Raw genomic sequence first — 51,664 nt, 5'->3', positions numbered from 1 at the left:
TCACTAAGCGGAAAGACTCGCAACGGAATTGATTCACACTTGAGGCATCAAAAAACTTGATCTGCGTTAACGCCCCGCGTGAGTTGTTCACAGGCTTGAGAGCAAGTTTTTGAATCAGCGTGTAGAATCGAGAGCGCGACGCGTTGTGTGACATTTCCCGAACGGCGGCCAAAAATATTTTACAAAAGCGTCACGCGAGTGCCGCGTGACCTCATTTTCCAAATGCTTGGCGTCGCTATGTGGATAAGTGATTATCGACGCATCGCTTTTTGAGTCTCGTTTCGCAGGGTAACTCCACTGCAAGATGCACTCCAGTGAATCTACGGTGTGCAGAACCTTCTTGCGCAGCAATTGCATTTGTGCCCGTCCCGCAGGGCTTTTCGCAATGCGGTGAAAGTTTCCGCGATGGCAAAATCACCGCCGAGCAAAGCGCCAAGTAAAACTACGGAACGAAGATTATGACAGCGACGCGAGTCTTCCAACGGAAGATTGGTCGCCCCAACGAACGCAAGCGTGGATAGTGACAGGCAACAAAAAAGCCCGGCATGATGCCGGGCTGATTGATGATCGCGATCATCGAGGAATCGATCGATGACGTCGCCAGCTGACTTGTCAGCTTAGCTGTCAGATCACGTCGCGAGTTTACTTGGCGAGCTTGGCGATCTGCGCGGTGAGCCGCGAGACTTTGCGGCTGGCATTGTTCTTGTGAACGATGTTGCGCTGCGCGGCGCGCATCAGGGCGGGCTCGGCATTCGCCATCGCCTTCAGCGCGGCGGCGCGATCGCCGGTCTTGATGGCTTCCTCGACGGTGCGCACGGCGCCGCGCATCTGGGTGCGGCGCGACTTGTTGACGGCGGTGCGGCGGGCGATCTTGCGCGTCGCTTTCTTGGCGGAAGTGGTGTTGGCCATGGTCTCAAATGTCCTCTGCGGTAACCGGTCGCGTCTTGATCGGGTGGCGCCGGCTGCTTGACCGCGTAATCGACGCTCGGATTTAGGGTGTTCGGTTCAAGGCCGTTCCTGGAACATGAGCGACAGCCTTGCGGCCGTCTCTGAGGCTCAAACTCAAAAGAGCCTGCAACTGCTCAAAGAACAGCGGCGGCAGGATTGCGCCCGCCGCCAGTTGGCGCCCTTATAGAGGGGGTCTGCGGCACCGTCAACGCTTTCAAGGCCCGGAAAACAGGCCTTGAGCGGCCTGGATGAGGGCCGTAACGCCCTGATGAGGTTGAATTTCTGCCGTCTCCCGGCTATTGGCTGGCGACGATTTAAGGGTCGTCCGGTCGGATGATCATATAAGGTGGGGCATGATCCGCGGCTTTTTTCGACTGATTGGGCTGTTGCTGCTCGCAGGCGGTTTCATCTTCATGGTCTATGACGGCGCCCGCTGGGTCGCCGATCAAACCCTGCGGTTCACCCGGTTCGGCCAGTTCTGGAACGACATCAACCAGGCCAGCCAGTCGGCGTTTCGGACCTGGGTCGAGGCCAAGGCGCCCTGGCTCTGGACCTCCGTGATCCGCCTTGTGCTGGATCAGCCGGTTTTCGCCGTCCTCGGTATTCTGGGCATCCTCCTGATGATCCTGTTCCGCCCGCGGAAACCCCTGATCGGCTATTCCCGCGACTGAGCCTTGCGCGCAATCGGCGGCGTAACAGGGCTGCCCCTTGCTGCGTAAAAGCCTATATTCCCACTTGATCGCGAGCACGCCGCCCGAGCGCCTAGCTCAGCCTATCGACTCAGGCTATCGACTTGGGCGGCTGACAGCTCGTTTCGGAGATCCGACCCATGCTGTTCATGCGCAAGACCACCGCATTGCCGAGCGCCGCGGAAGCGCTGCCGGGCCGTGCGCAGGCCATTCCGACTGCGACCACCCATTTCGTCAACGGCGCGAAGCTGCAACCGCCTTATCCCGCGGGCCTCGAGCAGGCCGTGTTCGGGCTCGGCTGCTTCTGGGGTGCCGAGCGCAAGTTCTGGGAGCTCGGCGATGGCGTTTACACCACCGCCGTCGGCTATGCCGGCGGTCACACGCCGAACCCGACCTATGAAGAGACCTGTTCGGGCCGCACCGGCCACACCGAAGTGGTGCTGGTCGTGTTCGATCCGAAGAAGATCTCCTACGAGAAGCTCTTGAAGACGTTCTGGGAGAGCCACAACCCGACGCAGGGCATGCGCCAGGGCAACGACGTCGGCACGCAGTACCGCAGCGCGATCTACACGTATTCCGATGCGCAACTGAAGGCGGCCGAGCAATCGAAAGCGCTCTATCAAAAGGCGCTCGCTGCAAAAGGCCTCGGTGCCATCACCACCGAGATCGCGCCCGCCGGCGCGTTCTACTTCGCCGAGGACTATCATCAGCAATATCTGGCGAAGAATCCGGCCGGCTATTGCGGCCTCGGCGGCACCGGCGTGTCGTGCCCGAGCGGCGTGGGCGTGAGCGCGTAGGCCAGCTCCGGACTCGCTGCACCTCTCCCGCTTGCGGGAGAGGTCGGCRCGTTCCGGGCGATGCGAAGCATCGTCCCGCGCGCCGGGTGAGGGCTCTMTCCTCTGGGGGACTATCCCGTTGTGGAGACACCCTCTCCCCAGCCCTCTCCCGCAAGCGGGAGAGGGAGCGCACTGTGGCCGTTGCTCGCAGCGACCAAGCTCCCCTCAACGCTTTATTAACCATACCCGGTGCATCACTTGAGCTGTCTCGTTTCGAGGGATGGCTCCGGTGCCGGTTGCACGCGCGTTTCGATGGTCGATCTTGTCAGCGTCCTTGGCAGCGTCCGCCACGCTTGCCCTCGGCGGCTGCATGCAGACCGCTGGCCCCGTCGCGGTGATGCAGCCGCGCGCCGATCTCGACTCCATGGCCTATGGCCAGCCCTACAGCGCCCCGCAGCCGGTTGTCGTTGCCGACGGTGGCGGCGCCATCGGCGCGCTGCGCAATTCCTTTGCTTCGGCGCCCGCGCCCATGGCTGTCGGCTACGCCGCGCCGATGGCGGGGCCGGGCCGTTACGACGCCTCCTATCATCTCGATGCCGGCGACAAGCTCCGCGTCGTGGTCTACGGCCAGGAAGGTCTCACCAACAGCTACGCCATCGATGCCGGCGGTTCGATCACCATGCCGCTGATCGGCGCGGTGCCGGCGCGCGGCCGCACCACGGCGGGGCTCGCCGGCGAAATCGGCGCACGGCTGCGCAACGGCTATATCCGCGAGCCCTCCGTGGCGGTGGAGATCGACGCCTACCGTCCGTTCTTCATTCTCGGCGAAGTGTCCGCGCCCGGCCAATATCCCTACGTGCCGAACATGACGGTCGAAAGCGCGGTCGCGATCGCCGGCGGCTTCTCGCCGCGCGCCAAGCGCGACGTGGTCACCGTGACGCACACCGAAGCCGGCGGCGCGATGCGCGCCGTGGTGCCGCTCGGCACGCCCTTAAGCCCCGGCGACACCGTGTTCGTCGGCGAGCGCTGGTTTTAAATCTACTTCACGCCGTCATTCCGGGGCGATGCGCCAGCATCGAACTATGGTGCGCGGTTGCGCACCTGAGAATCTCGAGATTCCGGGCTCGCGCTACGCGCGCCCCGGAATGACGGCGTGAGAGGAGCGCGCGCTACATCCCCACCTCATCTCCTGAAATCAAGCCGCCCATTCGGAAAACACCCGTCTATCCGCGCGGCATCGACCACGACCCCGACCCAGGGCCGCGTGATCGCGGGCGTGGTCAGGTTGATGTATTTGCCGACCAGCCGACCCGCGCCGTCGCGTCTTGCGTCGATGAGGCCGTGCCGGCGGCCATCGTCCCAGTCGAACCGCAAGTAGAGCCGCTCGCCCACGAGCCGCACGTCCGCGCGGCCCTGCTTCCATTTCTCCGGCGCATCGCCGGCAATGGTCGGATCGGCGCCGCCATTCCAGCGGCTTAGCCACGTGCCCTCGAGCGGATCGGGCGCGGGGATCGCCGCCCAATGAGCCGCATTGCCGTCGGCTGCGTCGCCGGCCAGCGTGGCGGTCGCGGCGTAGTCCATCACTTCGCGATCGTTGGGCTCGGGGACGTCCATGGCTCCGAACGGATTGCGAATGACGAGGTGCGTGATGGCTTGCTGCATGACGATCTCCGGCGTGAGTTGGCTTGATGACCAGCTCTAGCGCCGGGTGCCAGGCAACAGCCACCCGGTTTCCGCTTTGAGGGGCGCAAACCTCTCCCCTCGTCATTCCGGGGCGTGCGTAGCGCGAGCCCGGAATCCATAACCCCAGTTCGTGGTTATGGATTCCGGGCCTGCACCGCTTCGCGGCGCATCCCGGAATGACGGAAGAGAGATGTGCGCCTTATTTCAAATGCGTCGCGAAGAACGCCATGCTGCGCGGCCAGGCGATGTCGGCGCTGGCCTTGTCGTAGCTCGCGCGCTCGTCGCAATGGAAGCCGTGTTGGGCGCCCGGATAGACGAAGACCTCGACGTCGGGCCGCTTCGCCTTGACGGTCTCGACGTCGGTCAGCGGGATGCCGGAATCCTTCTCGCCGAAATGCAGTTGCGTCGGCATTTTCGGCGTCTCGTCGGCGAAGCGCACGACCGCGCCGCCATAATAGCCGATCGCGGCTTTCAGCCCGGACAACCGCGTTGCCGCGACAAAGGCGACGCTGCCGCCGAGACAGAAGCCGATGATGCCGACGGGGCCGACATTCTTCACCGCATCGATCGCGGCCTGGGTGTCGCGCAGCATCGCCGCCCAGTCCGGATTGGCGACGAACTTGCGCGCTTCCGCGACCTCATCGGGCGAATAGCCCGACTGGAAGTTGGGCGCGGTGCGGTCGAAGATCGACGGCGCGATCGCGACATAGCCCTCCTTGGCGAGGCGGTCGCAGACCGAGCGAATGTGGTGATTGACCCCAAAAATCTCCTGGATCACCACCACCGCGCCCTTCGGCGCGCCACTCGGATCGGCGCGATAGGCGCCAAGCGCAAAATTGTCGGAGGCCGTCAGTTTGATGTCCTGTCCCACGCGGGTTGTCCTTCTTGGTTGAGTGTTGATCTGGAGTCTCGCTCTCTCCCCTCATCCTGAGGAGCGCGCCCTTGCGCGCGTCTCGAAGGATAGAGGCCGTGATGCTTCAGCGTGGCCTTCATCCTTCGAGAGGCTTGCTTTGCAAGCTCCTCAGGATGAGGGGAGGCGGCTATGTGGCCGCTCTCACTCCCACATCCAGTTCTCGCCGTAGTCTTCCTTCCACCCCGCCAGCCGTCCGTGGCGGAATTGCAGGAACAGGCGATGACGGTAAGGGATCAGTCCGCTGCCGCCGATGTTGCGCAGGGCGAGGTAGACCTCGTTGCCGGGACGTCCGCGGACATATTGCAGGGGTTGCCCGAGGGCGCGTGCCGTCTGCCCGGCGTCCATGCCGAAGGCGAGCGGCGTGTTGTTCGAGAGGGTCTCGACGAAGGGCCGGCGCGGCGGCGTCCCACCGAACGGTTCGGCCTGCGCCGGCATCGAGAGAAGCGCCACCATTGCGCTCGCGGCCAACATCGCCTGCTTCATCGTCCACGCCCCTGTCTGGCCTATTCCGGCAAGTTCTTCAGGAAAGGCAGCACCGCGTCAACAAAAGCCTGCGGCTGATCGATGTTGACGGCGTGTCCGGCCGCGGGGATCACGACCTTTTGTGCGCCGGGGATTTTTGCCGCCATGTAGTCGGACGCCGCCAGGAACGGCGTGTCGTCGGCGCCGACCACGATCAGCGACGGCACCTTGATGTCGGGCAAGAGCTCGATGACGCGCGCATCGCGCTGGGTCAGCATGCCGCGTGCGGCCAGCGCCAGTCCCCTGGCGTTGCGATGGCTCGCGGTCGCGCGCTCGCGCGTCGCCGCCTTCAGCACATCGAGGCCTTCGCGATCAAATCTGTCGGCAGTGGCGAGCGCACGCGCGTTCCAGGCATCGCGCGCGTCGTCCTTCTTGAAGCCGGGCCCGGTGTCGATGATCAGCAGTGCGCGGGTGGCTTGCGGATGCGCGCGGGTGAAGGCGAGCGACATGTAGCCGCCGAGCGAGAGACCGCCGATGATGGCACGCTCAGTGCCGATCGCGTCGAGGATGGCCGCCATGTCGCCAACGGTGAGTGCCTCGCTGTATGCCGCGGGATCGTCCGGATAATCGGACTGGCCATGGCCGCGCATGTCCCACAGCACCAGTCTGTGGATCTTCGCGAGCGCGTCGATCTGGCCGTGCCACATCGCCGAGGTCGAGGAATAGCCGTGGGTGAGCAGCAGCGGCGGACCATCGCCGTGGACTTCGTAATAAATCCCGACGCCGTCTCGATTGATCCTTGGCATTGTTTCCCGCCTTTTCTCATTCACTCTAACCACGACGCCGCTGCACCCTCTCCCAAGGACGTCTGCGTCGGCGGTTAGCTCCACTTCACTTCGCCACACTCTAGCGCGCCAAGTAACCTCGAAGAAACCGCCGTGCCGCCATGGCATGCATGCTTGACGCGCTGTCTGTTGCGTTCAGTCGCTGCATCAACGCCGTTGTCGCAATGCACAACAAGCAGGCGTCATCTTTGTTTCGATCGATTCCAAATTGCGTTTGCCTCAACGGCTGAACCCGATCATTCTTGCGGCCAAGGCGGCCGCCAGTCCGGTGGGCGTCCGCTACAAGTTGCCGCCGTAAGCGGCTTCATGCACCGGCAAGGGAAGACGCCTATGCCAACTCTCACCATCAACGGGCGGAGTATGTCCGTGGATGCGGCGAACGACACGCCGCTCCTCTGGGCGATCCGCGAGCAATTGCAGATGACCGGCACCAAGTTCGGCTGCGGTGCAGGCCTGTGCGGTGCCTGCACCGTGCACGTCAACGGCGAAGCCGTGCGCTCGTGCCAGACCATGGTCGGCGATGTCGCCGGCAAGAAGATCACCACCATCGAAGGCCTTGCCGCCAAGGGCGATCATCCCTTGCAGAAGGCGTGGATCGCCGAGCAGGTTCCGCAATGCGGCTACTGCCAGTCCGGGCAGATCATGCAGGCGGCTTCGCTGCTTGCGAAGAATCCCAATCCGACCAAGGAAGATGTCGTGGCGCATATGGACGGCAATCTCTGCCGTTGCATGACCTATTCGCGGATCCAGAAGGCGATCATGCGTGCCGCGACCGAGATGCGCACTGCGTCCGCCTCCGGCAATGAGCGGAGGTCCACATGAATAAGCACGTGAACAACGTGACCCCCGAGACGACCGATCTCAGTCGCCGCTCGTTCCTCGTCGGCACCGCCGCGACCGGTCTCGTGCTCGGCTATGCCGGCGTGCCCGGCATTGGTGAGGCGCTTGCTGCGCCTTCAAACTTCGAGCCGAGCGTCTGGTACGCGATTGCGCCGGACGGTTTGGTCACCGTGACCTGCGGCAAGGCCGATATGGGCCAGCACATCGCCTCCACCATGGCGCAGATCGTGGCCGAAGAGCTCGGGGCGAAATGGAGCGACATGCGCGTTGCGCTCGCCTCCAACGATCCGAAGTTCAACGACCCCGTGCTGGGTGCGCAGATCACCGGCGGCAGCTGGTCGACCATGATGAATTTTGACGCGATGAGCCGGGCCGGCGCCGCCGGACGGATGGCCTTGACCGAAGGCGCGGCCGCCGCGATGGGCGTGCCGGCCGGCGAGCTCGTGGTGCGCGATTCCGTGATCTCGCATCCGAAGTCGAAGAAGCAGATGAGCTTCGCCGACATCGTCAAGAGCGGCAAGGCGACCAAGACCTTCACGCCGGACGAGCTGAAGGCGATCAAGCTGAAGACGCCGGACCAGTACACCATGATCGGCGTGTCGGTGCCGCAGCTCGACATCCCCGCCAAGACCAACGGCACGGCCAAGTACGGCATCGACGTGATGCTGCCGGGCATGGCCTATGGCGCGGTGGTGACGCCGCCGGTGCGCTTCGGCGCCACGGTGAAGTCGGTCGACGACTCGGCTGCGAAGAAGGTGCCGGGCTTCATCAAGGCCGTCACCCTCGACGACAAGACCGGCACCACATCCGGGTGGGTCGTCGCGGTGGCCTCCACCTATACCAACGCCAAGAAGGCAGCTGCGGCGCTGAAGATCGCCTATGACGGCGGTCCCAACGCAAAGCTGTCGAGCGAGTCGCTGCTCGACGAAGCCAAGCGGCTTCAGAAGCTGGAGGATTCCGGCCAGTTCTTCGTCAAGGACGGCGATCCCGCAGCCGCCTTCGGCTCGGCCGCGAAAGTGCTGGAGGCGGAGTACACCACCAGCATCAACATCCACGCGCCGATGGAGCCGATGAACGCCACGGCGGAGTTCAAGGGCGAGATCCTGCACATCTATTCCGGCAACCAGTTCGCGACACGCTCCGGCGCGATCGCGGCGGGTGCAGCCGGAATCGATCCGAAGTTCGTGGTGATGCACCAGATGTGGCTCGGCGGCGGTTTCGGCCGCAGGCTCGATGCCGACATGATGATTCCGGCGGTGCAGGCGGCGAAGGCGATCGGCAAGCCGGTGAAGGTGATCTACACGCGCGAAAACGACATGACGATGGATTTCTCGCGTCCGCTCACCTATCAAAAGGTCAAGGCCGGCGTGGACGGCGACGGCAAGCTCGTCGCGCTCAGCCACGACGTGGTCTCGGCCTGGCCGACTGCGCGCTGGGGAATCCCCGATTTCCTGACGCCCTCGGTCGACAAGAAGGGCCCGCTCGATTCCTTCACGGTGAACGGTGCGGATTTCTTCTACACCGTGCCCAACCATCATGTGCGGGCGATCAAGAACGAGATGGCGCACAACGCAACGCCGTCCGGGCAGCTTCGCTCRGTGGCGCCCGGCTGGACCTTCTGGGCGGTCGAAAGCATGATCGACGAGATCGCGGTTGCGGCCGGCAAGGACCCGGCGCAGTTCCGCATCGCGTTGCTCGACGGCAAGGGCAAGAACGACGGCGGCGCGCAGCGCTTACGCAACACGCTGCTCGCCGCGATGGGGCTGTCCGGCTACGGCACCAGGCAACTGCCGAAAGGCGAAGGCATGGGCGTCGCCTGCGTGTCGTCGCAGGAACGCGCGACCGCGAGCTGGACGGCGTGTGTCGCCCATGTCGCGGTGGCGCCCTCGGGCGAGGTGACCGTGAAGAAGCTCACGGTCGCAACCGACGTCGGCACCCAGGTGCATCCCGACAACATCCGTGCCCAGGTCGAGGGCGCGGCGCTGTGGGGCCTGTCGCTGGCGATGTACGAGAAGGCGACGCTGAAGGACGGTGGCATCGAGCAGACCAATTTCGACAGCTACACGCCCTTGCGCATGAGCCAGGTGCCCGAGGTCGCGATCGCCGTGATCGCCAATGGCGAGAAGGCCACCGGCGTCGGCGAGCCAGCGGTGACGGTGGTCGCGCCTGCCATCGGCAACGCCATCTTCAACGCCTCCGGCGCCCGCGTGCGGGCCTTGCCGATCACGGCCGAAGCCGTGAAGGGTGCGATGAAGGCGTGAGGCTGGTTGCGATTGCTGAATAAGATGATCCGCCGGGGGGCCAACCTCCGGCGGATTTGTTTTGGGGGCCGCCTCCACAATCTCACTGTCATGCGCCGCGAAGGCGGGGCATCCAGTACGCCGCGGCTTCTCGGTTCTAGCCGCGCCGTCTCGGAGTACTGGATCGCCCGGTCAAGCCGGGGCGATGACGGCGGCGGGCGGGGCGGACAGCGCCCTAAATTCCCCTTTGTCATCAATGGCCGTTCTACTGTGCATGGGGTTGTTTTCGCCATTTTTGACTGGAACCGCTGCGCGCGGCGGGATCCGTAAAATTGCGCGTAATTCCGCAGGGTTCCATTGAGCACGCCTCTTAAGGGCCGGAGAACCTGATCCGGCTTAGGCTGACGCACCTCAGTCCCGTGCTCTTCCGTTGCTCTTCTTCCGTTGCTCTTGGGGAAGCCATGAACGCCTCAGCCAAACCAGCCGCCAAACGCCGGCTTCTGCTCGCCTCCGATCGGAGCGACGAGAGCAGTGAGCTCGCCAGCATTTTGAAGGCCGTGGGCGACGTCGCGACGGTGACGACCCAGGAGATCCCCGAGACGCCCGCGCGCGATCTCTCCGGTCTCGTGGTCGACATCAACCTGCGCTCGCCCGAGAGCGTGCAGCGGGTTCGCAACAAGCTGCGCGGCGACGCCTATCGTGCGATGCCGCGGCTGTTCGTGCTTGCGGACGCCTTGCATCACGGCACCATGCAGGCCTGGGCGCTCGGCGCGACCGACACCATCTCGCGGCCGCTTCAGCCCGACGCCATTCTCCAGCGCATCCGCGCCGCCTTCCCCGATACCGCCACCTATGATGCTACCGATCGCGGCAAGACGCTCAACCGCGGCGTCGAGGCGGCGCATGCGGTGCTGAAGAAGATGTTCGAGAAGCTGCCGCTCGGCGTGCCGCTGACCTTCGACGACGTCATCGCGGCCGAGAGCAAGATCCTGAAGGCGATCAAGCACTCCTCGCTGCGCGAGTGGCTTACCACCGTCGGCTGCCACCATGTCGGCAGCTATCGTCACTGCCTGTTCGTCACCGGCTTTGCGGTCTCCTTCTCGCAGCATCTGGGCATGCGCGAGGACGATCAGCGCCGGCTGACCCGCGCTGCGCTGCTGCACGACGTCGGCAAGGCCTTCGTTCCGTCTGTGCTGCTGGACAAGCCGGGCAAGCTCACCGACGAGGAGATGGCAGAGGTCCGCCAGCATCCGCGCCGGGGCTACGACGCGCTCGCAGCGCAAGGCGGTTTCCCGCCGGAGATGTTGGATGTGGTGCTGCACCACCACGAATTCCTCGACGGCAGCGGCTATCCCAACGGGCTGTCGTCGAACCAGATCAGCGACATCGTGCGGCTCACCACCATCGTCGACATCTACGCCGCATTGGTGGAGAAGCGCGCCTACCGCATGCCCTTCACCCACTCCCGCGCCTTCTCGATGATGGAAGGCATGGGCGGCAAGCTCGATCAGCAGCTGTTGCAGGCGTTCCGCCCGGTGGCGCTGGGATCGTTTTGACGACGGTGCCGTAGGGTGGGTTAGCGCGCGTAACCCACCACTTCTGTCTCCGCGGATACCAAAGAGGTGGGTTACGCCTTCGGCTAACCCACCCTACAAGATCACCCCACCATCTTCCTTAGCTCCGCCTTCGCCACCTTCTCCAGCGTCGAGCGCGGCATGTCGTCGACGAGGTGGATCTCGCGCGGCAGCTTGAAGTCGGCGAGGCCCTTGCGGCAGGCGGCCATCACGGCGTCGTGCAGATCGGGCGGCGCGCCGGCGACGCCGCCATGCGGGATGATGAAGACCACCGGCACCTCGTCCAGCATCGGATGTTTCTTGGCGACCACTGCCGCCTCGCGCACGCCGGGGACGAGCGCGATCACCTGCTCGATCTCGGAGGCCGCGACGTTCTCGCCGCCGACCTTCAGCATGTCCTTGGCGCGGTCGCCGAACCTCAGGTAGCCGTTCTCCAGCCGCGTGATGCGGTCGCCGGTGACGAAGAAACCGTGCGCGTCAAAACTCTCGCGCGTCGCCGTTTCGTTGTGCAGATATTCGGCGAACAGCGACAGGCCGGCAATGCCCTTGATCGAAAGGTTGCCGGTGTCGCCGACCTCGGTCGGCCGTCCGTCGTCGTCGGTGATGCGGATCTGATATTCCGGCGCCGCGCGGCCGATCGACATCGGAATGTTGGGCTGGTCGACCTCGCCGACGATGCCGTGGGTGATGGTCTCGGTCATGCCCCACCAGCCGATGATCTTGACGCCGAAGGCGGCGAAGGCCGGCGGCTCGTTGATCGCGGTGCCCCACAGGCGGAATTTGTGGTCTGTCGGGATCTCCTGCTCGAGCAGCGCCTTCATGCAGAAGGGGATGGTCGAGGTCCAGGTCGAGCCGTGCTCGCGCGCCGTGCGCCAGAACCGGCTCGCCGAGAAGCGCGGCTGGATCACGCAGGATGCGCCGACCCACAGCGTCGCCAGCATGGAATAGGCCAGCGCATTGGTGTGGAACAGCGGCAGATAGGTCTGGTGCACGTCGCCCGCGTGAAGGTCCTCATGCGCGGCGTTGATCTTGGCGCCCCACAGCGCGTTGGCATGGGTCCACAGCACCGCCTTCGGGCGCGATGTCGTGCCCGAAGTGTATTGCACGCTGCACGGCGCGAGCGGATCGGCCGCGCGCCTGGGACGGTCCGCGCTGTCGGCAAACAGCGCCTCGAAACTGTCGCCGCGTGAAACCGCTTGCGCAGGCGCCGCGCCCGCGTCATGCGACGTCACCGCCATCCAGCGCAGATTGCGGCAGTGTCTGGCGATGGTCTCCGCATAGGCCGGCTGCGTGATCGCGGCGACGGCGCCGCAATGATCCGCGAAATATTCCATCTCGGCCGGCGCCGAGCGGGTGTTGGTGGTCACCGCGATGGCGCCGAGTTCGACGCAGGCAAACCAGGCGAGCATCGCCTCGATGCAATTGTCCAGGTGAATGAGCACATATTCGCCGGGCCTGACGCCGCGCTTGGCCAGCCCCGCGGCCAGCGCGCCGACCCGCTCGTGAAACTCGCCATAGCTCCAATGCCGCGCCGGCGCATCGAACGGCGCCCAGATCAGGAACGGATGCGAGCTGCGGACCTCGGCGCGCATCCTGAGCAGCCAGGGCACGTCGAGCCCTGCGAACGGGCCGACGATTCCGGCCGGTGCTTGCGAATTCGGCATGTGTCCTCCCGTGCAGCCTGTTCTTGAGGGCGGCTGCTTAAGTTGCCGGGAGTCTTTTTGCCATTGGATGGCGCGGGGAGCAAATGTCTGCCTTGTCATTCCGGGGCAGCCCGCAGGGCTGAACCCGGAATCTCGAGATTCTCAGGTGCGCAACCGCGCACCATAGTTCGGTGCTGACGCACCGCCCCGGAATGACGAATACTAATCAGCGCGCCTCAATCCTCGTACGACGAAATCTCGATCAGGCTGCCGTCGGGATCCCTGCAATAGACCGAGCGCAGCGTGCCGCGGGCGCCCTGCTTGGGAACCGGGCCTTCCTCGATCGCGACGCCGTGTGCCTTCAAATGCGCCACCACCTCGTCGGGCGATGCGGAGGTGAGGAAGCACAGATCCTCGCTGCCGGCAGTCTGGTGCTCGGCGGTGAACCACTCCACCTTGTCGGCATCGCGCGGCCGGACGTTGATCTTCTGGTTACCGAATTGCAACGAAGTCCGCGGCGCTTTGCCGCCGCCGGGCTCGAACACCTTGACTTCCATGCCGAGGATCTTGCGATACCACTCGCAGGTCACCGCGACGTCGGCGACGTTGATCACGAGGTGATCGAGGGCTTCGACCTTGACCGGCATGCCTAATCCTTTCGTCGCCATGTGAGTTGCGCACTTTCCGCGTGCTGCGGGCTTTGTTACAACGCCGCTGACGACGCTTTCAAGATATCTGGCTTTCAAGAACAACACGTTGGGAGAACCCTTGAGATGATCACTCGCCGTACCGCGCTGGGCCTGCTTGCCGCCACTCCTCTTGCAGCCAGCCCGCTGTCGAAGGCGCTTGCCGCCGACTATCCGGCTCGCCCGGTGAAATGGGTGGTCGGCTATCCGCCGGGCGGGGCCACCGACATCCTGGCGCGGCTGATCGGCCAGCGGCTGTCGGAAAAGTTCGGCCAGCAATTCGTGATCGAGAACAAGCCGGGCGCCGGCAACAATATCGGCACCGAATCCGTCATCAATGCYGAGCCCGACGGCTACACGCTGCAACTGGTCAATCCGGCCAACTACATCAACGCAACGCTCTACGCCAACCTCAAGTTCAACTTCGTGCGCGACATCGCGCCGGTGGCCTCGTTCCAGCGCGTGCCGAACGTGATGACGGTCAACAAGGACGTGCCGGCCAAGACCGTCGCCGAGTTCATCGAATACGTGAAGGCCAATCCCGGCAAGGTCAACATGGCCTCCTCGGGCAACGGCACCTCGGTGCATCTGTCCGGCGAGATGTTCATGGCGATGACCGGCTGCAAGATGCAGCACGTGCCCTATCGCGGTGCCGCGCCGGCGATCACCGACATGCTCGGCGGCCAGGTGCAGGTGATCTTCGACAACATGCCCTCGATCATCCAGCATATCCGCTCCGGCAGCTTGCGCGCGCTCGGCGTCACCACGGCGGAGCGCTCGGCGCAGCTGCCCGACGTGCCGACGATCGGCGAGACCGTGAAGGACTACGAGGCCAGCGCGCTGTTCGGCATGGGTGCGCCGAAGAACACGCCGAAGGAGATCATCGCCAAGCTCAACAACGAGATCAACACGCTGATGAAGGAGCCGGACATGACCAAGCGCCTGGTCGAGCTCGGCGGCGAGCCGCGGGTGCAGACCCCCGAGGCCTTCGGCGAGGAGATCAAGGCCGAGACCGAGAAGTGGAAGAAGGTCGTCGAGTTCGCCGGCCTCAAGGTCGAGTAGCGAACTTGTGATTGGCCAGAATCCAGCCCTGCCGCAAGGCAGGGCTTTTTTCTTTGTGCCTTGCCCCGTCAGTCCGGAATAAAACGGCGCGGCGAAACCTGATGATAGATGGCGCCGTATCTCGCGCCGTGAACAGAGGAGTTGGGATCATGCGCAAGATGCAATGGGCGCTGCTGGCGCTCGGCGCGACGGTCCTTGCCGGTTTCGTCGACGCCACTCCCGCGGCGGCGCGCGACTATCCCTGGTGCGCCCAGGGCGGGGAATACGACTATCCCGGCGAATGCGCCTACAGCACCTATGAACAATGCCTGGCCAGCGTCTCGGGCCGGCTGCTGTACTGCGGCCCCAATCCGCTGGTCGCTTATGGCCAGATGCAGCAGCCGCGGCCGCCGGCGCGATCCAAACGGCGCGTCAATCCGTACTGAATCCCGACGGGTTGATGGTGCCTTTCGTTGCGTGGCGAGGGTGCGATCGCGTCGATTCCAGGGTGTCGCGCTGGAATAAACAGGCCTCCCGGAACCTCACTCTATGCGAGGCGCGCGTTCACGCGGTAAGCACGGGAGGTCAGGTCATGCGCAAAACGCAATTGGCGCTCGGCGTCATAATCCTTGCCGGGGTCGCCGGTACGTGCCCGGCGCAGGCGGATTCTCCCTGGTGCATCGCTGATTCCGAATTTGGCTATCCCGGCGACTGCTCCTATCAAACCCGTGAGCAGTGCCTCTTTAGCGTGTCAGGCCGCAAGGGATATTGCCTGGAGAATCCTCGCTTCATCCTGAGAAGCTCGCCGCAACAGCCGGCGCCACGCGGGCGGCGCGGTTCGCTGTACTAGCCGCACCGGGTTCCCGCTTGACGCTTTCAGCTTTGCGCCTATACTAAACCACATGGTTAAGTATCAGGACGAGACGCTGGACCGGACTTTTGCGGCGCTGTCCGATCCGACCAGGCGTGCACTGCTTGCGCGCCTCGGCGGAAAGGACAGCCTGTCGGTGAGCGAGCTGGCCGCGCCGTTTTCGATCTCGCTGCCGGCGATCATGAAGCATCTCGACGTTTTGACGGATGCAGGCCTGATCGTGCGGGAGAAGACCGGGCGCACCGTCTCCTGCCGGCTCACCGCGCAGCCGATGGAGCAGGCGATGAACTGGCTCAATCGCTACGCGCAGTTCTGGTCCGACAATCTCGATCGCCTCGCCGCCTTTGTGGAGGACGACCCATGGCCAACGCAGCCGTCAACGCCGATCCCCGTACAATCGAACGTCCAAGCCTCACGCTCACGCGCCGGCTCCGCGCGCGGCCGGAAAAAGTCTATGCCGCCTGGACGCAAGCCGAGCAGCTGATGCGATGGTTCGGCCCGCCGAACATGAAGCCGGCCACGCTCGACGCCGAGCTCGACGTCCGCGCCGGCGGCCGCTACCGCATCAGCTTCGTCAGCGACGACGGCGAATATTTCGAGGCCGGCGGCACCTATCGCGAGGTCGTGCCGAACGAGCTCTTGGTGTTCAGCTGGGCCTGGCACTCGACGCCGGAGCGCGAATCGCTGGTCACGATCTCGCTGAAGCCCGACGGCGCCGGCACCTTGATGATCTTTCATCACGCCCAGTTCTTCGACGAGACCGCACGCGACAACCATCAGCGCGGCTGGAGCTCGTTCTTCGACAAGCTCGACGTCTTCGTCGCCTGATCCCTGTCAAAAGGAGGATATCATGCAACACCATCAGATCGTCTCGCGCGAGCAATGGATCGCTGCCCGCAAGGCCCATCTCGCGCACGAGAAGGAGTTGACGGAGGCGCGCGAGCGGCTCGCCGAGGAGCGCCGCGCATTGCCCTGGGTCAAGGTCGACAAGACCTACGTCTTCGACGGGCCGAACGGCAAGGTGACGCTTAGCGAGCTGTTCAAGGGACGCCCGCAGCTCGTGGTGCAGCACGTGATGTTTGCGCCGGACTGGGACGCCGCGTGCAAGAGCTGCTCGTTCTGGGCCGATGGTTTTGAGCGCATGGTGCCGCATCTGGCCGCGCGCGACACCACCATGGTCGCGGTGTCGCTGGCGCCGGTCGCCAAGCTCGAGGCCTTCAAGACGCGGATGGGCTGGAGCTTCGACTGGGTCTCCTCGGGGAGCAACGGCTTCAACCGGGATTACGGCGTGACGTTCTCGCCCGAGCAGATCGCCACGGGCAAGCCGCTGTACAATTTCGATACCACGCCGATCTACGGCCCCGAGCTGCCCGGCATCAGCGTGTTCTACCGCAACGAGGCCGGCGAGGTCTTTCACACCTACTCATGCTTCGCCCGCGGCCTCGACATGATGAACACCGCCTATCAGTATCTCGACCTCACCCCGCTCGGGCGTCACGAGGAGGGGCTGCCCTATCCGATGGATTGGGTGCGGCTGCGTGACCAATACGAGCCGCAGGCGAAGGGGGCGTGCTGTCACGGGTGAGGGGCGACATAGGACTACGCAGCCTGCGCCTCCGCTGGGCTCATTCCCTCGCCGTCATCCTGAGGTGCTCGTCCTGCGGTGCACCGCAGGACGAGCCTCGAAGGGCGACGGCCCGGCTGCATCCCGGCCGTTCATCCTTCGAGGCTCCCGGCGCGATGCCTGGCATCGCGCCGCTCGCACCTCAGGATGACGGGGCTGGTTGTTTTGGCAGTCTCACCGCTTCGCGTCCGCCTGCTCCGTGCCGGTGCACGAGATCAGCATCGTATAGGCACGCGCGTTGCCGGCGATGTCGGTGGTCTTGAGCTCGCCCTTCGGCTCAGCGGTCTGGTAGGGCACCACGCTGTTGTCGAGGAAGTCGCGCAGTGCGCCGGTCTTGATGGCGAAGTTGATGTTTTCGGTGAGCTGTCCGGTGACCTTGATCATGCTGAGAGCGTTGAGCTTGGCCACGACGACGCCTGCCACCTGACCGGACATATCGAACAGCGGGCCACCGCTATTGCCCGGCTGAACCGCCGCGCTGATCTGGAGACGTCCGGTGTGGTTGCGGTAGCCGCTCAGTGAGCTCACGATGCCCGTGGTCACGGTCAGGTCCGAGGTGAGAAAACCGTGCAAGGGAAAGCCGATGGCCACCACGGAATCGCCGGAATGCATCGAGCGGTCACGGATCCTCGCAAAATCCCTGAACGTGGCCGTCGTCGGCGCTTGCAGCAGCGCGAGATCATTGGTCGCATCGCTGGAGACGACCCGCAGCACCATCACGGCTTCACCGGCGAGATTGCCTTTGATGTCCCCGACGCAGCCTTCGATCACATGTTGATTGGTGACGATGTGCCCGTTGGGGCTGACTACGAAACCGGTGCCGGTGAAGGTTCCGGTCCGTCCCGGTTTGGTGGCAGGAGGCGTGCCTTGCTTCTCCGCCGTCGCGGCCGGCTTCGCCGCTCCCTTTGTAAAGTCGCCGGCCTTGTCGAGCCCGTCGGCTTTCACCCTGGTCACGCAATTGGCCAATGCGGCGATCACCGGCCCGGTCGAGGTCAGATCGAAATTCAGAACGGCGCGGCCGGCCGTCGCCACCATCAGGCTCGCCTTCTGAAACGTACGCACGACAGTGAGCGGCATGATGGCCGTGAGCATGTTGGGCTGGTACGCCGTGGCGAACAGCCTGGCTTGCTCCTGCCCGTCAAAGGTCACGTCGATCGCGGCGTTCTCGCCCTTGTTGAAGTGGTAGCTGGGACTCGCAAAGGCGAGCGACCATGTGCCGGCGGCATTTTGGCTCACGACGAGGATGATGCCGTTCGCATAAGGCGTCGTCGCCGCGCAATGGGAGAAGGCGCCCGTCTCGTCATTGCTGAAGGCGCCGCCGATCCAGTTGCCGACATTGACGCTGCCGAATGGTCCTTTCGCATGCGCGATGCCGGCAACGATCACCTGCAACAGAGCTGCAACGACAAATGACTTAAGCCACATACCTGCCCCCGAAATGCTTTTGGATGCATCTTATCTGTGGGAGCGGGGGGCGTGCAACCGGCAGTTGTTGATCCGGATCGGGTCTCCTTCGAGCGACTTTCGCGCTTGCCTTTACTTTGCGACGCGATATACTTTGCAATACAAAGTAACCGGGCAGATGTTCCCGGATCGCTTGGGTGGAGCGAGGGTCTGGCGTTGCAGATGCGCGATCTCGACAAGGCACTGGCCGACATCGTGGCGATCCGCAGCCAGATCGCGGCCGGCACCGCGTTCCGCGGCTACGGCCCGGCGACGATGGCTGCGACCGGCGCGATCGCGCTCGTGACCGCGATGCTGCAATTCTGGCTGCTTGGCGATCCCACCAGCGAGCCGCTCGGCTTCTTTTTCGGCTGGTTCATTGCCGCTGCCCTTTCCGGCCTGATCATCGGGATCGAGATGCGCGCGCGCTCGCGCCGCCATCATTCGGGCCTCGCCGACGCCATGATCCACCAGGCGGTCGAGCAGTTCCTCCCCGCAGGCGTCGCAGGCGTCCTGCTCGCGGTGGTGATGTGGAAGTTCGCGGCCGAAACGCTGTGGCTCCTGCCCGGCCTGTGGCAGATCCTGGTGTCGCTCGGCATTTTCGCCTCCGTGCGCTCGCTGCCGCGCACCGTCGCGCTCGCGGGCGCCTGGTACTTCGTTTCGGGCTTTGCTGTGGTGGTGCTGGCGAGCGGGACCCATACGCTGTCGCCATGGACCATGGGCCTGCCCTTCGCGATCGGCCAGTCGATGATGGCGGCCATCCTTTATTTTGCGTCCGGAGACCATGATGCCGAAGACTGACAGCGCGCCCTTTTCCTATGAAGGGCTCGATCGCGTGATTCACGAGAAGGCGAGGCTCGGGCTTCTGACCTCGCTGATGGCGCATCCCAAGGGTCTGGCGTTCGCCGATCTCAAGCAGCTCTGCGGCCTCACTGACGGCAATCTCAGCCGGCATCTCGCCGTGCTTCAGGAGGCCGGCCTCGTCGAGGTGACCAAGGGCTATGAAGGCAATCGCCCGCACACCACCTGCCGCCTGACCAAGGCCGGCCGCCGCCGCTTCCTCGACTATCTCGCCGTGCTCGAGCGCCTGGTGCGCGACGCCGCCAGGGCCGCCGGCCGCGAGGCGCCGCCGCTCGGCCGCCTCAATATCATCTCGACCTGATCCCCTATTTTGACCGGAGACTTTGCAATGCAAAGTGACGTCACGTCCCAGAACGAGAAGCTTCATGTCGGCATCATCATGGACGGCAACGGAAGGTGGGCGACGCGCCGCGGCCTGTCGCGCGTGCGCGGCCACGAAGCCGGCGTCGAGGCGATCCGTCGCATCGTCGAGATCGCGCCCAAGCAGGGCATCGGCACGCTGACGCTCTACGCCTTCTCCGCCGACAATTGGCGCCGGCCCAAGGCCGAGGTCGCCGCGCTGATGACGCTATTGCGCTTCTACCTCGGCAACGAGGTGCAGAGTCTGGTGAAGAACGGCGTGCGCCTCACCGTGATCGGCCGCCGCGACCGCCTCCCCGACGGCATCGCCACGGCGATCGCGCGCGCGGAGGACGCCACCGCACACGGCAGGACGCTGCATCTGCGCATCGCCGTCGACTATTCCGCGCGCGACGCCATCCTCAATGCGGCTGCGAAGGCGGCGGCGCTGACCAACCTCACCCGCGAGGCGTTCTCGCAGCTCGTCACCGGCGAGGCCGGCTTGCGCGACGTCGATCTCATCATCCGCACCAGCGGCGAGAAGCGGCTGTCGGATTTCCTGCTGTGGGAAGGCGCCTATGCCGAGCTGCACTTCACCGAGCGGATGTGGCCCGAATTCGAGGCGAGCGACCTTGCGGAGGCGCTCGCATCATTCCACGGTCGCGAGCGTCGTTTCGGCGGCCTTCAGGCGATCATCCCGGAGGAGGTGCCTTCACTCTCCCGGGTGTGACGCCCGGCACGGAGAGGCGATCTGTTCGCTTGCGGCCGCATCAGGCACGAAACCCGCTGCATATTCCCACGGATCGTGCTCTAATGTCCTCTCGTGACGGGAGCTTTCGCAAGATGCGCGCAGTTCTGGATTATTGCACCGGCGGAACGGAGCGGCAGGTCACGGCCGGCACGCTCGTCGTCACCGAGGGCGGCACCACCGGCCATCTCTATGTGCTGATGCAAGGCAAGCTCGAGGTGCTGAAGGGCGAGATGGTGGTCGCGACCGTCACCGAGCCCGGCGCGGTGCTCGGTGAAATGTCGGTGCTGCTGGGACAGCCGCACACCGCGACAGTGCGGGCCTGCTCCGACGCGGTCATTTACGAATTCGAGGATGCAGCCTCGTTCCTCAAGCAGGAGCCCGGGGTCGCGCTGCTGATCGCAAAGCTGCTGGCGCAGCGGCTCAATGTCGCCAACACCTATCTCGCCGATCTCAAGCGCCAATATGCCGGACACGGCACCCATCTCGCGATGGTCGGCGACGTGCTCCAGAGCATGATCAACCTGCCGCCGCTTGAGGTCTCGCCAGGCTCGGATCGGCAATCCGATCCAAGGATGTAAGCCAGTCCGACGCAGCCTCGACCGGGAGCGCGGAGTTGGGAAGGCGTACCGGATCTGTCGATCAGTCACCGGTTGATCCTTGCAGGATTCCGCGGTCGGCCAGGGCCTTGGCAAGTTGCTCGGTGTAGATGATCCGGCTCCATCGGTGCAAATGCGCCGGATAACGCGCGTACAGGATATCCAGCATGACGTCCGGGGTATCCAGGAACTGCGATCGTTCGAGGCCCAGGAGGGCGGCAATCCTTTCACCTGCCTCGACGTGAAAGCTCTGCGGGCCGCCTTGGGCATTGAGAGAATTGACCGGCGCGATCACAAGGTAGACCTGCGAGCGGTCAAGCTTCGAAAGCGTTGCCGACAGGGAGCCTAGCGCCTTCTCGAATTCCGCGTTGATCACGAACGGCTTCGTCTTGGGGGTCGGCTTGAAGGGAACGTGCCCTTCCAGGGTGGCTCGGAAAGCCTGCAGCGAGGGAATGTCGAGCATTCGATTGGGATCGATCGCGCTGCCGTGCTCGCTCCAAATGGTCGAAATGAACTGGTCCTTGCCGCCATAATACACGCCATACGCGCCTGGAAGCGGATTGTAGACGGCTCGCTCCATCAGCAGCCGAATGTATTCGGCACCGCCGGCTGGAAACGTCAGGCTCGAAGGAACTTCGAAGCGGTCGGTCCTGATGAAACCCGGCCACTCGTTCCAACTTGGATCGCGCTCGTACTGGATTGGATTGAACACCAGGACCAGCTTCCTGGGTTGGCGCCCCCGCGCGATCATCTTGTCGAGCATGGCGGCATAACCATCCGGGCCGACAAAGCCGATCGTGCAGAACGACTCGACATCGGATCCCGGAAACGCGTGCATCAGGGTCGGGACATGAATCCCCAACAGACAAGAGCTGTCGCCGAGGAAGGCAAGATCAGCCGCGGGCAGTCGCTCCGCACGTCTGATCTGTTCCAGGACGATGTAGGTTTCGATGCCGCGAGACCATTGATGGTTGCTCTGCTGATAAATGTAATGTGCGATTCCGAGGATGAGAGCCGCCAATGCGGCAACCGGAACGAATCGACTGGCAACCTTTTGAATTGCGTCGGTCAATGGCCACTTTGCAATCGCCTGGATCGTGCGCTCGAGAAGCATGACCTAGAACTGAAAATAGATGAAGGTTGCGTTGACGTGCCCGGAGGCTGCGATCGTCACAGCCGCCAGCGCTGCGAATAGCGGGTACCTCACCCACACGGGCCGCTGGAGCAGAAAATAGTCCCCGCGCGATTGAAGCTGCCACTCCAGCAGCAACAGCGGCACGGACAAAGTCAGAATGGCGACTACGATGGCGCTGTGTACGGGCGCCCATTCCCAGTTCCTGAGCGCGCCCAGCATGCCCGCCAGCAAATCCCAATTGACCGCGCGAAACAGGAACCAGCCGATGAACACGACCAGCATGGTGAGCACCCAGCTTGCACTTCGCGCCGCTTTCGAAGTGGGCTCGCCTCCGCGCGACACCATCCGCCAGATCGCAAGCGCCAGGCCGTGAAGCAGTCCCCAAAGAACGAACGTCCACGACGCGCCGTGCCAGAGGCCTCCCAGCGCCATCGTCAACAGCAGATTCCGGTTCGTGATCGCTTCGCCGCGACGGTTCCCGCCGAGCGGAATGTACAAATAGTCGCGTAGCCAGGTGCTGAGACTGATGTGCCAGCGGCGCCAGAATTCGCTGATGGATGTCGACCAATAAGGGTAGCGGAAATTCCACGTCAATTCGAAGCCGAACAGCAGCGCGACGCCTTTGGCGATGAGACTGTATCCGTTGAAGTCGGCATAGATCTGGATACCGAATGCGATCGTGGCAAGCAGCACCGACCAGCCAAAGGGCTGATCCGAAACGAAGAGCGTGTCGACGATCGGCGCCAGACTATCCGCCACCACCACTTTCATGGCATAGCCGTAGATCAGCAGCCAGAGTGCGCGATCGGCATGATCAGACGTGAATCGCCGCGGCATCGAAAATTGATCCAGGAGATTGCTGGCTCTTTCGATCGGCCCCGCCACGAGTTGCGGAAAGAATGCCTTGAAGGCGAAAAACTTGACGAGGTTTGTCTCAGCGGCGTGCTTGCCGCGATAAACGTCCACCACGTATGCGATGCCCTGGAACGTGATGAAGGAAATTCCCAGCGGCAGGATAATGCGTAACGTCGGCAGATGGGGATTTAGACCCGCGCGGTGAGCGATCGCCCCGAAGGAATCGACAAAGAAATTGAAGTACTTGAATATCGCAAGAGCGGCGATTGCGGTCGCGACGGCGAAAAAGACCAGGAGATTCCGAACCTTCTCGCGAACGCTCGCGGCGATCAGAATTGCCGCAGCATAGTTGACGATGGAAATTCCGATCAGCAGGGACAGAAAACGCCAGTCCCACCAGCCGTAAAATACGTAGCTGGCTGCGAGTATGATGAAATTCTGGACCGCGAGCCTCGACGTGGCGTGGTAAAGCAGGAACGTCACGACGACGAGACCAAGGAACGGCACGGAAACGAAGGACATTGCAGGAGGCCGCTCTGGTTTACAAAGTGACCGCGACGCCGCTCAACATCCAGCTCAGTCTGGATAACGACACGGTCGAGAACTGCGGCTACGATTGATGCGGTGCGACCGGGTGTCCCGCGATGTCATGCGGGGACCAGGTGGCAGACTGTTCGTCAGCCATGACGCATCCGAGCCTGGCATCGGATCGGGAATTGGCGCCGGAGCTGCGTCTTCAATCGCCGCAGGGCGACAGGACGGGCCCGACGAGCACAGCAATTTGCATTTTATACCCCTATTGGTTTTATGGGTATCAAACCGCAACTTGGAGGAGAAATCAACAGGAACTCATAGACCCGCCCGCCCTTCGGACGGCCGCGTCAGCGGCGGAGCATCCGGCAACGGCGGATCGGCAATCCGATCCAGGGATGTAAGCCAGTCCGGCGCAGCCTCGACCGGGAGCGCGGGCCGCTTCAGCGGCGCGTCGAGATCGATCCACTGTGCTTCGCCCGCCGCCAGCCAGAACGCCTTGTTCGCATCGAGGTCCAGCACGATATGCGTCGGCGGACGGCCGTGCTGCAGTCCGGCGTTGAACACCCAGGTCGGGCCGAGCCGGTCGAACCACGAGCCGTCGGGGATGAAGGGTGACTGATGCACGTGGCCGGAGATCACCATCGCCGGCTGATACTGCATGATCCATTGCACCAGCTCGACATCGCCGAAGAAGCGCTTGCCGCCCCAGCTCGTCGGCGAGTCTGCCGGCGGCGCATGATGCGCCCAGATCCATCGCTGCGGCCGGTTGACGGACGCATCGCGCAGCTGGTCGACGAGGCGCTGCTTGACCAACGGTCCGTCCCACCACGGGCACACCGTGAACAGCGTGTCGCCGATCGACAGGCTGTCGCCGTCGCAGGCAACGCCAAGCTCGCGGACCTCCGAGATCCAGCGCGAGATCTTCTCGCCCTCCGGATTGCGCTCGTCGAGGTCGTGATTGCCGGAGCAGAGAATGACCTTGGTCTGCGCGGCGAGCAACGCGAGGTACTTCTTCACCACCACGATCTGGGCGCGAAAATCCACCATGGAGCCGATGTCGAGCGCATCGCCGGCAAAGATCACGAGGTCGAACTGCGGCGCGGCGCTGACCAGCCAGTCGAGCTGCGGCAGCGAATAGTGCAGGTCGGCCACGACCAGGCAACGCATAGAAAATCCGTGTATGAGACGTTGAAAATATTTGGGAATTGCAAAACGTCATCAAGCAAGAAGCAGTCCAGCATGGTCGCTTCTTCTGGTCAATCGGACGCGGCAAGCATGCTCCGGCGCCTTGGCGCGCGCAAGGGGCGGGGCGTCGCAGGGCTGGACCGGATCATCGAATTCTGGTGTCGTGGCGCGCCTTCAACGCGGGTGATCGCATGACCTCCTTCAAGACCATTCGCGCCCGCGCCGAAAAGCGCAAGGGCGGGCCGAAGGCGCTGGACAGTCTGATGCCGGCAAAGCCCGACCTGAAGCGGCTGGCCAGGCTCGGCGACGATCGCATCCTTGCCGAGATGACCAAGCGGGTGTTTTGCGCGGGCTTCGCCTGGAGCGTGATCGATTCGAAGTGGGACGGCTTCGAGGACGCCTTCCTGCGCTTCCAGCCGGCCAAGCTCAGCTTCCAGCCCGAAGATTATTGGGAAGGCCTGCTGCGCGATGTCCGCATCGTGCGCAACGGCGCCAAGATCATGTCGGTGCGCGACAACGCCGCCTTCGTGCAGGCCATCGCCAAGGAGCACGGCAGCTTCGGCAAGTTTCTGGCGAAGTGGCCCTCGTCCGACGAGATCGGCCTGCTTGACCTGCTCGTCAAGCGCGGCAGCCGTCTTGGCGGCAACACCGGCCAGATGCTGCTGCGCTTCGTCGGCTGGGACGGTTTCGTCGCGTCCAGGGATGTCGTCGCCTGCCTGCGCGATGCTGGTCTCGACATCGCCGAGGAGGTCAAGTCGAAGGGCGATCTCGCCAAGGTGCAGGCGCAGTTCAACGCCTGGGCCGAGGAGACCGGTCTGCCCTACACGCATCTGTCGCGGATCTGCGCGCTCTCGGTCGGCGAGAACCGGAGCGAATAGGATCTGCCGCGCCCTCGCGCGCGTCCTTGCCGCCGTGTTGATTTTCGCCACGAATGTCAAGTAGGCCGCGTGCGTGCGGCCGTGGCGGCAGGCATTCCGCCGCTGGCGGTGACGCGATCGGGAGGAGGCCCCATGGCAGGAGCATTGGAAGGCAAGGTTGCCGTCGTGACGGGGGCCGCGTCGGGCATCGGGCTGGCCAGCACCGAGGCGATGCTGGCCGCGGGCGCGCGCGTGGTGATGGTCGACCGCGACGCTGCGGCGCTGAAGGCGCTCTGCGACAGGCACGGCGAAGCGGTGATCCCGCTCGTCGTCGATCTGCTCGACCCCAAGGACTGCGCGACGCTGCTGCCAAAGGTTCTGGAGACAGCGGGCCAGCTCGACATCCTGCATGCGAACGCGGGAACCTATGTCGGCGGCGACCTGGTCGATGCCGACACCGGGGCGATCGACCGGATGCTGAACTTGAACGTCAACGTCGTGATGAAGAACGTCCACGACGTGCTTCCTCACATGATCGAGCGCCGGACCGGTGACATCATCGTCACGAGCTCCCTGGCGGCGCATTTTCCGACGCCGTGGGAGCCCGTCTATGCGTCGTCCAAATGGGCGATCAATTGCTTTGTCCAGACGGTGCGACGCCAGGTGTTCAAGCACGGCATCCGCGTGGGATCAGTCTCGCCCGGCCCCGTCATCAGCGCATTGCTCGCGGACTGGCCTCTCGAGAAGCTGAAGGCCGCCCGGGAATCGGGAAGCCTGCTGGAGGCCGCCGAGGTGGCCGACGTCGTGATGTTCATGCTGACGCGGCCGCGCGGCACGACGATTCGCGATGTCGTGATGCTGCCCAGCAATTTCGATCTCTAGGTGGCGCGTTGGCGCCGGAGCGCCAAAATGATGTGCACGGTGTGGCGATCGCGCGCCGAAGCAGCGGCGGATGAAACTCGCGATCACGAAATGAATTCTGCCGGAACATTTGTGCGTGGCACCCGTTCGGACGTTGAGCCAGGCGAGAAACGGCGCAGGGAACGCCCGCGCTGGCTCCAACCCATGAAACCCGACACGGCAAAACGGAGCAGCTCATGAAGCTAACGTCCGCACAGGTGAAGCAGACCGTCAATCAACTCGGCGCCCAGGTGCTGCCCGACGAGCATCCCGCCATGCCCCAGCTCAGCAGCATGTTCGGCGAGCACACGTTCTTCGTCGATGAAACGGGACTCAAGGTGCTCGAGCCCACCCCGTCGGCGGGCGCGGAGCGGCAGACCGGCGAGGTCGTCAGTCTCGCCGACTGGAGCGATTCGGAACTGACGCGCCTGACGGCACATGAGCCCGAGCCGACAGGGGTAATCGTGGTGTTCGAGCAGATGAAGCATTGATTGGCGCGGGCCGATCGACCTTTGGCGGTGGCGGGTCTGAAAATCCGCCACGCGCGCAAGGATGTCGCGTTCGCGGAGGGTCTTTCAGTGTGGTTCAAATGCCGAAAGTCAGCTGCGGCTCCGCATCGTCCCCGTCCTGGAGGGACGATAGCGATACCCCCAGCAGCCTGACACGCTTGGGCAGCGGCATCTCGACTTCGAGCAGGCCACAGGCCAGCCGTTCCAGATCGTTCCGGCCTGCGACCGGCGCGGTGACGGACCTGCTGCGCGTGATGATCTCGAAGTCGGCKAATTTGATCTTCAAGGTGACGGTGCGGCCGCGGTTGCCGGTCGTCTCGCAATGGCGCCAGACCTTGTCGACGAGAGGCTTGAGCTCGGCGACCAGCGTGTCGAATTCGTCAAGGTCGGTCGAGAATGTGGTCTCCGCGCCGATCGACTTGCGGATCCGGTTGGCCCGCACCGGCCGCTCGTCGACGCCGCGTGAGATCCAATAATAATACGCGCCCGACTTGCCGAAATTCGCATTCATGAACTCCAGCGTCTGGTTGCGGATGTCGAGACCGGTGAACAGGCCGAGCGCATTCATCTTCGCACTGGTCGCCGGGCCGATCCCATGAAACTTGCCGACGGGCAGCGTCTCGACGAAGGCGGGCCCCATCTCCGGCGAGATCACGAACTGACCGTTGGGCTTGCGATGATCGGAGGCGAGTTTTGCCAGAAACTTGTTGTAGGAGATGCCTGCCGAAGCGTTGAGGCCCGTCTCGGCCTTGATTGTCTCGCGAATCCGCAGCGCGACGTCCCGCGCCAGCGGAATGCCTTGCAGGTTCTCCGTCACGTCGAGATAGGCCTCGTCGAGCGACAGCGGCTCGATGATCGGCGTGTGCTCGGCAAAGATGTCGCGGATCTGCCTGGAGATCGCCTTGTAGATCTCGAACCGCGGCTTGACGAAGATCAGATCAGGACATTGCCGCTTCGCGGTCACCGACGGCATCGCGGAGCGAACGCCGAACTGGCGAGCCTCATAGCTGGCGGCCGCGACGACGCCGCGTTCCGCGGAGCCTCCGACCGCGACCGGCTTTCCGCGCAGCTCCGGATTGTCGCGCTGCTCCACGGACGCATAGAAGGCATCCATGTCGATATGGATGATCTTGCGCACCGGCGAGGTCTCGCCAGTCACCGTGTCGGATTCGCTCATGGCAGGATGATACAATCGGGCGAAGCGAAGCGCGAGGTGATGGATGCTTTTTCGCGCCTTACGCAGCCCGGGCCCCGTTCGCCGGCCTGCTCAATGCGGCCATCTGGCGTTTGAATTGAGGCGTTCAGTCTCGACCAGGTTCAAAGAACAGTCTCAGGCTTGTGAGTGGCGAGCAAGAGCACGCGATCTAATATGAGCCCACGGAGGACAGCCAATGCAATACAGCTCCGAGCTCATTCAGACGATGCGTCAGGCACTGGAGACCGTGATGGCGAGCGTACCGGCCCATCAGTCGGTGTTCGGTCTGAAAGCGGCCGTGGCCGAATGCATCCTGAAGTCTGCCGCACACGGCCAGACGTCGTATGACGGGCTGGTGACCTCCGCCTCCGACCAGATCCAGGCGATCATCTCGATGCTGACGTGAGCGTCTCGCTTGATTTCCGGGGGAGCACCCTCCGGTTCAAGGTCTCACTGAATAGTCATTCGAAATGGCGGTGTCGCCGCCGGCGTAGAAGTCGCGATCTAGATGAGATACTGCGATAGCTCTTCGAACTCGATCGCCGTGAGGCGGCCACTGTTCGCGAGATCCTTTAGTCGTTGGGCGAATTGCGAGGAGGCCGCGATTCGCTCCTCTTGCCCTAACGTGTCGAACCATTCTGCCTCGTCGCCCTCGTAGAGCGGCATATCCGCGACGAGCGGCGTTTTGGCGAGGACATCATGGCTGCCGGCCGGCCGCACTTCGTAGTTATCCAGCCGTCGCCATGCCCCGACCCGGCGTTCGGCCCGAATGCGGAAATCTTCTCGCATCCTCGCCTTGAGCTCGTCCGCTGTATAGCTGCGCCAGCCCAGAGAGCGCATGATCTCTCTCATCCGCTGCGTATGCTCCGTCCTTTCGGTATCGGTCAGGGTGACCGGGTAATCGCCGAATTTGTAGTCAAGATAGTCCTCCCCCTTGTTGCGCAGGCACGCAATCATGTGGTGGAGGCTATCGAACGTGCCGATCTCGCGCGTACCGATGCGCATCCAATCAAGGTGCATGAGCATGCTGTGGGCAATGGCCACAAACTTGTCGTTCGCCAGCGCATCGACGAATGGACGGTATAAGGCGAGCTCACGTTCGAGGCGGTCGGAAGAATCGGCCATCGGCGGTTCGTATTTCAGGTCTTGCGAGACGGCGTCGCCGAAGACGACGTCGTCCGTGCGAATATCGACGTCTCCGATAATCCAGATCTTTTCGCCGCGGCCCTCGCGCCGCCACCAACCCATTCGGTTCTGGACGTTGCCTCGCGTGCCATCGGGCTGCAGCACATCCCGCGCGCGGATCGGGCGTAGGACCTCCCCGAAGCGATTCCAATGGACGACCGCAACTCCATGTCGCGTGCGGCACCCGTTCCTGTTCAGGTCGGTCACAACAGGCGCCCTCGTCTCGGGCGAATAGGAATACCAAGGCGCGTACTTCCGGTCATGTAGGGGACCGCCGACCCATCGCCAAACAAGCTTTGAATACCAGAGGCGCTCGCGCCACACCCGTAGTCTCCGCCAGGGACGTCGTATGACGTAGCGAAGCTGCTCAAGGGGTGTCAGTCTGAACTGTAGAAAGCGCGGATAAGGGTATCTGCGGCTCATGTCGCTTCCACGCTCTGGCGCCGAGGGTGCGGCATCGCTGTCAATTGCGCTGTAGGCGCGCCCGCGGGACGCTTGCGTGGCAGCCGCCACCACGACGAGCAAATCGTGAAATGGCGCACCCGACACGATTCGAACGTGTGACCTTTGCCTTCGGAGGGCAACGCTCTATCCAGCTGAGCTACGGGTGCTAGTCGAGGTTCATTTAGCCGATTGGCGGGGGGTGGGCAACCGCTTCTCGCCGGCCGTTTTCAGGCCGATTTGCGGGCGGCGCGGCCAGGAACCGGCTCCCGGCCGAGGCCTGCGAATTCGGCCAGCAGGCGTTCGGTGCAGATGACGCGGTTGCGACCGAGCCGTTTTGCCGCATAAAGCGCCTCGTCGGCCGCACCGAGCAGCCGATCGGGGCCGCCGTCGCTTTCGCCCGGGATGTGGCTGGTGACGCCGACGCTGAGGGTGACGTGATCACCGGCCCCGACGGCGCCATGGGGGACCCGCAAGGCCATGACGGCACAGCGGATCTCATCGGCGATGGCGCAGGCGTCGTCGCAATTCATGTCCGGCAGGATCAGCGCGAACTCCTCGCCGCCATAGCGGCTGGCGAGGTCGAGCGGGCGCATCGCATGGCGGCTGACGACGGCGGCAACCGCGCGCAGGCATTCGTCCCCGGTTTGATGGCCGTGCCGGTCGTTGAACAGCTTGAAATGATCGACATCGACGAACAGCAGCGCCAGGGGCTTCTGCGTGCGCCGGGCGCGGGCCCATTCCGTCATCAGCACCTGATCGAAGGAACGGCGGTTCGAGAGCCCGGTCAGTCCGTCCTTGGTGGCGAGCTCCTTGAGCGCCGTCTCGGCGCGCTTCTGGTCGGTGAGATCGCGCAGCGTCTCCACCACCGCGATCAGATTGCCGGCCTCGTCGTGGATCGGGCCGGCGTCGATGGCGAGATAGAGCTGGCTGCCGAGCTTCGGCATCACGCACCAGTTCTCTGCGCTGAAGCCGAGCCCGTTATGGCCGCGCGCCGCATATTCCGGATAGAACTCCGGAAGCCGTTCCGGCCGGTCGAGCGCGACCAGGTCGGCGAGGCAAGGCCGCCTGGTCTCGTAGAAGGCCTGCCAGTGTTTCGTGGTGCCGATCACCTCGGAGGCGGCGACGCCGGTCAGCCGCTCGCAGGCCCTGTTCCAGATCACGACGCGGCGCTTCGGGTCGATCACGAAGGTCGGGACGACCAGATGCTGCATCAGCCGCACCGCATAGGAGTCGGCGACGTCGATGGTTTTCGCTGAAGTTTTCCTCGGCTTCGCCATCTCAGGCCACCGCCGCCACCGGTACGGCGCCGCCCGGGCCGAACAGCTTGCGCACCTCGGCGGCCGGCTTCGCGGCGCTGAACAGATAGCCCTGCATCTCCGTGCAGCCGAGGGCGCGCAGCATCTCGCGCTGGGCCTCGGTCTCGACGCCCTCGGCGACCGTGGTCATGTTGCTGGCGGCCGCGATCTTCACCACGGCCTGCACGATGACGGGCGCGCCGCTCGCGTCGGCGATGTCGGCGACGAAGCAGCGGTCGATCTTGATCTTGTCGAACGGGAAGCGCTTCAGATAGCTCAGCGAGGAGTAGCCGGTGCCGAAATCGTCGAGCGCGATGCGCACGCCGATCGAGCGGAGCTGGTGCAGGATCGAGAGCGCCGCCTCGTCGTCGCGGATCAGCACGGCCTCGGTGATCTCGAGCTCGAGCCGCCGCGGGTCGAGGCCGGAATTGGCGAGCGCGCTTGCGATCTTCAGGGCCAGCGTGTCGCATTTGAGCTGCACCGGCGAGACGTTGACCGCGAGCCGCACATGCGCCGGCCAGGTCGCGGCCTCGTTGCAGGCGGTGCGGAGCACCCAGTCGCCGAGCTCGTTGATCAGGCCGGTATCCTCGGCGACCGGAATGAATTCGGCCGGCGACACCATGCCGCGCTCGGGATGCCGCCAGCGCAGCAGCGCCTCGCAGCCCGAGACCTCGCCGGAGTGCAGGTTGACCAGCGGCTGGTAGTGGATCTCGAAGCCGCCGTTCACCAGGGCCTGACGCAGGTCCTGCTCCATGGTGAGCCGCGCCTTGGCGCTCGCATCCATCGCCGGCACGAAGAAGCGATAGGTGCGGCGGCCCTCCGCCTTGGCGCCGTACATCGCGAGATCGGCGTTCTTGATGAGCTGATCGAGATCGGTGCCGTCCTGCGGCGCCAGCGCGATGCCGATGCTGGCATCGGTCGAGAGCTGGTGGCCGAGGCAGTGATAGGGGCGTCGGATCGCCTCGTGGATGCGGGTCACGAACGACAGCACGTCGGCCGACGATTCCACCTTGGTCTGGATCACGGCGAATTCGTCGCCGCCGAGCCGCGCGATCAGGTCGTCCTGCTTGAGGCAGCCCCGGATGCGGCCCGCGATCGCCTTCAACAGCTCGTCGCCGACATGATGGCCGAGCGAATCGTTGATGCCCTTGAACTCGTCGACGTCGATATAGAGCAGCGCGAACTGCTCGCCGCCGGCGACCTTCGCCAGTTCGCGTTCGATCTGTTCGCGGAACAGCGTGCGGTTCGGCAGGTCGGTCAGCGCATCGTAGTGCGCCATATGCGCGATCTTCTCGTGGGCGCGCCGCCGCTCGGTGACATCCTCGACGACGCTGATGAGGTAGCGCGGCTCGCCGGACTTGTCGCGAATGCCGATCCGGGTCGAGGTGATGTAGCGCGGTCCCTTGGTTTGGCTCGGCCAGGCGTGCTCGTCCATGAACAATCCCTCGGCCGCCTGCAGCGCCTTGCTGTCGTCGTCGGTGACGATCCTGGCGATGGCATCCGGATACATGTCGAAGGGAGTCTTGCCGACGATGATGTCACCGGGCTGGCCGAATTGCTCCTCGGCGGTCCGGTTGACCAGCAGATACTGCCGCGTCCGGGCATCCTTCACCGTGATCTGCGAGGGGATGTGATCGATGATCTCGCGCAGGAACATGTGGTTGCGGTCGCGTTCCTGCTCCAGATTGCGCCGCTCGGTGATTTCCTCGATCGTGGCGACCCATCCGCCCTGCGCCAGCGGGGTGTTGATGACCTGGAAGGCGCGGCCATTGGGCAGTTCATGGATCCTGGTGGAGACCTTGCCTTCGGCGACGACCCGCATCACATCGGTGCAAAACGCCTCGACGTCGCCGCCGAACGCGCCACGTTCCTTGCGATGATACATCGCCTCGCGGATGTGGCAGCCGGGCTTGATGACGTCGTGGGACAGGCCGAACATCTCGGCGTAGCGGCGGTTGCAGGTGACGATAAATCCGGCGGCGTCGTACAGGATCAGTCCTTGCGACATGTTGTTCAGGGCGGTGTCGAGCCGCTGCCGCTCCGCTTCGATCCGCTCCTGGGCTTCCCGGCTCTGCCGGCCGATCTGGCGGATGATCAGGAAGAGGATCAACGCGATCACGATCGCCGAAAGCGTTGCCGTGGTGAGCATGAAGCCGGTCTGCTGGCGCCAGTCGGCCAGCGCGGCACTCGTGGTGTTGGTCGCGACGATGACCAGTGGGAAATGCGAGAGCGAGGCCGCCGAGCCGAGGCGGTCTTCGCCGTCGATCGGACCCTTGACGCGCAGCGTGTGCCGGCCGCCCTCGGCCAGCATCTTGCGCATCAGCGGCGCGTCCTTGAAATTCCTGCCGATCAGCTCCTCGACATGCGGGTAGCGCGCCAGCATCTTGCCTTCGCGATCGAACAGCGAAATGGCCGCGCCTTCGGCGAGCGCCACGGACGCGAAATAGTGCTGATAGCTGTCGGGATCGATCCGGCGCACCATGACGCCGAGGAACGTGCCGTCCGGCATGTTCAGCCGGCGCGCGACGATGGTCGTCCATTTCCCGATGATGTAGCTGCGCACGGATTCCAGCAGGACCGGCTCGGCGCGCGGATTCGATTTGAAGGTCTGGAAATAGTCCCGGGACGAAATGTTGATCTTGGGCAGCGGCTGGGCGCGCGACCAGTTGATGATGTCGCCGTCCGCGTCGTAGATCACGATGTCGCCGAGATGGGACACCGCGCTGATCTTGCCCCTCAGCATCCGGTTCGCGTCGGATCCCGACATGCGCTCGCGGAACATTGCCGGCGAGGTGATCTCCGGCAGGTTCATCTGCCCGATCAGGTCGGCGGCGACGACGTCGGAATCCTCGAACTGCTGGTCGAAATGGCGTGCGATCAGCTGCACGGTATTTTCCAGCTCGCGCTCGCGGTTGGTCAGTGTGCGCTCGCGAAATTCGCCGATGGCCATCGCGGTCACGGTGAAGATGCCGGCGACGAGCAGCGCGCCGCACAGGGTCAGCCACAGCACGGGGCCTGGCCGCGCCGCAGMCTCCCAGCCGTTCTTCACGGCTAGGGACATTCCGGTTGCGATCCTGGAAAAGACCTGGCGCATTCCCCCTCCCTGGGGGAACATGAATACAACGCACAAATGGCGCAAACCTTAGGAAAACCAGTTACCTAAGGATTAATCCGGTTGCACGGCCGGCCCCGCGTCCGCAGTGCGGGAATCGCTCTGCGGTTGCGCGGCATCCGCATCAAGCGCGGCGCTGCATCATGAATCGCCGCTTAATGCGAGGCTCCCGCGCTCTTCTCTCCACGGCCAGCGCGCAGCCGTCCGACCACCCCGGTCGGGAAGAAGTAGACGCTGGCGATGAAGAGCAGCCCGAGCCACAGCAGCCAGCGGTCGGGATGCAGCAGCCCCAGCAGCAGCGGCAGGCCGGCCTCGGCGGCTGCCTTGGAGGCGACGCCCATCAGCGACTGGAGATAGTTCTGGGCGAGGATGAAGATCGTGGCGCCGATGATCGCGCCATAGATCGTGCCCATGCCGCCGATCACCACCATCAGCAGGATGTCGAGCATGATCGAGAAGCTGAGCGAGGTGTCGGGCCCGGCATAGCGCAGCCACAGCGCGTTGAGGATGCCGGCACCGGCGGCGACCAGTGCGGCGAGGCAGTTGGCATAGGTCAGGTGGAAGACGGTGCGGAAGCCGAGCGCTTCGGCGCGAAAACGATTCTCGCGGATCGCCTGCAGCACGCGGCCGAACGGCGAGTTCACCACCCGCAACAGGGCGAGGATCATCAGGGCCGAGACCGCGAACACCAGGTAGTAGGTCAGGGTCCGGCCGTTGATCTCGAAGCCGAGGAGATTTTTGGAGATCAGCACCGTACCAGGCCTGAGCAGCTCCGGCAGTTGAAAGCTGCGTCCGTCCTCGCCGCCGGTCAGCCAGGAGAGCTGCGAGGCCAGCACCTGGAAGGCGGAGGCGACCGCCAGCGTGATCATGGCGAAAAAGATCGCGGCGACCCGCAGCGAGAACAGGCCGATGGCGAGCGCGAGCAGGGCGGCGAGCGGCAGGCCGACGACGATGCCGGTCGCCACCGCGGCCCAATTCGGGCCCATCCCGTACAGCGCGATCGCGATGGCGTAGCTGCCAATGCCGTAGAACATGGTGTGGGCGAACGACACCGAGCCGGTATAGCCGAGCAGCAGGTCGTAGGACGCGACCAGCGCGGCAAAGACGCAGATCTTGGCCGCGACGTTCAGCGCCTTGGCGCCGGGGAACAGGAACGGCGTCGCCGCCAGCGCCAGGATGATGACGACGAGAACGAGCGTGAGCACGCGGCTCTTCGGCGGATCGCCTGACAGGATCATCATCGGCTGGTCACCGCGTAGAGGCCGCGCGGACGCCACATCAGGATGGCGACCATCAGCAGGATGTTGGAGACGAGGGCGAGCTTCGGCACCAGGAAGCCGCCGTAATTGGCGACCATCGCCACCAAAATCGCGCCGATGAAGCAGCCGCCGATCGACCCAAGGCCGCCGATGATGACGACGATGAAGATCAGCACGGTGAGGTCGTCGCTCATGGAGGCGTGGACCTGCTCGCGATAGAGCGCCCACATCACGCCGCCGAGGCCGGCGAGCGCCGATCCCRTCATGAACACGCCGAGGAATAGGCGGCGGATGCGATAGCCGAGCGCCTCGACCATCTCGCGGTTCTCGACCCCGGCGCGGATCAGCAGGCCGAGCTTGGTGCGGTTGAGCACGAGCTGGATCGCGACGAACACGGAGAGCCCGATCAGCGTCGCCAGCACGCGGTATTTGGCGATCGCGACGTCGCCGAGGATGAAGGAGCCGCGCAGTGAGGTCGGCAGCGGCATCGGGATGATCTGTGGTCCCCACAAGGCATAGAGCGTCTGCTCCGCGACGATCAGGCCGCCGGTCGTCATCAGGATCTGCTTCAGATGCTGGCCGTAGACCGGGAGGATCAGCACGCGCTCGACGACCAGGCCGAGCGCGCCGGACACCGCCATCGACAGCAGCGCGGCCGGCGCCAGCACCGCCAGGTTCACCCACAGCGAGTCTGCCTGCACGGAGGCCGCGAACGGCGCCAGCACCAGGGTCGCGACATAGGCGCCGACCGCGATGAAGGCGCCATGGCCGAAATTGAGCACGTCCATCAGGCCGAACACCAGCGTCAACCCCGAGGCCATGATGAAGATCATCATGCCCATCGCGAGGCTCGCGGCCGTCAGCGTCAGCCAGGTGCTGGGCGAGCCGATCAGCGGGATCATTGCGAGCGCCAGCGCGATCGGCAGCAGGATCGGCGCGATGTCGCGCTTCGGCTTCGGCAGCGGATCGGTTGCAGCCAGCTCAGTCATTGATGCGCCTCCAGGCTCAGGCCCAACAGCCGCTCCTGGAGCGGCACGTCGGTGGCCAGCGCCGCCATCTCGCCGCGATGGACGATGGTGCCGTTGTCCATGACCAGCACGTTGTCGCCGAGCTCGCGGGCGGCAAAGAAATTCTGCTCGACGAGGAGAATGGTGGCGCCCTTGCGCTTGATCTCCTTCAGGCACTCGATCAGCGCCATGACGATCGCGGGCGCCAGCCCCTTGGTCGGCTCGTCGATCAAGAGCAGCTTGCGCGGCTCGATGATCGCGCGCGCGATCGACAGCATCTGCTTCTGTCCGCCGGAGAGGCTTCCCGCGCGCGACAGCCAGAACCGGCGCAGCGCCGGGAAGAAGCCGAAGATCCAGTCGAGCTGGGTGTCGTCGAGCGGCCCGTCGCGCGCCGCCAGCACCAAATTCTCCTTCACCGTGAGGTCGGAGAACACCGCCATGCTCTCCGGCACGTAGCCGACGCCGAGCCGCGCGATGTCGGGCGTGGCGCGGCTCTCGATGCGCTCGCCGGCCAGCACGATCTCGCCGCGGGACGCCTGCCAGAGGCCCATGATGGTGCGCAGCGTCGTGGTCTTGCCGGCGCCGTTGCGGCCGAGCAGCATCGTGGTCTGTCCCTGCGGGACCGCGAGATCGATGCCCTGGAGGATGTGATAGCGGCCGATATGGGTGTGCACGCCGGAGAGTTTCAGCAGATCGGTCATGCCGCGCCCTCCGATGCAGCTTTCCTGGGCGCCACGCCGAGATAGGCTTCCTGCACGATCGGGGACGCGATCACCTCGGCCGGCGGACCATCGGCAACAAGCTGGCCGTTATGCAGCACGATGATGCGGTCGGCGAGCGAGCGCACCACGTCCATCTTGTGCTCGACCAGGAGGATGATCTTGCTGCTGTCCTGCTTGAGCTGCGCGATCAGGTTCAGCACCACCGGCACCTCGTCGATGCTCATCCCGGCGGTCGGCTCGTCGAACATGAACACTTTCGGCTCCAGCGCGATCATCAGCGCGACCTCGAGCTTGCGCTGGTCGCCATGCGACAGTGCGGTCGCAGTGACGCCGCGCCGATTGCCGAGCGCGACCTGGTCGAGGATGGCGTCGGCGCGGGCGATCAGGTCGCGGCGCATCATCCAGGGTCGCAGCATGTCGTAATGGGTGCCGTTCGCCGCCTGCACCGCGAGACGGACGTTTTCCTCCACCGTGAGGTTCGGAAACAGGTTGGTCAACTGGAACGCGCGGCCAAGGCCGGCGCGGGTGCGCAAGGGCGCGGAGCGATGCGTGATGTCGGCGCCGTCGAACAGGATGCTGCCGCTCGAGGCGCGCAACTGGCCCGAGATCAGGTTGAAATAGGTGGTCTTGCCGGCGCCGTTCGGCCCGACGATGGCGGTGAGCTCGCCGGGGCGAAAGCTGCAAGTGACGTTGTTGACCGCGACATGGCCGCCGAAGCGGATGGTGAGGTCGCGGGTCTCGAGGGTCAGCGTCATAAGCAGTCCGGCGAATGATGGGGTGGGAACGTATCCGCGATCACACTGCGCTCCCTCCCCCGCTTGCGGGGGAGGGTTGGGGAGAGGGTGCTTCCGCGGGCGAGAACCCCCAAGAGGAAAGAGCCCCCACCCGGCCTCCCGCGCAAGCGGGGGAGGTGAAGGAAGAACGATCAGCGCTTGTTCTTAACCGGGACGTTCATGTCCTCGATCTTCAGCTCGCGCACCGGCTCGAGCACGGCCCAGGCGACGTTCGGATCGACCTTGACCTTGAAGTGATACATGCTCTGGAGCGCCTGATGGTCCTCTTTCCGGAACATCATCTTGCCCTTCGGCGTGTCGAACTCCAGGCCTTCCATCGCGGTGATCAGCTTCTCGGTGTCGGTCGACTTCGCCTTGGTCACGGCGGCGACGACCGACATCGCGGCGGCAAAGCCGCCGGCGGTGAAGAAGTCCGGCGGCGCGTTGAAGCGCTTCTGGTGCTCGGCGACCAGCCAGTCGTTCACCGGGTTCTTCGGGATGTCGTAGTAGTAATAGGTCGCGCCTTCCATGCCGGGCAGGCCCTTATAGGCGGCGAGTGCCGGCAGGATGTTGCCGCCGGTGGAGAGCTCGATGCCGTAGCGCTTCGGATCCATGTCCTGGAGCTTGGCCAGCGGATTGCCGGCGCCGGCCCAGATCACCCAGATCACCTTGCGGCCGGGCTTGTCCTTCAGCGCATCGAACAGGCGCTGGCCGACCGCGGTGAAGTCGGTGGTCGAGGTCGGCGCGTATTCCTCGGCGGCGAGCGTCGCGCCGGTCTTGGCGAGTGCTTCCTTGAAGGCGGCGACGCCGTCGCGGCCGAAGGCGTAGTCCTGCGCCAGGGTCGCCACGGTGACGCCCTGCTTGCCGATCGCGACCGCGTTGGAGATCGCGTCCTGCGATGAGTTGCGCGCCGTGCGGAAGATGTAGCGATTCCACTTCTCGCCGGTAATCTGGTCCGCGACCGCCGGCTCGACGATCAGGATCTTCTTGTTCTCCTCGGCGACGGGCAGGATCGCCAGCGCCGCGGCCGACGAGGTCGTGCCGATCGCGATGTCGGCCTTGTCGTCCTGATAGGCTTCCGCGAGCGCGGCCTTGGAGAGGTCTGGCTTGCCCTGGTCGTCCTTGGTGATGATGACGATCTTGCGCCCGTCGAGCGTCATGGTGCCCTTGGTGGCGTATTCAAAACCCATTTGCAGGCCGGTCTCGGTCTGCTTGGCGTAGGCCTCGAGCGGGCCGGTCTTGCCGTAGATCAGCGCGACCTTGAGGTCGTCGGCCTGTGCGGAGGTGCCCGCGGCGAGGGCGAGGATGGTTGTTGTTATGATGAGTGATCGACGCACGATGGTCCCTCCTGATTCAAAGTTTCTCGGTAACAGCGATTTGCACAACGCTACGAACATTGCAATTACACCTTCCGGCCGAGCACGCCGGCTTGCGAGCGTGCATCATTTTTGGGCCTGCCGCGGGGCTCCGCCGGATGCGGCAGGGACGCCAACTCCTTCGACCTGCCGCCAGTCCGACTGCGCCTCGTCCGCGCTCTCGAAAATATGCGGCGCTACGCCGCGCTTCTCCAGCGCTTCACCGAGCTTGATGCGCAGGAAGCCGGAGGTGGTGTAGCGCGAGACGCCCGAATAGAAGCGGTCGACCAGGCTGCGTACCATGGCCGAATAATCGTCCATCAGCTCCGGCAGGATGGAAAAATTGTCATAATTGACGATGGCGTAGACCCGGCGGCCGAGCGGCGCCAGCCTCGCCTCGACGATGGCCGCGATCGTGTCGATCTCGGCCTTGCTGCGCAACGGATAGCGCTCCAGGTTGATGAAAAACAGGTTCTGCTGCTCGTCCAGCGTGAAGCGCTGGTCGAGCGGGATGGTGAGCAGCCGCTCGCGCAGATCCATGGGTCCTTCGCGGAAGATGCGGTCGTCCATGACAGCTGGATCGCGCGGGATCAGCGGCTTGAAAGCCATCAGGCGCAAAATGTCGCGCTCGATGTCGATGCCCGGGGCGACTTCCGTGAGCTCGAGCCCGTCCGGCTTGAGCTCGAACACACAGCGCTCGGTGACATACAGCGCGCGTTGCCGCCGCGCGGCGGCAAACGAGCCGCTGAAGGTGACATGCTCGATGCCATCGACGAATTTTGGTGATTTCGCCTCGTCGAGGATGACAAGCCGGCCGTCGCTCACCGCGATGCGCTGCCTGCCTGCACCGAACGTGCCGACGAAGACGACCTCCTTGGCATTCTGGCTAATGTTGATGAAGCCGCCGGCACCGGCGAGCTTCGGCCCGAACTTGCTGACATTGAGGTTGCCGGCGCGATCGACCTGGGCGAGCCCGAGGAAGGCGGCATCCAGGCCGCCGCCGTCGTAGAAGTCGAACTGATAGGGCTGGTCGATCACCGCCTGCGTGTTGATCGCCGCGCCGAAATCGATGCCGCTCGCCGGGATGCCGCCGATCACGCCAGCCTCTGTCGTCAGCGTGATGAGGTCGATGATCCGCTCTTCATTGGCGACGGAGGCGATCCCCTCGGGCATGCCAATGCCGAGATTGACCACGCTGTTGGCTTTCAGCTCGAAGGCGGCGCGGCGCGCGATAATCTTGCGTTCGCTGATCGGCATGACCGGCAACGAGGCGGCGCGGACCCGGATCTCGCTGGAGAAGGCCGGATTGTATTGCGTGCCGAATGTCTGCCAATGATGCTCCGGCTTCGCCACGACGACGCAATCGACGAGGATGCCGGGAATCTTGACCTGGCGCGGATTGAGGCTGCCGCCCTCGGCCACGCGTTCGACCTGGGCAATGACGATGCCGCCGGAATTATGTGCCGCCATGGCGATGGCGAGCGCCTCGAGCGTCAGCGCCTCCCTTTCCATGGTGAGGTTGCCGTCGGGATCGCCGGTGGAGCCGCGAATGATCCCGACATTGATCGGGAAGGTTTTGTAGAGCAGGCACTCTTCACCGCGAAGCGTGATCAGTTCCACCATGTCCTCGGTGGTGCGGGCATTCAGCTTGCCGCCGCCGTGCCTGGGGTCGACGAACGTCCCCATGCCGACGCGGGTGATGTGGCCCGGCCGGTGTGCGGCGATGTCGCGGAACAGGTGCGTGATCACGCCCTGCGGCAGATTATAGGCCTCGATCTGATTTGCGATCGCGAGCTGCTGCAATTTCGGAGCAAGTCCCCAGTGCCCGCCGATGACGCGCCGAACCAGGCCTTCATGGGCGAAATGGTTGACGCCGCGATGCTTGCCGTCGCCCTGGCCGGCGGCATAGACCAGCGTCAGATTGCGCGGCTTGCCTTGCGTGTAGGGCGCGTCACCCTCGTTGGAGAGATAGAGCTCCTCCAGCGCCACTGCGATCTCCTCGGCAAAGCCGATGCCGACGAAGCCGCCGGTGGCGACGGTGTCGCCGTCGCGGATCAGCATGACGGCTTCCGCCGCGGTGACGACTTTGCCCTTCTCGGCGTTGCGCAGGTAGGGCAAGGCAGGATGCTGGCTCATGGCATTCCCTCCCATGTCTGTTGCGGACCGCATGCCCGTTCTTCTCGCTTGGCCTTATTCGTATCGCGCGGAGCGGCTGGCGACCAGCCGCTCCAGCGTCGCGGGGTGTCGCGCTCAGCCCATTCAGGGTTGAGCGATTTTGCGGGTTTCGGTGGCGAAATAGACCGAGACGATGGTGATGATCGCCAGCGCGATCATGTAGAGCGAGATCGGCCAGGTTGCAGGCGCGTACGCCGTCATCAGGCCCGTCGCGATCAGCGGCGACAGCGCGCCGGCGAAGATCGAGGCGAGGTTGTAGCCGAGCGAGACGCCGCTGTAGCGCACCTTGGTGCCGAACAGCTCCGACAGGAAGCTCGCCTGCGGGCCGTACATCGCGGCGTGGCCGACGGCGAGGCCGAGCACGATCGCGATCCAGGCGTATTGCGGATTCTTCGTCGCCAGCAGCATGAACAGCGGGAACGACATCAGCGCCGAGAACACCGCGCCGAAGATGTAGACCGGCCGCCGCCCGACCCGGTCGGAGAGCGCGCCGAAGGCGGGAATGGTGAAGGTCTCGATCGCCGCGCCGATCAGCACGCCGTTAAGCATGTCCTGCTTGTTCATGCCGAGCGATTGCGTCGCATAAGCGAGCACGAAGGTGGCGTAGATGTAGAAGAAGCCGTTCTCGRCAAAGCGCGCGCCCATCGCGAGCAGGATGTTCTTGGGATACATGCGGATCGCCTCGACGATCGGCATCTTCACATCCTGCTTGGTGTCCTTGACCTTCTGGAACTCCGGCGATTCCGCGATGGTGAAGCGGATCCAAAGGCCCACCAGCACCAGCGCGATCGAGAACAGGAACGGGATGCGCCAGCCCCAGGAAAGAAGCTGTGCGTCGGTCAGCATCGCGGACACCACCGAGAACACCAGCGTGCCGAGCACGAGGCCGAGCGGCGCCCCGAGTTGCGGCCAGCTGCCGTAAAAACCTTTCTTGTCCGCAGGCGCATGCTCGACCGCCATCAGCACCGCGCCGCCCCATTCGCCGCCGAGACCAAAGCCCTGGATCAGCCGGCAGGTCACCAGCAGGACCGCGGCCCAGATGCCGGCGGTCTCGTAGGTCGGCAGGAAGCCGATCGCCGCGGTCGCCGCGCCCATGATCAGCAGGGTCAGATAGAGCATGGTCTTGCGGCCGATCTTGTCGCCGTAGTGACCGAACACGACGCCGCCGAGCGGACGCGCGATGAAGCCGAGCGCGTAGGTCGCGAACGCCAGCAGCGTTCCCATCATGGGGTCGAAGGTCGGGAAGAACAGCTTGTTGAAGATCAGCGCCGCGGCGGTGCCGTAGAGGAAGAAGTCGTACCACTCGATGGCCGTGCCGATCAGGCTCGCGGTGGCGACCGTCACGTGCGACGGCTGTCTCGCCTGAAGCTGATGGACCGAGATCGCTTCACTCATCTTGCGTCCTCCCTGGTTGCGAATGCGCATGTGCAGCATGCGTCATTGTGCAAAGCGAAGAGCAAGCTCCGCGCCAGATGCCACAGGTTTGCGCAAAATGGCTGAAAACCCAGCAGTTTCCGCGCGAGCTTCGGGACAAAGCGGCCAGGCCGTGTGTCAGGAATCCGAGACTCCGGACACGCGATGTCTCGCAACTCAGACGGATGCGGCTCCCGAGGCGAGGCCGAACTTGGCGAGCTTCTTGTAGAAGGTCGCGCGCGAGATCTGGAGCATCTTGGCCGCTTCCGAGATCTGGCCGTTGCTGGCAGCGAGCGCCTGTTCGAGCGTGTGCTTCTCGAACTCGGCCTCGGCTTCGGCATAGGGCAGCACGAGGCCGGCCGGCCGCGATGGTGCCGTGGGCACCGTCTCCGCGCCAACGGGGAGAATGCGATCGAAGTCGTCGCTGGTGAGGCGTCCCGAATCGCTCAGGATCAGCGCGCGTTCCAGGATGTTGCGCAGTTCGCGGACATTGCCGGGCCAGCCATAGTGCGCAAGCGCAGCCAGGCCGCTCGGCGTGATCCTGGCATTGAGGTAGTCACCGGATGCGCTGATGTCTTCGAGCAGCCGTCCACAGATCTCGGGCAGGTCGTCCAGGCAGTGGCGCAGGGGCGGCAGCACGATCGAGAGCACGTTGAGCCGGTAGTAGAGATCCGCCCGGAATGTCCCTTCGCTGACCCGCTTGTGCAGGTCGACATTGGTGGCCGCAATCACCCGCACGTCGACCCTGGTGACCTTGTCGGAGCCGAGCGGCTCGATCTCGCGCTCCTGGAGCACGCGCAGCAGCTTGGCCTGCAATTGCAGCGGCATCTCGCCGATCTCGTCGAGAAACAGCGTGCCGCCGTCGGCGATCCGGAATTTTCCCTCGCGGCCCTTGCGATCGGCACCGGTATAGGCGCCCGGCGCGGTGCCGAAGAATTCCGATTCGATCAGCGTGTCCGGGATCGCCGCGACGTTGACGCTGACGAACGGCTTTTCGGCGCGGGCGGACGCGTTGTGGATCGCCTGCGCCAGCATTTCCTTGCCGGTGCCGGTCTCCCCGGTGAGCAGAACGGTGACGCTCTGGCGCGCGGCGCGCGCTGCAAGCTCCTTGGCCTGTGCGATGCCTGCGGTTGCACCGACATAGTCGTCGAACGTGAACCGGGCGGCGCGTGCATGTGACAATTGCCGCCGCGCCAGCCGCAAATCGTTTTCGAGCTGGGCGACGCGACCGAGCAGTGGCTTCAAGCCCTCGAGGCGGTCGTAGAGCACGAAGCCGATCGCGCCGATGATATTCCCCCTCTCGTCCTCGATCGGCATGCGGGTCACGACGAGCTGCTCGCCGCCGAGCTCCATGATGTCGAGGATGATCGGTTCTCCCGTTTCCACGACCCYTCGCATCAGGCTGTTGGGGATGACCTCCTCGATCGGGCGGCCGAGCGCCTCGGATTCATGCGAGAGGCCCATCGCGGTGACGTATTTCTCGTTGACATAGACCACGCGTCCGCTGCGATCGATTGCGATGGCGCCTTCGCACAGATGCTCCAGCCGCTCGAACAGCGTCTCCATGGCGCGTGCGCGGATATAGGCTGGATCGCTGACGACGGAAGAGGGACCGGACATGGCGTGCCTCGCGGGAAGCCCGCCTGTTTATTACCAAAAGGGCAGTAATTTCAAAGGGCGAAAACGGTGCTGGCTCCGAAGTTGCCGTCGTCCCGGCGAAGGCCGGGACCCATACCGCGTGATCTTTCTATGAACCCCGGTGGCTGTACCGGGGGACTGGTGCCCTAACTGCTAGCCTTCATCAAACTCCTCCCTGTGGTTATGGGTCCCGGCCTTCGCCGGGACGACACAGAGATTGTGGAGCTGCTGTCGCCCTACCGCCGATACCCGCTCGCCCGCGAATAGCCCTGGCGGTTCTGCTGCATCGGGCGGCTGGTGACGCTGGCACGGGACTCGCTGGAGGCGGGCGTCGCCAGCTTCAGCTCCTCCAGGAAGATCGGACGGGAGAAATAATAGCCCTGCGCGTAGCGGATCTTGGTTGCGGCCTGGAGATAGGCGAGCTCCTCGTAGGATTCGACGCCCTCGGCGATGACGGTCATGCCGAGCGCCTCGCTCAGGGATTCGATCGCGCGCAGGATGCCCTGGTTGCGCGGACGCTTGTGGATGTCGGAGATGAAGGAGCGGTCGATCTTGATCTCGTCGGCGGTGATGTCGGCGAGCGCCGAGAGCGAGGAATAGCCGGTGCCGAAATCGTCGATCGAGATGCCGACGCCGAGCTTGCGGAACATCGGCAGGATCTCGGCCTGGAAGTGATTCTTGGCGACGAAGGCCTCCTCCGTCAGCTCGATCATGAAGCGTTGGGGAAAGCCGGTCTGGTCCAGCGCCTGCGCGAAGCTGCGCATGAATTCGGGATTGCCGGCCTGCCTGGCGGCGACGTTGATGCTGATGATCGCTTCGGCGCCAAAAGTGTCGTTGATCAGGTCGATCGATTTGACGATCTCGGCGAGCACCAGATGGGTCAGCTCGTCGATCAGCCCGAGCTCGCCGGCCAGGTTGATGAACGAGCCGGGCGCCTGGATGACGCCCTCGTCGTCGCGCAGCCGCACCAGGGCCTCGATGCCCTTCACGGCCTGCGTCCTGATGTCGACCTTGGACTGGAAGGCGCAGCAGAAGCGCTTCTCCAGGATGGCGAGCCGCAGCGATTGCTCGATCTTCATCCGCGCCAGCGCCTCGCGCTCCATGCCGGAATCGAAGAAGGCCGCCGAGCCCTTGCCGTTGTTCTTGATGCGGTACATCGCGATGTCGGCGTTCTGGCGCAGGGTCTCGAAGCTGCGTCCGTGATCGGGATAGAGGCTGACGCCGACGGAGGTGGAGGCGAAGACCTCCGAATTGTCGATGAAGAAGGGCGCGGTCAGCCGCTCCAGCGTCGCTTGCAYGAATTCGGCGACTTCCTCCTGGCTCTGGATCGGCGACAGCAGCAGCAGGAATTCGTCGCCGGAGATCCGCGACAGCATGTCGGAGTCGCGCAGGTCCCGCCCGAGCCGCTTCGACAGCTCGACCAGCAGCGCATCGCCGACCGTATGGCCGTAATAGTCGTTGATGTGCTTGAAATTGTCGACGTCGAGAAAGGCGAGCGCGAAGCGTTCGCCGGCGCCATCGCGCGCCAGCAGGCCGTTGGCGCGATGTTCGATCACGCGCCGCGAAGGCAGCCCGGTCAGCTCGTCGAAATAGGCCGAGCGGAACAGCTGGTCCTCGAAATTCTTCTGCTCGGTGATGTCGGAGGAGGCCGAGATCAGGAGCTCGCGTCCGGCGAGCTGGACCGGACGATGGGTGGTGAGCAGCACCTGGCGTGCAGCTCCGTCATGGAGCGCTTCCTCGGTGACGACGGCCTCACCGGCGCTCAGCGCCCGGCGGCAGGCCTCCCGGCGTTGCGTGAGATTCGGTGATGGACGGCTGCCATCCATGCCGAGCTGGGTCGCCGCGGCATCGTTAACCAGAAGGAGCTCGCCGCCTGCGTCCTGCACGGTCACGCCGGCCGGAAGCATTCTAACGATTTCCTTGAGAAATCCCAGTTCGGCCTCAGTCGCGCCGGAGTATTTACTGTCGTTCATAGAAGTCATGAATCTTGTTGTTTCAGCGCGCCTTTGCAATGAGCGCGATCTTGCGCGGTTCCCTCTTAGGTTTGGTTAAGGGGTCGGGAGAAATACGGGGGTGTTTCGGGAGAAACTTGCGACGTTGTGGCGCGGGCAGTCGATCGTCATTAACAGGCGGTCAACGGCGCTTGCGAAAGTGCCGGCGAAGCGCGCGATCCGCTTTCGTTTGCAGCGTGGCTATGCGCCAATCATTCGCTTCTCGGGATGCGGCATTGCATGATGCAATGAAGCCCGGTCTTCAAGTAAGAGATCTCGGTCTTGCCGTCGAAGGCCGACAGCGCCGACTTCAGCAGCTTGGTGCCGAAGCCGGCTTCGGACACCTTGTCGATGCTCGGTCCCTCGGTTTCGTCCCAGGTGACGGCCAGGCGGTCGTCGCTGACGGTCCATGACACCTGCAGCAATCCGCGCGGTGCGGAGAACGCGCCGTATTTGCCTGCGTTGGTGGCGAGCTCGTGAAACATCAGTGACAGCGTGACCGCGAGCTTCGGCGGCAGGAACAGCCGGTCGCCGTTGAGGGTGAAGCGGACATGGCCGTAAGGGCCGAGCTCCGAGATCAGGAGGTCGCGGATGTCGCAACCGGCCTTGTCGATCCGCGAAATCAGGTCGTCGGTCGCGGCCAGCGACCGCAGCCGCGGATCGATCCGGCTCCAGACCTGCGGCTCGTCGTGCAGCACCTGATGCAGCACGGCGTGCACCGTCGACAGCTTGTTCTTCAGCCGGTGCTGGAGCTCGTCGACCAGGAGCTTGCGATAGTCTTCTTCCTCGATCAGGCGCTTGGCGATCCGGCGCTGCTCCACCAGCATCGTGCGATAATGCTCGACGCCCCAGATGGTGAGCGCGCAGACCACCCAATAGAGCGCCAGCAGGGCAAATCGCGTGTGATCGGCAAACGTGTCGCCGAAATTCAGGACGACGCCGAGCACGCCGCCGACCAGCGCGGTCACGACGCCGATGCGGAAGCCGCCGAACGCCGCCGCAAAGAATACGGCCGGGAAGTACGGCGTGAAGTAGACGTCCGGCCGCAACTGCGCGAGGCCCCAACGCGCCACCGTCGCGACCAGCAGGCAGGCCGCCGCGAAGGCGATGCTCAGGCCGAGCGATGGCGGTGCCATGCCCTGCCAGCCCTTGCGGAATTCGTCGATCAGCTTCCCCATGCGCCGCCCGGTGGTTGCGATCCGCGGTCCAAAATCGAGCTGTCGGCGCGAATGTTACGCATATCGGCTGCGCAAGCATAGCTTGCCTTGTCCGGAGCAGGCAGGGATAGTGAGCTCTGCGGCAAAGGCAGGTGCCCGCTGGCTGGCATCAAATAATGGTTTGAAAACAGGGACGCTCCATGGGCAGGCTGGACGGCAAGGTTGCGGTGATTACGGGCGCGACGAGCGGGATCGGATTGCGTACCGCGGAAGTCTTCGTTGCCGAAGGTGCCAAAATTGTGATCGCGGGCCGGCGCATACCGGAAGGCGAGGCGCTGGCGAAGCAGCTCGGCGCCAATTGCACTTTCCGCCAGACGGATGTGACGGTCGAACAACAGATGCAGGCGCTGATCGCGCTCGCGGTCGAGAAGTTCGGCCGGATCGACTGCCTGTTCAACAATGCCGGCGGTCCGGCGCAGACCGGCGGCATCGAGGGCCTCGAGGTCGAGCGGTTCGACGCCGCGATGGCGACGCTGGTGCGCAGCGTCATGCTCGGCATGAAGCACGCCGCGCCCTACATGAAGAAGCAGGGTTCTGGCAGCATCATCAACAATGGCAGCGTCGCCGGCCGTCTCGCCGGCTTCTCGTCCTCGATGGTCTATGGCGCGGCCAAGGCCGCGGTGATCCATCTCACCAAATGCGCGGCCATGGAGCTCGGCGAGGCCAATGTGCGCGTCAACTCGATCTCGCCCGGTGCGATCGCGACCGGCATTTTCGGCAAGGCGCTGGGATTGACGACGGAGGCTGCGGAAAAGACCCCGGCGGTGATGCGCGAGATCTACAAGTCCGCGCAGCCGATCCCGCGCGCCGGCCTCCCAGACGACATCGCGCACGCCGCCGTGTTTCTGGCGAGCGACGAATCCAGCTTCATCAACGGCCATGATCTCGTCATCGACGGCGCCATGACCGGCGGCCGCAACTGGAGCCAGCAGCAGCAGGGCTACGTGGCGCTGCGCAAGGCATTCGATCAGGGGGCCGGATAGGTCTCGTGCCCCGGACGCAGCGCAGCGCTTCTTCAGCGGTGCGCTGCAGAGCCGGGGCCCATCTTGCTACCGAACGCATATCGACATTCTGGGTCCCGGCTCGCGCTTCGCGCGTCCGGGACACGAGAAATATCACACCGCCTTCATCACCACCCGCAGCCCATCCCGCGGCTTCGGGATCGGCCACATCTGCCAGTCCGGCTTGTAGCCCGGCTCCAGCGACACCTCGACGTTCTGAAGGAAGTGACGCGCGAAGCATTTGGCCTGCATGTAGGCGAAGTGCAGGCCGAGGCACATATGCGCGCCGCCGCCGAACGGCACCCAGGCGAAGCGGTGACGGTTGCGCTGCGCCTCCTCGGTGAAGCGAGAGGGATCGAAGCGATCCGGCTCCGGCCAGATGTCCTTCATGTGATGGGTGTAGAGCGGATTGACGCCGACCGCGGTGCCGCCGGGAATCGTAAATCCCTTGAAGCTGAAATCGCGCATGGCGCGGCGCGGCATCGAGGGCACCGGCGGCCTGATCCGCAGCGCTTCCTTGAAGGCCATCTCCGACAGCGGCATCTTTTCGAGGTCATCGAAGCTGGTCGGCGCGTCGGCGGCCAGCCCGAGCGCCAAAACCTCGTCGCGCAGCTTCTTCTGCCAATCGGGATGCGCGGCGAGTTCGCCGATGAAGGAGGTCAGCGACGAGGTCAGCGTGTCATGCGCCGCCATCATCAGGAAGCTCATGTGGTCGATGATGTCCTGCTCGGACAACAGCGCGCCGTCCTCATGGGTGGCGCGGCAGAGCTGCGAGAACAGATCGTCGCCGCCGTGATTGCCGCGCCGGAGCGGGATCTGCTCGCGGAAATAGGCGACGATGCGTTTGCGGCCCTTCACGCCGCGCGCCATCTGCGTGCCGGGCAGGGGACGGCGGATCGGGGCGACGGCGGCCGCGACCATGTCGACGAAGGCGCGGTTGATCTCGTCGACCTCGGGACCGATATCGGTGCCGAGGAAGGACGCCGCGGCCAGATCGAGCGTGAGCTGCTTCATAGCCGGATAAAGCTGCATCACACCCGGCTTCGCCTTCCACTGCGCGACGCGGCGCGCGATGCCGCGATCGAGATCACCGAGATAGGACTTCATCGGCCCGGACTTGAACGCGACCGACAGCGCCTTGCGATGCAGCCGGTGCTCCTCGAAGTCGAGCAGCATCAGACCGCGCGGAAACAGCAGGCCGAGCACCTTGTTCCAGCCATGCGTCGACGAGAACAGTTTCTGCTGGTCGAACAGCACGAGCTCGTTGGCCTCGGGTCCGAGCAGCACGACGTTGGTTTCGCCGAAGAAATGCGTGCGGTAGACCGGGCCGTATTTGGCGCCGTTCGCCTCGATATGCCCCTTCGGGTCGGCCAGCACCTGAAAGGTCTTGCCGATGATCGGCCAGCCTTCGTCGCCGGGGATGTGCGTCAGCTCGTTCCATCTTGGCGCGGTGAACGGAAGCGCAGGGGCGACATTCTGCATCGACATCACGATTGCTCCGGCAGGCTGACCGTATGAGCATAGCACATTTGGGCGCGCTGACGCTGCGGTCGTCGTGCGCACAAAATCGTCACACACACCGTCGTCGTCCCGGTCTTCGCCGGGACGACGATTGAGACAGTTTCGCGGCCTACCGCTTCGCCGCTTCCTTCTGCAAATCCGGGGCGTTGACGGCGGGAATCGCGACGCGGCCGGGGCCGGTCACCTTCAGCGCCTCGGCGGCCTTCTCGTTCTCCATGATCTTGGCCATCACGGCCTGGCCCGCGCGCTCGAAGATCGCGCGGTTCTCGATCACGAATTTTTGCGACTTGCGCAAGCCGTCGATATRGCCGTTGATCTCCGGCACCACGTAGCGCGCGACCATGTCCCAGCTCCGGCGCGTGGCTTCCGGATTGGCCCAGTCGTGTACGAAGCCGATCACGGCGCCGACGCCGCCGGACACCTGCATCACGTTCTTGATGGTTTTGACGAGATCGTCGGGCGTGCCGATGGTGGACGCCGCGCCTTCGACGAAGGCGGTCTTGTCCACGGCCTCGTCGGGCGAGGCGAATGCGGTCAGTCCCGGCCGCTGCAGCGTGCCGACATTATATTCGTTGTGCCAGCGCATCAGCCCGGCGCCGGCTTCCTTGCGGGCCTGCTCGCGGGTCTCGGCGATGTGCCAGGTCAAGAGCACGCGCCAGTCGGCGCGGTTGACCGTGGTGCCGTGCTTCCTGGCGGCGTCCTCGGCGAACTGCCATTGCTGCTGCAGCGACATCAGGCCCTGCGTCGTCATCGAGCCCAGCGAGATGATGCCGATGCCGTATTTCCCGGCGAGCGTCATGCCGGAGGGCGAGATCTGCGAGGCCACCACGAACGGCATCTCCTCCTGCAACGGCAGGATCTGGAGCGCGGCGTCGTTCATGGTGAACCAGTCGCTTTTCGCGGTGACGCGCTCGCCGTTGAAGAGGCGGCGGATGACGCCGATCGCCTCGTCCTGCCGGTCGCGCTGGGTCATCGGGTCGATGCCGAGCGTGTGCGCGTCGGAAGCGAGTGCGCCGGGGCCGGAGCCGAAGATGGCGCGGCCGCCGGTCATGTGGTCGAGCTGCACCATGCGCTGGGCGACGTTGTAGGGATGGTGATAGGGCAGCGACACCACGCCGGTGCCGAGCTTGATCCGCTTGGTGCGCTCGCCGGCCGCCGCCAGAAACATCTCGGGCGAGGCAATCATTTCCCAGCCCGAGGAGTGATGCTCGCCGCACCAGAACTCGTCATAGCCGAGGCTATCCAACTGCTCGACCAGGTCGAGATCGCGCCGGAACTGAAGCATCGGATGCTCCCCGATCGGGTGATGCGGGGCAAGGAAGGCTCCGAATTTCAGGCGCGCCATGGCGTTGTCTCCGGCTGGATTTTTTTGGTTGTTGGAGCCGCGAAGCTACGTGCTGGGACAAGCGAACGCAATCGCACGATGTCCCGCGCGGCGGAATGCAGCTATGTGCTGATGAGGCGACGCTGCCTCTTCTCCCTCTCCCCGCTTGCGGGGAGAGGGTCGGGGTGAGGGTTGCGGGGAGAGGGTCGGGGTGAGGGGGAGTCTCCGCGGGGACGG

General features: G+C 64.4%; 48 protein-coding genes and 1 tRNA gene. 21 read left to right on the top strand and 28 right to left on the bottom strand.

Annotated elements, in window-relative coordinates; translation table 11 throughout:
• Positions 1-642 precede the first annotated feature (642 nt).
• Positions 643-909 carry a 30S ribosomal protein S20 gene (rpsT, locus tag ACXJL8_RS01285; protein WP_354224559.1) on the bottom strand — a complete coding sequence of 89 codons (267 nt, stop codon included), beginning with the start codon at positions 907-909 and terminating at the stop codon, positions 643-645.
• Positions 910-1,301: 392 nt separating this feature from the next.
• Between rpsT and ACXJL8_RS01280 the strand changes: the two genes are divergently transcribed.
• The 3 genes from ACXJL8_RS01280 to ACXJL8_RS01270 all read left to right on the top strand — a co-directional run bounded on the left by ACXJL8_RS01280 (position 1,302) and on the right by ACXJL8_RS01270 (position 3,449).
• Positions 1,302-1,619 carry a hypothetical protein gene (locus ACXJL8_RS01280; RefSeq protein WP_027563964.1) on the top strand — a complete coding sequence of 106 codons (318 nt, stop codon included), beginning with the start codon at positions 1,302-1,304 and terminating at the stop codon, positions 1,617-1,619.
• 158 nt (positions 1,620-1,777) lie between these two features.
• Positions 1,778-2,434 carry a peptide-methionine (S)-S-oxide reductase MsrA gene (msrA, locus tag ACXJL8_RS01275; RefSeq protein WP_456618464.1) on the top strand — a complete coding sequence of 219 codons (657 nt, stop codon included), beginning with the start codon at positions 1,778-1,780 and terminating at the stop codon, positions 2,432-2,434.
• Between the two features lie 268 nt (positions 2,435-2,702).
• A complete protein-coding gene (locus ACXJL8_RS01270; RefSeq protein ID WP_456618463.1) occupies positions 2,703-3,449 on the top strand; it encodes a polysaccharide biosynthesis/export family protein in 747 nt (248 codons plus the stop codon).
• A 146-nt stretch (positions 3,450-3,595) separates the two neighbouring features.
• Here the strand turns inward: ACXJL8_RS01270 and ACXJL8_RS01265 are convergent, their stop codons facing one another.
• The 4 genes from ACXJL8_RS01265 to ACXJL8_RS01250 form a co-directional block, all read right to left on the bottom strand.
• On the bottom strand, positions 3,596-4,075 hold the full coding sequence (locus ACXJL8_RS01265; RefSeq protein WP_456618462.1) for a hypothetical protein: 480 nt from the start codon (positions 4,073-4,075) through the stop codon (positions 3,596-3,598).
• Positions 4,076-4,295: 220 nt separating this feature from the next.
• Positions 4,296-4,967: a dienelactone hydrolase family protein gene (locus tag ACXJL8_RS01260; protein ID WP_456618461.1), complete on the bottom strand. Its 672-nt coding sequence runs from the start codon at positions 4,965-4,967 to the stop codon at positions 4,296-4,298.
• A gap of 183 nt (positions 4,968-5,150) precedes the next feature.
• Entirely contained in the window at positions 5,151-5,492 is a 342-nt protein-coding gene (locus tag ACXJL8_RS01255) for a hypothetical protein (RefSeq protein WP_456618460.1), read from the bottom strand.
• A gap of 20 nt (positions 5,493-5,512) precedes the next feature.
• Positions 5,513-6,277, bottom strand: a complete 765-nt coding sequence (locus tag ACXJL8_RS01250) for an alpha/beta fold hydrolase (protein WP_456618459.1) — start codon at positions 6,275-6,277, stop codon at positions 5,513-5,515.
• Positions 6,278-6,646: 369 nt separating this feature from the next.
• On the opposite strand from ACXJL8_RS01250, the gene ACXJL8_RS01245 reads away from it, so the two are divergent.
• The 3 genes from ACXJL8_RS01245 to ACXJL8_RS01235 all read left to right on the top strand — a co-directional run bounded on the left by ACXJL8_RS01245 (position 6,647) and on the right by ACXJL8_RS01235 (position 10,952).
• The gene (locus tag ACXJL8_RS01245) at positions 6,647-7,138 is read left to right on the top strand and encodes a (2Fe-2S)-binding protein (RefSeq protein WP_456618458.1); all 492 of its coding nucleotides are present in this window, start codon (positions 6,647-6,649) and stop codon (positions 7,136-7,138) included.
• Entirely contained in the window at positions 7,135-9,417 is a 2,283-nt protein-coding gene (locus ACXJL8_RS01240) for a molybdopterin cofactor-binding domain-containing protein (RefSeq protein WP_456618457.1), read from the top strand. The genes ACXJL8_RS01245 and ACXJL8_RS01240 overlap by 4 nt, the downstream gene beginning before the upstream one ends.
• Positions 9,418-9,857: 440 nt before the next feature.
• Positions 9,858-10,952 (top strand): HD-GYP domain-containing protein, encoded by a 1,095-nt coding sequence (locus ACXJL8_RS01235; RefSeq protein WP_456618456.1) that lies wholly within the window; start codon positions 9,858-9,860, stop codon positions 10,950-10,952.
• 101 nt (positions 10,953-11,053) lie between these two features.
• Here the strand turns inward: ACXJL8_RS01235 and ACXJL8_RS01230 are convergent, their stop codons facing one another.
• Together ACXJL8_RS01230 and ACXJL8_RS01225 are read right to left on the bottom strand one after the other, a co-directional pair.
• A complete protein-coding gene (locus ACXJL8_RS01230) occupies positions 11,054-12,634 on the bottom strand; it encodes an AMP-binding protein (RefSeq protein ID WP_456618455.1) in 1,581 nt (526 codons plus the stop codon).
• Positions 12,635-12,849: 215 nt separating this feature from the next.
• Positions 12,850-13,260 carry a VOC family protein gene (locus tag ACXJL8_RS01225; RefSeq protein ID WP_456618454.1) on the bottom strand — a complete coding sequence of 137 codons (411 nt, stop codon included), beginning with the start codon at positions 13,258-13,260 and terminating at the stop codon, positions 12,850-12,852.
• 126 nt (positions 13,261-13,386) lie between these two features.
• On the opposite strand from ACXJL8_RS01225, the gene ACXJL8_RS01220 reads away from it, so the two are divergent.
• The 6 genes from ACXJL8_RS01220 to ACXJL8_RS01195 all read left to right on the top strand — a co-directional run bounded on the left by ACXJL8_RS01220 (position 13,387) and on the right by ACXJL8_RS01195 (position 16,796).
• Positions 13,387-14,361: a Bug family tripartite tricarboxylate transporter substrate binding protein gene (locus tag ACXJL8_RS01220; RefSeq protein ID WP_456618453.1), complete on the top strand. Its 975-nt coding sequence runs from the start codon at positions 13,387-13,389 to the stop codon at positions 14,359-14,361.
• 149 nt (positions 14,362-14,510) lie between these two features.
• Positions 14,511-14,786 (top strand): DUF3551 domain-containing protein, encoded by a 276-nt coding sequence (locus tag ACXJL8_RS01215; protein ID WP_456684498.1) that lies wholly within the window; start codon positions 14,511-14,513, stop codon positions 14,784-14,786.
• Between the two features lie 146 nt (positions 14,787-14,932).
• A complete protein-coding gene (locus ACXJL8_RS01210; protein ID WP_456618451.1) occupies positions 14,933-15,190 on the top strand; it encodes a DUF3551 domain-containing protein in 258 nt (85 codons plus the stop codon).
• Between the two features lie 52 nt (positions 15,191-15,242).
• Positions 15,243-15,695 (top strand): ArsR/SmtB family transcription factor, encoded by a 453-nt coding sequence (locus ACXJL8_RS01205; protein WP_456618450.1) that lies wholly within the window; start codon positions 15,243-15,245, stop codon positions 15,693-15,695.
• On the top strand, positions 15,695-16,039 hold the full coding sequence (locus tag ACXJL8_RS01200; RefSeq protein WP_456618449.1) for an SRPBCC family protein: 345 nt from the start codon (positions 15,695-15,697) through the stop codon (positions 16,037-16,039). Before ACXJL8_RS01205 ends, ACXJL8_RS01200 begins: the two co-directional genes overlap by 1 nt.
• Before the next feature lie 22 nt (positions 16,040-16,061).
• The gene (locus tag ACXJL8_RS01195; RefSeq protein ID WP_456618448.1) at positions 16,062-16,796 is read left to right on the top strand and encodes a DUF899 domain-containing protein; all 735 of its coding nucleotides are present in this window, start codon (positions 16,062-16,064) and stop codon (positions 16,794-16,796) included.
• A 213-nt stretch (positions 16,797-17,009) separates the two neighbouring features.
• Here the strand turns inward: ACXJL8_RS01195 and ACXJL8_RS01190 are convergent, their stop codons facing one another.
• A complete protein-coding gene (locus tag ACXJL8_RS01190) occupies positions 17,010-18,260 on the bottom strand; it encodes a S1C family serine protease (protein ID WP_456618447.1) in 1,251 nt (416 codons plus the stop codon).
• A gap of 201 nt (positions 18,261-18,461) precedes the next feature.
• On the opposite strand from ACXJL8_RS01190, the gene ACXJL8_RS01185 reads away from it, so the two are divergent.
• From ACXJL8_RS01185 to ACXJL8_RS01170, 4 genes are all read left to right on the top strand, one after another.
• Complete coding sequence (locus ACXJL8_RS01185) at positions 18,462-19,079, top strand: hypothetical protein (protein WP_456618446.1); 618 nt, start codon at positions 18,462-18,464, stop codon at positions 19,077-19,079.
• Positions 19,066-19,440, top strand: coding sequence for a transcriptional regulator (locus ACXJL8_RS01180; RefSeq protein WP_456618445.1), 375 nt, complete (start codon positions 19,066-19,068; stop codon positions 19,438-19,440). Before ACXJL8_RS01185 ends, ACXJL8_RS01180 begins: the two co-directional genes overlap by 14 nt.
• Positions 19,441-19,467: 27 nt before the next feature.
• Positions 19,468-20,208 (top strand): di-trans,poly-cis-decaprenylcistransferase, encoded by a 741-nt coding sequence (locus ACXJL8_RS01175; protein ID WP_456618444.1) that lies wholly within the window; start codon positions 19,468-19,470, stop codon positions 20,206-20,208.
• A gap of 113 nt (positions 20,209-20,321) precedes the next feature.
• Positions 20,322-20,807: a Crp/Fnr family transcriptional regulator gene (locus ACXJL8_RS01170; RefSeq protein ID WP_456618443.1), complete on the top strand. Its 486-nt coding sequence runs from the start codon at positions 20,322-20,324 to the stop codon at positions 20,805-20,807.
• A gap of 61 nt (positions 20,808-20,868) precedes the next feature.
• Here the strand turns inward: ACXJL8_RS01170 and ACXJL8_RS01165 are convergent, their stop codons facing one another.
• From ACXJL8_RS01165 to ACXJL8_RS01155, 3 genes are all read right to left on the bottom strand, one after another.
• Positions 20,869-21,939, bottom strand: coding sequence for a hypothetical protein (locus ACXJL8_RS01165; RefSeq protein ID WP_456618442.1), 1,071 nt, complete (start codon positions 21,937-21,939; stop codon positions 20,869-20,871).
• Positions 21,940-21,942: 3 nt separating this feature from the next.
• Complete coding sequence (locus ACXJL8_RS01160; protein ID WP_456618441.1) at positions 21,943-23,337, bottom strand: MBOAT family O-acyltransferase; 1,395 nt, start codon at positions 23,335-23,337, stop codon at positions 21,943-21,945.
• A gap of 327 nt (positions 23,338-23,664) precedes the next feature.
• Positions 23,665-24,516: a metallophosphoesterase family protein gene (locus ACXJL8_RS01155; protein ID WP_456618440.1), complete on the bottom strand. Its 852-nt coding sequence runs from the start codon at positions 24,514-24,516 to the stop codon at positions 23,665-23,667.
• A 209-nt stretch (positions 24,517-24,725) separates the two neighbouring features.
• Here ACXJL8_RS01155 and ACXJL8_RS01150 point away from each other — a divergent pair, with 209 nt between their 5' ends.
• The 3 genes from ACXJL8_RS01150 (at position 24,726) to ACXJL8_RS01140 (ending at position 26,782) form a co-directional block, all read left to right on the top strand.
• On the top strand, positions 24,726-25,412 hold the full coding sequence (locus ACXJL8_RS01150) for a DNA-3-methyladenine glycosylase I (RefSeq protein WP_456618439.1): 687 nt from the start codon (positions 24,726-24,728) through the stop codon (positions 25,410-25,412).
• 132 nt (positions 25,413-25,544) lie between these two features.
• Positions 25,545-26,273, top strand: a complete 729-nt coding sequence (locus tag ACXJL8_RS01145; protein ID WP_456618438.1) for an SDR family oxidoreductase — start codon at positions 25,545-25,547, stop codon at positions 26,271-26,273.
• A 215-nt stretch (positions 26,274-26,488) separates the two neighbouring features.
• On the top strand, positions 26,489-26,782 hold the full coding sequence (locus tag ACXJL8_RS01140) for a hypothetical protein (protein WP_456618437.1): 294 nt from the start codon (positions 26,489-26,491) through the stop codon (positions 26,780-26,782).
• Positions 26,783-26,876: 94 nt separating this feature from the next.
• On the opposite strand, the gene dinB is transcribed toward ACXJL8_RS01140, so the two are convergent.
• Positions 26,877-27,977, bottom strand: a complete 1,101-nt coding sequence (dinB, locus tag ACXJL8_RS01135) for a DNA polymerase IV (RefSeq protein ID WP_456684497.1) — start codon at positions 27,975-27,977, stop codon at positions 26,877-26,879.
• A gap of 214 nt (positions 27,978-28,191) precedes the next feature.
• Between dinB and ACXJL8_RS01130 the strand changes: the two genes are divergently transcribed.
• Positions 28,192-28,401, top strand: coding sequence for a hypothetical protein (locus tag ACXJL8_RS01130; protein ID WP_456618435.1), 210 nt, complete (start codon positions 28,192-28,194; stop codon positions 28,399-28,401).
• A gap of 98 nt (positions 28,402-28,499) precedes the next feature.
• On the opposite strand, the gene ACXJL8_RS01125 is transcribed toward ACXJL8_RS01130, so the two are convergent.
• From ACXJL8_RS01125 to ACXJL8_RS01060, 14 genes are all read right to left on the bottom strand, one after another.
• Positions 28,500-29,285 carry a hypothetical protein gene (locus tag ACXJL8_RS01125; protein WP_456684496.1) on the bottom strand — a complete coding sequence of 262 codons (786 nt, stop codon included), beginning with the start codon at positions 29,283-29,285 and terminating at the stop codon, positions 28,500-28,502.
• Positions 29,286-29,714: 429 nt separating this feature from the next.
• Positions 29,715-29,791, bottom strand: a tRNA-Arg gene (locus ACXJL8_RS01120).
• Between the two features lie 60 nt (positions 29,792-29,851).
• Positions 29,852-30,901, bottom strand: a complete 1,050-nt coding sequence (locus ACXJL8_RS01115; RefSeq protein ID WP_456618433.1) for a sensor domain-containing diguanylate cyclase — start codon at positions 30,899-30,901, stop codon at positions 29,852-29,854.
• A gap of 1 nt (position 30,902) precedes the next feature.
• Complete coding sequence (locus ACXJL8_RS01110) at positions 30,903-34,013, bottom strand: bifunctional diguanylate cyclase/phosphodiesterase (protein WP_456684495.1); 3,111 nt, start codon at positions 34,011-34,013, stop codon at positions 30,903-30,905.
• 173 nt (positions 34,014-34,186) lie between these two features.
• Positions 34,187-35,272: a branched-chain amino acid ABC transporter permease gene (locus ACXJL8_RS01105; protein WP_456618431.1), complete on the bottom strand. Its 1,086-nt coding sequence runs from the start codon at positions 35,270-35,272 to the stop codon at positions 34,187-34,189.
• Complete coding sequence (locus ACXJL8_RS01100; protein WP_456684494.1) at positions 35,269-36,279, bottom strand: branched-chain amino acid ABC transporter permease; 1,011 nt, start codon at positions 36,277-36,279, stop codon at positions 35,269-35,271. Before ACXJL8_RS01100 ends, ACXJL8_RS01105 begins: the two co-directional genes overlap by 4 nt.
• Positions 36,276-36,998, bottom strand: a complete 723-nt coding sequence (locus ACXJL8_RS01095) for a branched-chain amino acid ABC transporter ATP-binding protein (RefSeq protein WP_456618429.1) — start codon at positions 36,996-36,998, stop codon at positions 36,276-36,278. Before ACXJL8_RS01095 ends, ACXJL8_RS01100 begins: the two co-directional genes overlap by 4 nt.
• A complete protein-coding gene (locus ACXJL8_RS01090) occupies positions 36,995-37,774 on the bottom strand; it encodes an ABC transporter ATP-binding protein (RefSeq protein WP_456618428.1) in 780 nt (259 codons plus the stop codon). The genes ACXJL8_RS01095 and ACXJL8_RS01090 overlap by 4 nt, the downstream gene beginning before the upstream one ends.
• 170 nt (positions 37,775-37,944) lie before the next feature.
• Entirely contained in the window at positions 37,945-39,129 is a 1,185-nt protein-coding gene (locus tag ACXJL8_RS01085; protein ID WP_456618427.1) for a substrate-binding domain-containing protein, read from the bottom strand.
• 105 nt (positions 39,130-39,234) lie between these two features.
• Positions 39,235-41,283, bottom strand: coding sequence for an acyl CoA:acetate/3-ketoacid CoA transferase (locus ACXJL8_RS01080; RefSeq protein ID WP_456618426.1), 2,049 nt, complete (start codon positions 41,281-41,283; stop codon positions 39,235-39,237).
• A gap of 123 nt (positions 41,284-41,406) precedes the next feature.
• Positions 41,407-42,717 (bottom strand): MFS transporter, encoded by a 1,311-nt coding sequence (locus tag ACXJL8_RS01075; RefSeq protein ID WP_456684493.1) that lies wholly within the window; start codon positions 42,715-42,717, stop codon positions 41,407-41,409.
• 195 nt (positions 42,718-42,912) lie between these two features.
• Entirely contained in the window at positions 42,913-44,355 is a 1,443-nt protein-coding gene (locus tag ACXJL8_RS01070; protein ID WP_456684492.1) for a sigma-54 interaction domain-containing protein, read from the bottom strand.
• Between the two features lie 254 nt (positions 44,356-44,609).
• Positions 44,610-46,346: a putative bifunctional diguanylate cyclase/phosphodiesterase gene (locus ACXJL8_RS01065; protein WP_456684491.1), complete on the bottom strand. Its 1,737-nt coding sequence runs from the start codon at positions 46,344-46,346 to the stop codon at positions 44,610-44,612.
• A gap of 230 nt (positions 46,347-46,576) precedes the next feature.
• Positions 46,577-47,542, bottom strand: coding sequence for a sensor histidine kinase (locus tag ACXJL8_RS01060; RefSeq protein ID WP_456618422.1), 966 nt, complete (start codon positions 47,540-47,542; stop codon positions 46,577-46,579).
• 179 nt (positions 47,543-47,721) lie between these two features.
• On the opposite strand from ACXJL8_RS01060, the gene ACXJL8_RS01055 reads away from it, so the two are divergent.
• Positions 47,722-48,564 carry an SDR family NAD(P)-dependent oxidoreductase gene (locus tag ACXJL8_RS01055; protein WP_456618421.1) on the top strand — a complete coding sequence of 281 codons (843 nt, stop codon included), beginning with the start codon at positions 47,722-47,724 and terminating at the stop codon, positions 48,562-48,564.
• A 132-nt stretch (positions 48,565-48,696) separates the two neighbouring features.
• On the opposite strand, the gene ACXJL8_RS01050 is transcribed toward ACXJL8_RS01055, so the two are convergent.
• Both ACXJL8_RS01050 and ACXJL8_RS01045 read right to left on the bottom strand, forming a co-directional pair.
• Entirely contained in the window at positions 48,697-50,070 is a 1,374-nt protein-coding gene (locus ACXJL8_RS01050; RefSeq protein ID WP_456618420.1) for a cytochrome P450, read from the bottom strand.
• A 142-nt stretch (positions 50,071-50,212) separates the two neighbouring features.
• Complete coding sequence (locus ACXJL8_RS01045) at positions 50,213-51,448, bottom strand: LLM class flavin-dependent oxidoreductase (protein ID WP_456684490.1); 1,236 nt, start codon at positions 51,446-51,448, stop codon at positions 50,213-50,215.
• Between the last annotated feature and the right edge of the window lie 216 nt (positions 51,449-51,664).

Source organism: Bradyrhizobium sp. P5_C11_2, assembly GCF_054049755.1.
This window is presented reverse-complemented; position numbering and strand designations above follow the sequence as displayed.

Bases quoted from the DNA above. Each gene is read 5' to 3' on its own strand.
- rpsT (WP_354224559.1), bottom strand. From the start codon at position 909: ATGGCCAACACCACTTCCGCCAAGAAAGCGACGCGCAAGATCGCCCGC.
- ACXJL8_RS01280 (WP_027563964.1), top strand. From the start codon at position 1,302: ATGATCCGCGGCTTTTTTCGACTGATTGGGCTGTTGCTGCTCGCAGGC.
- msrA (WP_456618464.1), top strand. From the start codon at position 1,778: ATGCTGTTCATGCGCAAGACCACCGCATTGCCGAGCGCCGCGGAAGCG.
- ACXJL8_RS01265 (WP_456618462.1), bottom strand. From the start codon at position 4,075: ATGCAGCAAGCCATCACGCACCTCGTCATTCGCAATCCGTTCGGAGCC.
- ACXJL8_RS01255 (WP_456618460.1), bottom strand. From the start codon at position 5,492: ATGAAGCAGGCGATGTTGGCCGCGAGCGCAATGGTGGCGCTTCTCTCG.
- ACXJL8_RS01250 (WP_456618459.1), bottom strand. From the start codon at position 6,277: ATGCCAAGGATCAATCGAGACGGCGTCGGGATTTATTACGAAGTCCAC.
- ACXJL8_RS01245 (WP_456618458.1), top strand. From the start codon at position 6,647: ATGCCAACTCTCACCATCAACGGGCGGAGTATGTCCGTGGATGCGGCG.
- ACXJL8_RS01235 (WP_456618456.1), top strand. From the start codon at position 9,858: ATGAACGCCTCAGCCAAACCAGCCGCCAAACGCCGGCTTCTGCTCGCC.
- ACXJL8_RS01230 (WP_456618455.1), bottom strand. From the start codon at position 12,634: ATGCCGAATTCGCAAGCACCGGCCGGAATCGTCGGCCCGTTCGCAGGG.
- ACXJL8_RS01225 (WP_456618454.1), bottom strand. From the start codon at position 13,260: ATGCCGGTCAAGGTCGAAGCCCTCGATCACCTCGTGATCAACGTCGCC.
- ACXJL8_RS01215 (WP_456684498.1), top strand. From the start codon at position 14,511: ATGCGCAAGATGCAATGGGCGCTGCTGGCGCTCGGCGCGACGGTCCTT.
- ACXJL8_RS01210 (WP_456618451.1), top strand. From the start codon at position 14,933: ATGCGCAAAACGCAATTGGCGCTCGGCGTCATAATCCTTGCCGGGGTC.
- ACXJL8_RS01205 (WP_456618450.1), top strand. From the start codon at position 15,243: ATGGTTAAGTATCAGGACGAGACGCTGGACCGGACTTTTGCGGCGCTG.
- ACXJL8_RS01200 (WP_456618449.1), top strand. From the start codon at position 15,695: ATGCGATGGTTCGGCCCGCCGAACATGAAGCCGGCCACGCTCGACGCC.
- ACXJL8_RS01195 (WP_456618448.1), top strand. From the start codon at position 16,062: ATGCAACACCATCAGATCGTCTCGCGCGAGCAATGGATCGCTGCCCGC.
- ACXJL8_RS01190 (WP_456618447.1), bottom strand. From the start codon at position 18,260: ATGTGGCTTAAGTCATTTGTCGTTGCAGCTCTGTTGCAGGTGATCGTT.
- ACXJL8_RS01185 (WP_456618446.1), top strand. From the start codon at position 18,462: ATGCGCGATCTCGACAAGGCACTGGCCGACATCGTGGCGATCCGCAGC.
- ACXJL8_RS01180 (WP_456618445.1), top strand. From the start codon at position 19,066: ATGCCGAAGACTGACAGCGCGCCCTTTTCCTATGAAGGGCTCGATCGC.
- ACXJL8_RS01175 (WP_456618444.1), top strand. From the start codon at position 19,468: ATGCAAAGTGACGTCACGTCCCAGAACGAGAAGCTTCATGTCGGCATC.
- ACXJL8_RS01170 (WP_456618443.1), top strand. From the start codon at position 20,322: ATGCGCGCAGTTCTGGATTATTGCACCGGCGGAACGGAGCGGCAGGTC.
- ACXJL8_RS01165 (WP_456618442.1), bottom strand. From the start codon at position 21,939: ATGCTTCTCGAGCGCACGATCCAGGCGATTGCAAAGTGGCCATTGACC.
- ACXJL8_RS01160 (WP_456618441.1), bottom strand. From the start codon at position 23,337: ATGTCCTTCGTTTCCGTGCCGTTCCTTGGTCTCGTCGTCGTGACGTTC.
- ACXJL8_RS01155 (WP_456618440.1), bottom strand. From the start codon at position 24,516: ATGCGTTGCCTGGTCGTGGCCGACCTGCACTATTCGCTGCCGCAGCTC.
- ACXJL8_RS01150 (WP_456618439.1), top strand. From the start codon at position 24,726: ATGACCTCCTTCAAGACCATTCGCGCCCGCGCCGAAAAGCGCAAGGGC.
- ACXJL8_RS01145 (WP_456618438.1), top strand. From the start codon at position 25,545: ATGGCAGGAGCATTGGAAGGCAAGGTTGCCGTCGTGACGGGGGCCGCG.
- ACXJL8_RS01140 (WP_456618437.1), top strand. From the start codon at position 26,489: ATGAAGCTAACGTCCGCACAGGTGAAGCAGACCGTCAATCAACTCGGC.
- ACXJL8_RS01130 (WP_456618435.1), top strand. From the start codon at position 28,192: ATGCAATACAGCTCCGAGCTCATTCAGACGATGCGTCAGGCACTGGAG.
- ACXJL8_RS01115 (WP_456618433.1), bottom strand. From the start codon at position 30,901: ATGGCGAAGCCGAGGAAAACTTCAGCGAAAACCATCGACGTCGCCGAC.
- ACXJL8_RS01105 (WP_456618431.1), bottom strand. From the start codon at position 35,272: ATGATGATCCTGTCAGGCGATCCGCCGAAGAGCCGCGTGCTCACGCTC.
- ACXJL8_RS01095 (WP_456618429.1), bottom strand. From the start codon at position 36,998: ATGACCGATCTGCTGAAACTCTCCGGCGTGCACACCCATATCGGCCGC.
- ACXJL8_RS01090 (WP_456618428.1), bottom strand. From the start codon at position 37,774: ATGACGCTGACCCTCGAGACCCGCGACCTCACCATCCGCTTCGGCGGC.
- ACXJL8_RS01080 (WP_456618426.1), bottom strand. From the start codon at position 41,283: ATGAGCCAGCATCCTGCCTTGCCCTACCTGCGCAACGCCGAGAAGGGC.
- ACXJL8_RS01060 (WP_456618422.1), bottom strand. From the start codon at position 47,542: ATGGGGAAGCTGATCGACGAATTCCGCAAGGGCTGGCAGGGCATGGCA.
- ACXJL8_RS01055 (WP_456618421.1), top strand. From the start codon at position 47,722: ATGGGCAGGCTGGACGGCAAGGTTGCGGTGATTACGGGCGCGACGAGC.
- ACXJL8_RS01050 (WP_456618420.1), bottom strand. From the start codon at position 50,070: ATGTCGATGCAGAATGTCGCCCCTGCGCTTCCGTTCACCGCGCCAAGA.